Below are 56,666 nucleotides of genomic sequence, written 5' to 3' on the forward strand. Positions count from 1 at the left end.
GCTTGAGAAAAGAGCAGCATAGTTAGACGGTGACGCGACAACTACCTTGAAAAACGCCGAGAGCTTGCGGGTGATTTGATTTATGAGGGAACGCATTGATGATGACGTTGGAGGCGATGAGTGTTTTTCTACTTCTGTTTCTATTGTTCTTTAGTCTTGGCTTGTCAGCCTATATCACTAAAACAAAGCTGGATTTGGTCGAAGCCTATTTCGATAATAACGAAATGATGATCGGTGACCGAAAGTGGTGGGGCGGCAAGTCTTACAAGCATCGCTCAATGAGGCTATGTCTGATCGGCATTGTTATCATGTTTCCCCGAATGTTCATCTGGCGCGGACTCGTCACCCAGCGAGAACTTGACACGATACCGCAGGGGCTCAAACGATGGAGCAAGGCACCTTTGTATCTTGAGATTCTTCTATTCTTCGGCATGATTGCTTTTTGGATATGGCACCCATTCCAGTAAGGTCTCCTTGGATGGCCGCGCGATCCATCTGCGCTGGCGAGGTATGGCAATGGGGAGATATTTTGGCAAAGTCGGATAAAACCATGAGCACCACGAACATCTCCCTGGCGGATGCCCTCAAGTCCTTTACCTATGCTCAAGTGAGCCAGCGAGGCTGCTGCACCGGTAGCGAATATGTGCGGGAACTGATTCGCAAGGATCAGGATCGGCAGCACTTGTGTGGCCTGCTGCTGGCTGGGGCCGAATCGGCTCCCACGGCTCCTGTGGATGGCAATTACTTCGAATCCCTACGTGCCAGGGTTCGCTATGCCGATGCAGTCAGCTTGTTCGCCGATGCCCGCTAGAAGCTCTCCCAGCTTGTCACCGCCAATTTCGATGAAACGACCTCGCTCCAGGTCCGTCAGTCCTGCTGAAGTGGCATGACGCAAAGCGTCGATCTTGGCCAGTTCTTCAGCCTCATGCTGCTCACGTCTACCTCCCTGCATTTTTGGAAGCCTCCCGCCATTGGCGAAGTTTGACGACATTTTGTCGCATTACCCGCTGTGACTTGCTATTAAGTAGTAACACGCCAGTGAGGGGCGTCAGCAGACTTAACGCGTATAAAAAATGAGGTGCCTTGAAAAAAATGGCCGGCAGATTCAGAAAAAAACAAATAACAAACAAAAAAACCTCAAACCAAACCCAAGCCACGCGTCCCCATAGAACAGCCATATCAGCAAGAAACAATACCAGCGCTATCAAGGCTCCAAACAGTGCTAACTCCCTTAGCTCAACGCCGGCAGGGACGTATTCCCGATAACAAACAAGAACCAAAGCAGTCGTAATACCTATACAGATAAATCCAACGAAACTCACAAAAGCACCTGTCACGCTGTAGCGAACAAGGCTTGCACTCGGATCACTATCGCTCTTCATTGATCAAGTACCTCGTATAAAGAAACGGCAATTGTCTTGATATTCCCCGATTGGGCGCTTCCCATGGAACTGGCGGCCGCGCTTAAGGAGTCCATCACATGATAAAATGTAAATTGATTGATTTGAGCGGGTGTTAATCGCTTCGTCAATTCACCAGAAGCTTGCTTTAATTTCAATATTTTTGTCGTCAATGCAGGGTGTTGTAGCTTGAGGATCTCCCGATTCAATGTGGCACGCTCTTGACGCGTTAACCCTTTCAACACATCCCGAAGACTCTTCCCCGTAGAGCTTTTCGCAGTATTTATAACCTTCCATGTCGTGTAACCAGAAACACCCACACCGAGTAAAGAGATGGCATCCAGCGTTGTTGTCATTGCCTGATACCATATTTCCCGATCGAAATAATCGTTAACTTCGGGGGCGGCGACCTCTAAAAATGTACGCGCTGTACCAATAAAACATTGGGCATAGGCAGCCCTGACTGCAATCCCTCCCGCAAAGGCGATGACTGAACCAGCTCCAACAGTGAACGGGATCAGAGCTGTACCCAGTATTACCGCAAGAACGCTGAACGCCGCCCCCGAACACGCCAGCCCCATTCCCACCGCTTCCGCCATCAGCCGTGACTCACGCGGCTGTGTCTCCAGCTCTCGTACAAACTCCAACGGTGCCATGTGCTTTGGCGCTTCACGCAAAACGATCTTTTTCGGTACAACACTGCAAATCGCCCGGAACTCCCTCAGCGTCACCACCGTGAAGTCGCTTTCGATATACACCACACCTGCACCGGCAATCGCCGGGTCTCCATCGATTGCCCTAAACAGGCGCGGTAGGTCAACCTTGCCCTCCACGCGCTGACGGGCATTGCGGTGTGCATTGGGTACGCCGCTTTTCAAAAAATCGGAAATCATTTCGGCTTCTCCCTGACCTGATTATTACGGTCTTGGAGCATAAGAAGCCCAATCAACTGAAAATGTAGGACTTGCGAGTTAGTTGGGTAGGCTCACTCCCTTTCGTTGTTCAACACCTTGCTCATGGCACACGCTTGCGAAGAAAGTGCCGCCCGACGCCAATCCGGCGTAGGTCAACGAACAGGGAGTGGCTATGGCAACCGATATGTTTTTTAAATTGGGCGATATCAACGAAAAGGTGACCGATTTATTTTCCCTTGTCGTTCCAAGCACAATTCACCACTACAATCAGCCTGCGAAATTGCCCTCCAAAAAAAACTCATATTTCCCACACGTCTCAGGTGTGGGAAATATTGTGCACGCAGGAGGCTTCGGTCTAAGGCGGCCGTTTGTTATGCTGGGCTGTCGGCGGTCATCTGGGAATGAGCCGGCAGCAGCTCCATAACGTCACAGAAGAGTTTCCGCTGTTTCCAGTCATTGCGATCGCCAATCACATACAGGCGGCGCTTGGCCCGGGTGGCCGCGACGTTGAGCAGGTTCGGCTTGGACACTGCCCATTCGCGAGCACCGCCGTTTTCGCTGCTCCCACCCAGGACGAGGATGATCACGGCAGCTTCCTTACCCTGCATGGTGTGAATGGTGCCGCGCACGATCTTGCCGTGTAATCGATCCTTGAGTTGGTTGCGCACGTCCTGGAAGGGCGTGATCACCGCGATGCTGTCCAGCGGCACACCGTCGCCATCCAGTAAGGCCAACAGACGTTCGAGTGCCTTGCCTTCATTATCGACCCAATTGCCGGAAGAGCGGCCACTCGCATACACCCAGCCGGTGAGCAGGCGGGCCGGAGTTTCTTTGGCGGGGGATGGCTCGATGGTGCCATAGACCATGGCACCGTCGTAAGCGATGCGATTAGCCAGGTCGAACATCGGTCTGTCGCAGCGACGGTGCACCACCAGCGGCAGGCCGACCCAGCATTTCTGGCCTTTGGGACCGGCCATGCGACCCCAGGGTGTGGCCTGGTCGGCCAGGGTCTGGGCGGACTGGCGATTGGGCAGCCAGTGAGCGTCGACCTGATAGCGGGTACGCATGTGTTCGAGCACGGCATCGGATACGGTGACGATCGGCTCCAATTGCAGCGGATCACCGACCAGCACAGCCCGGCGTGCACGCCACAGGGCACCCACTGCAGCCTGCGGGGTAGCCTGACCGGCTTCGTCCACCAACAGCCAGCCAATCTCGCCGCAGCCAAGGCTACCGAAGGAGCGGGCGAACGAGGCGAAGGTGCTGCTGAGCACCGGCACCACCATGAACAGCGAGGCCCATGCCGAACGCACTACGGCCTGGGATACTCCGCTATAACGGCTACCGGTCAGCGTGCTGGTGATGAACTCCAGGTTGGCGCGCAAGCGCGAGGCCTCGATCTGGAAGAAGGTGCGGTGCAGCTTGAGCGCTTCGATAAACACCTTCGCCCGGGCTTGGCGCCAGCCTTCGACTATCCAGGGTTCGAGCTGCTCGATCTCGCTACCTCTGCCGATCCGGCCTTGTTCGAGCCAGACCCGCAGGTACTCGGCCTTTCCTGCTAGGGCAATGCTGCGAGCCTTGTCGATCTGCAGGGCGGCGTGGCGCACAGCTTCGTTGATCTCCTGTTCGTCCGTAGCCAATTGTCGATGGAGTTCGGTGAGCTGGCCGACGAGTCGCTGCACTTGGCGTTGAGCACTATCGAAGGCGTCCTTGGCCAAGGCGTGGGTGCTATCGAGCAGGCGTTGCCGGGCTGTCCACATGCGATGAGCACCCCAGAGGCTGAACAGGTTGGCGAGAAAACCCGGCTTTTTTGCCAGGTGTGCTTCAAGGGCCTGAAGTTCTCGTTGCAGTTGCTCACGGGCAGGCTTGAGCTGTCGTGTTTCCAGAGTAGCTTGTTCGTCATCGAGACGGCTGCGTTGGCTCAGGTGGACTTGGCGCTCCTCTTCTTTCTGATGGACTCGGGCCTTGGCGCTGATCACTGCCTGAACCCGTTCCAGAATGTCGATGACTTGAGCGCGTAGTGCCTGTTCGGCGTTCTTGGCGTCCTGGTATTGCTTGACGGCGGCGCGCCAGAGATTGGTTTTTTCGGCGGACGAGAGCAACTTCATCTGCGGCGCTTGCTCGGCCAGCCATTCGCGCATGCCCTTGGGGGCTGGCTTGTCGTCCGTGTTGTTCGCTATGGCTGCGTCTGGCGTTGTATCGCCGTCGTATAGATCTTCGTCCAAGTCGCCGTTGTCGAGGGCTTCTGGTTGGGAGGATGACGATTCGTCTTTGGTCTTCGTCGCTTCGGGCGGACGCTTGCCATAGAAGAAGCGATCGACGAACTGGGTACGTTTGGCTTTGCTGCCCAATGCCGCGGAGATCATTGCCCAGGCTGGCTTGCCGCTGGTGAGCTCGCCCAGTTCGCTGAAGTACTCGGCATCGGGCAGCCAGGATGGGTCAACCTTATCCTGCTGGGGCAACTCGAGAGTGACGTTCTCCACGGCTCCATTGTTGGAGGAGGCTACCACCATCTCGAAGCCGAACAGACGTGGGTCGAGTTGATAGGCAACGCGTTCGCGTCCGCCATCGTTGGCGGATTCGCGCCCGTCCTGAATGAAGGCCTCCGACGCCCTGCTCAGCGAAGCCAGTACGTCGGCTCGCTGTGTCACCACGGCGGCGATCAGGTCGCGGAGGAGGGTGGTCTTCCCGGTGCCTGGGGGACCGTTGACGCCCATCACGCCGGTGTCGTTACCGAGCGTGTTCAGCAAGCTGTTGACTGCTAGTTGCTGGGAGTGCACCAGCCCCAGATGCCGTTCGGCAGGCCAGCAGCCGGCGGCGTAGCGCGAGGGCGCGAGGCGATCGATCAGTGCCAGATCTGCGTTCGATTGGTCGAGGTGCAGGCGCAGGCTGGAGTCGTGATGACTCAGGTAGCGGGCCAGCGGCGCACTGGTTTCGCCACGGCCCAAGGCATCGGCCACGTCGGCCAAATCGCTTAGCAGGAAGCTGTTGAGCGGATCGTCCTCCTGTTCGGGTTTACTCGGGTTGATTGGTGCAGAGCGGAAGCGATGTTCGCGCGGCTGGTCCCCGAAAAACGCTTCGAGTCCCAGGGTCTGGCGGATGTAGTCGGTCAGGCGTGCCAGGTCGGCAGCTTGGACCACGCCACCGAGCAGGCTTTTGGCCTGTCCACGGAGGAGGTCCTGGGTCTCGTCGAAACCGCGTGTCCAATCCTTTTGGTTGATGGCGCAGCCCACGAACCACGCTTCGCTGGAGAGAACCAGGCTATCGACCAGCATCATGCCTTGGTCGTTGAACTTGAGCGCGTACAAGGCTGAAAGCCGATGTTGTGGTTCCTTGTAGCCTTGGTCGGCGCCGTAGAGCGCCTCTAACTGGCGAGAGACATCTCGGTTGTTGTAATGGTGTGCGTAGAGCGTGTGGCTCCATACGCGTTTGTTCGGCAGGCGCTGCCGGCTCAGCGGGTTGGCTGGCATCCATGGCAGGATCTGGGCTGAAGTGGGCATGTCTTGGAAAAAGGGTTGATAGTCGCTGTCGCGCTTCTTCAGCTTGGGGACTGCCTGGGGTTGCAGCAGCTCGACGGCGTGCCAATAACGCACGATATTTTGAGGATTCATCTACGTCCTTGAAAGCGCTGGGGCTTGGATTCCTGATAGGAGAGAATATCAGGCATAGTGCATCGCTTCTTGGTGCCGAGCGCAGAAACGATGCTGATCGCGGGCTGGATCACTTGTCTTATGGATACCAGGTGGCGTTGTTGTGGGTGAGGCGTGAAGAGGGGGATTTATTTAGAGCAAATAAATACGTCCCCTTTCTGCTTCCCTTTCTGCTTTAATAAATACGTCCCCTTTCTGTGCTTTCTGTGAACCTGCCTCTTTCTGCTGTCCCCTTTCTGCTTTCTGTGCAGTCATTTCTCCGTGAATTGTTTCCGATAACCCGTCAGACGCGCCGCGACAGGAGCACCAGGTCGGCCGCTTCCTCAGCGTCTTTGAGGAGCGTCTTGCGCGGCGTGCCCATCTGCGCACGCATGGTCAGCCCACGCGCTAGATCCGTGACTTGGATTGCGCGCGCGGTTACGGGAAAGTCAGACGGGATTTCTCCCGCGCTGATCCCGTCCCGGAAACGGCCTTCCACTAGCGTCACCGCGCCAGCTCCCGCGTTCTGCAGGAACTGCCGGACCTCGGGGTCGTTCACAAGCGGCGCGACGCACACGAGAAGACAGCCTGGGGCAGAACCTTTCTCGGTCGCACTTTCTACGGCCTGCCTCAGAAAGCTGGTGAGCGAGTCGCGAAGAGTCCCCGGCGAGAGGAGTGCCTTGGCTGCGAGAGCGCCTTTCCTCTCTGCATACGCCCTGAGGGTACGCAAGAATATCGTCCGCTTGTCGCCAAAGACGGCATACAGGCTTGGTCGTCCCACACCCATCCCGGCGACGAGATCGTCGATCGTCACTCCGTCGTAGCCCTTCGACCGAAACACCTGGGTCGCCTTTTCCAGCGCCCCAGCCTCGTCGAAGCTGCGCGGTCGGCCCCGCGGCCTAGCTGTATTTTGAATCATTTAGTTCAAAACTCGTTGACAATGGCTGTTTCGCAAATATATAACTGAATAGTTCTAAATTGGCAAGCGGGCTCCGGCTTCGCGGGGCTTCACGTTTCACCACGGAGACACCTATGGAACATTCGATCGCACTCGTCACCGGCACCACCTCCGGGCTCGGTTATGCGGCAGCCCGCACTCTTGCCGGAGAGGGCTGGCGCGAGATCATCGTCACCGGGCGCAGCCTGGTCCGGACCCAGGAGACGGCCGCTCAGCTCGCGGCGCAGACCAAGGCGCAGGTTTTCACGCCGCTGGAGCTGGATCTGAACTCGCCGGCCAGCGTCGAGTCCGCCCTCGCCGAGCTGGTCAAGCGCGGTCGGCCGATCGATTTCCTGCTGCTCAATGCAGGGATGGTTCCAGGCAAGGAGCGCGTGATCACGGCCGCAGGCGTCGAGGCTTCTCAGGCCCCGCTGATCGGCCATCATCAACTGACGGTCGGCTTGCTTCGCGCCAACCTGCTGAGCCCCAACGCACGGATTGTTATCGCCGGTGCGGAGCCTGCCCGAGGGGGCGTACCCATGTTCCGCTACACCGACGTGCCAGCCTTCGCGGCCAAGTACTACCGGGGTGACCAAACCGCCGCTGTGGAAGCCTTGATCCGTAACGGGCCGAACGTGAAGTACGTGCCCAACAATGCGTATGCCGACGCGAAGCTGATTGTCGCTTGGTGGGCCGCGGCGCTGGCCCGCCGGCTACCTTCCGGCATGGCCGTATACGCTGTGTCGCCCGGTGCCGCGACCGCTACCAAGGTTTCGCGACAAGCTGGCCTGGCCGTGAAGTATCTGTTTATCCCAATCGCGAACCTCATTCCTGGCATGAATCAGACGCCGGAGACCGCGGCCCGTCGGTACCTCCAGGCGTCGGAGTTCGGAACCGACGTCTCAGGGCAATTCTTCGCCTCGGCTCAAGGGAAGTTCTCAGGCCCAATTGAGGCGCAGCGCCACCCACACCTCCACGATCACGCCAGCCAGGAAGCCGCGTGGCAGGCCGTCGTCAAGGTCTCCGGCGTCGACTTGTCCTAGCCTGCATCTTTGGCGATGGCGACCAAGAACTGATCGCCCCGACAGCCTGCCAAGCCTACGTCAAAGAAGTTTCAACACCAGGGTGACCGTGGGGCTGTCTGAGTGCGCGAATATCCAGTTCGGTAACCGCCCCTATAGATTTATTCCTACGTGTTGCACCCTGACAGGCCCTGAGCTGCACGTCCGTAGGGTTGTTGAAGGCGACGAACTGTCGGTGCACCTGGATTCACCCCGTTACGTGGCAGCGCGATTGAGCTTTGATTTTCAATGCTTTAGGCTTGCAGCCCACAAGGAGTGCGGTTAAGAAGGGATTGATGGATGGCAACTTTCTACGATTATTTCAAAGAAAATATGGAAGGGCTGGGCCTTCCGGCCCCCGAGTCACTCTTCGGCACACTGTCCGTCGCAGTGGCCACGGCCTCAACGCTACTGACTCAAATAGACAAGTTCGGCAAGGCGGTCACCATCGGCGAATTGATCGGTGCCGGCACTCGCCTTGAACAGATCGCCATAATCGGCGCCTGCTCGGCAGCGTTTTATGTGGGGGCTGTGATTGGCAGTATCGCTGTCGCTACTGGTCGGAGTCTTGCCGGGGGCTTGTCCATCGCCGATGTGCTGGCCATGGCTCGGACCAACAATCTCGATCGACATTGGCTGAGTGCCTGCCTGATACAGTATCCAGGCGTGTACCAACCTCAATTGCCAGGCCGTCAGTTGTATCGCAACGCCAGGGGCGTCGTATGAAGGACTCCATTCTGTTGTTTCTCACCGCGCTGGTGGTGGCCGCCGTGTCCTGGGCGTTTTGGCATTTTGCTGGCGCTGATGGGTTTGCAGTCTTGAACCTTCTCGCCCTTGTTGCTTTGGCTGCAGATAACCTGCGACTACGTAGAAGGTTGAAGCGGCTGCTCTAAATTCTGCTGCCGTCGTCAGGCTGCGTCTGTTGTGGTTCAACGGTGCCGGGCACTGCATTGGTTTTCTGCTCAGTCCGAACAGGTATCAAGCAATGGCCTGAGGGGCTGATACGGCTGTAGAGCTTCATACTCAATGAACGGGAAGGCCCGCTTCCCGTTCATCTATCGTTTTAGAGTTGTCAGCCGTTGACGCTGACCGCCTGCCCATCCAGGACCGAGTCCATTTTGAGCTGTGCGAGTTCGATCAGATGCACCACACCCATCGCCACCTTACGGTTCGAGCCGGTTTGGTTGTCAGCGTTTTCATAGGCTGTGGCCGCCGCGGATTGCAGAATCGAATAGACGTTGACCAGGGTGTCTTCCTGATTCTTGGGCTCATTCAAATGATCACGCAACATGGTGACGGGGGGAGGTTTCGAGCCTACGTCCGGGCCGAGGTTGCGGGGTGACGCCCGTGCGTTCCTGCTGCACTTGGTCGACCCAATGGCGCAAAGCCGACTCGCCGACACCAAGCGAGCGGCTGGCTTCGATGAAGCTGTAATCCTGCTTGAGAACGAGGGCGGCAGCCTCGCGTTTGAATTCAGCGGAAAAGGTACGGCGTTGTTTGGTCATCTGACACCTCGTTCTGGCGAGCATTCTCGCCTAAATGGGTGTCAGGTTTCATTAGACCACTACAGAGTGAAGCTTCAGCGCTCAGCGGCGAAATCGCTCAATTCATACCTGATTGGTCGGCATAACGAACAACTCCGCGATGTTAACGTGCTCAGGCGCCGAGACCGCGAACAGTACTGTATCGGCAATGTCCGACGGCGACAGAAACTGGACCTGACTCGAGAATCCAGCCATCATCTGAGAGAACTCCTCGCTGGTTGTATGCTGCGACAACTCAGTCGCCGTCGCCCCCGGCTGAATGCTGGTCACGCGGATATTGTGCTTCTGCCCGACTTCCATACGCAGGCCTTCAGTAAAGGCACTTACCGCGAATTTGGTTGCTGAGTAGACGGCAAAGCCTTGGCCGTAAACTTTGCGTCCGGCGACCGATGAGGTGTTGACGATGTGGCCGGAGTGCTGCTTGATCATCTGTGGGAGAACGGCCGCCGACAAGTTCAATACACCCTTGATGTTGACGTCAACCATGCGGTCCCATTCGTCGGTCTTGAACTCGTCGATGTTCGATAGCGGCATCAGCCCGGCATTGTTGAACGCAATATCAATTCTACCGTAGGCGTCGATGAGTTTTTTCACACCCCTCTCGACCGAAGCCTTGTCAGCCACGTCCATTTCCAGGACCACCGCTTGGCCGCCCTGTTGCTCGATTTCGGCCTTCAATGCGTGTAGACGGTCTGCTCGACGTGCCGCTATACCGACCTTCACTCCCGCGCTGGCGAGCTTCTTGGCTGTAGCTTCACCAATGCCGCTCGATGCGCCAGTGACGAGTGCGACTTGTTCAGTGAGTGCTTTCATGATCCATCCTTTTGTGCTCATCGTGAGGATTCACAACGAGGTTAGGGGTTGAATGCTAATAATATACATTGGATACTTAGTTTCAATTACGCACCTTAAAGGTACTAGATATGCTCGACGATACTGCCAAGATCGAATGCACACCGGAAAGATTGGAGCAGACACGCCTTGTCCTGGATCAGATTGCCAATAAATGGTCGATTATGATCATGACAAGGCTGGGCGACGGGCCTGTCCGGTTCAATGAGCTTCGAAGGCTGTTGGGCAATGTCACCCATAAGTCGCTGACCGAAGCACTCAGACGGCTCGAACGTTATAAGTTGATTCATCGTGAGGTCATTTGCACATCTCCCGTGGCTGTTCAATACGAAGTGACCGATCTCGGGAGAACGCTTGAGGCGCCTGTTTCTGCTCTGGTACGTTGGGCAGAAGAGCATGCGAGGGAAATGTTGGAGATCGAAAGCAAAGGGGCGGACGGAAATTAATTTACCGCCCTCCTGATAAGGATAAGTCGCCAAGAGTTGAAGATTCCGTTGAGGCGTGTCATTTACAGTATCGCGGCTCTGACCTGTCTTCTGGCGTGCAGCAGGCGCCGAAGGGGCGATGCTGTTGGAGCAGAGCGACGCGTGGTGCCTGCAACGGCGCTATATGCAGTTGGAGGCTTTCGAGGCGGTCAGCGATGATCCGCAGGCCAAGCTGTCGGCCGTGATCAACTAAACGGCAAACTCAGTGACCAGAGCCATGATGAGTTACACCACTTCCTGGGACACGATCGCCGACGGGCTCAAACGCCGGACGGCTACGATAGCCTTTGGGGCGATAACGGTCAGTCGTGACCGGCTGAAATCGACCCTGAACGGACACTCGTCAACGTCAGCTCAGGGTCGAAGGCTGTTTGCTCCGTTATTGCAACGGAACATACACATCTGTTTGCCATTGATCCTGCGGTGTCTCGGGATAGACGCTCAGGTAATGGAAGAACAGCGGCTGGTCACGAAGTTCCTCTCCACTGGCAGGAAGCCAATCGCGGTAAATCGGATAGATCGTTTCGCCGATGTGATCCGGTGACCCCTCGTGTCGCACCACGACACAGCGACCGGCAGGAATGACGATCTCGTGCACGGCGAACTCATTCGGCGCCACGGCCTCGTGAATCTCGCCGCAGATTGCGAAGCGGAATGCTGCTGGAGGTGTCGTATCGGGGTTGCTATAGGGAATGCCAAAGGTGCGACTCGATGCCACCGGCGACTGTCCGCTCTGCATACGCCATTCGATGAACCTGCGCACGCTCTCATTGACGAGCCCGGGTGGTCCGCAGTGCTCAAGCGCTGCAACCTTGACCTCGGGGAAATCTACGATTCGTACTTGCATGACGATAGTCCTGGAAAAGTGAGGGATTGCGAACACCGTATTCCAGAGCTGCCAGTTGGGTTCCTTCCTGAACGCACTCGGCGTCGTACCGAATGCCCGCCTGAACGCCCTGCAAAATGCCTCGGGACTTTCAAAGCCGGCATCGTGTGCGGCATCCAGTATCGAGTAATCAGCGAGGGCGGCCAGGCGATGTGCCGCGCGTCGTAGTCGCATCAGTTGCACATAACGTGAAACAGGCACGCCAACGAACGCGGTGAATTGTCGGTGGAAGTGAAACGCCGAAAAGTTCGCCACCTGGCTCAACGTCTTCACCGACAGGTCGCCTTCGAGATTGGCGTCAATGTAGGCGAGTACGGCGTTGAAGCGTCTTGTGTAAGCGAAATGGGTCGGCATATCAGACACTGGGAAAAGCTCCTGGAAGTACGGTCGGCAATAGAATCGACTATAGCGGCGCGAACGCGCCTAGCCGCGCTTGCTCAAGGTTGGCCAATGCGATCTCTTCCAAGGCGTTCCTCTATCGTTTGAGCAGCTGTCATCAGCTGACACCGACCACTGAAGTACCCAATTTCCAGGCGGAACGGCGGTGCTCGGCGGCGTGCATTGCCAGGTAGGCTTTGAGGAATCGACAAACACCCGAACTTTTTGCGACACATGCCGATGGCTGGCATCAGGCCAGTAGCGAATATATGCGGGAACTGATTCGCAAGGATCAGGATCGGCAGCACTTGCATGGCCAGCTGATAGTTGGGGCCGAATTGGCTCCCACGGCTCCTGTCTGAAATCCTACCGCCTCGGAAAATGGCCGGGCATCGCCCTGGTCGCTCTGGGGCTTGCGAGTATTTTTATACTGCCGCCTTTCATTGCCGGCTTCGATCTGGGCATCGCTTCAACCTATGCTATCGGTAGCGGGGCTGCGCTGTTTTTTAGTCGGGCTCGGTATGCGGTGTGAGCCACGTTCTCTCTCATGCAACGCGAACCTCGGCAAGCTGGCCGCCTAGGGTGCGAAGATGCGGCAGGCTCAGCAGGGAGTCCGCATTCTGCGACAGGCTTTTCACAAATTTCTCACATCCTGAAGCGCAGATTGATCTGACAAAAGGATTTGACCCCATCAAACAGAAAAACCGCCATGTGCGGTTTTTTTGTTTTTGGCTTTTGATGGGTTTTGTCGCGAGAGGATTTGCGACTCGGTCCGTGCAGACGCATCCATAACAGGTGCTTGGCACATCAGGCGGCAACCGCCTGTTATTGTTACTTGAGACTGGCTGTCGCGCACGGCACGGATTTTCGGGATATGGGCTTCGATGACCGGACCGCCGTCGAAGAGGTCGATGTAACCCGGATGGGGAAAGCCTTCATTGCAGAGGATTCTACGCGCCGGTACGGCGTTTGGATGGGCCTTGCCGATCACCGCCTGAGCTTGCTCGGTGAGCAGGCAGGTGTACAGCGGCTGACGTGGCATCAGCTCGGCGATGAACCACTTGTTGCCGAGCCCGGAAACGTGATCGGCGTGGCTGAAGTCCATTTTGAAAAAATGCCGACCGAGGCTGTCCCAGTACGTCATTGCTCAGCAGGTACGGCGTCTTGCCACCGCTGTGTGAGCTCAAGTGCGCAACGGCCGTGCGGGTCCGGGCGATCGAACGAATACTCGGGGTGCACGCAAACAGCGTTGGTCCCCGTCGACGGTGCTTGCCCAGTGCATCCCAGAATGGCGATTCACCTGCGTCACTGCTGTAGCCGACGATTTCGGCAATCACTGCGTCGGAAAGGCGCTCAGTCAGGCTTCGAGTGCCCCTCTTTAAGCGACGTGCTCGACTGATCAAGCGTCGCTGATCATACTTTGCCCTCCATCAGCCCCAGCGGGCCGATGACCCGGCGCATCGAGGGATCAAGGGAGAGGGTTGAATCGTGCTGCTGATTCGTGATTCACAGATGGCGATCCTGGCACAACCGGTCGATCACGCCGCGGCACTGCGTATTGCGCGGGCGGCTATCGAGCATTGGCCGCAGCGGCTGGGCAAGGCCTGCGCCGAAGAGCTGGTCCCCCGGGTCCTGGCCAGCATGGACGAAGCCCGCAAATGGGGCCTGCGCAGCGAGGAGGATTTCATGCGCTTGTTCAACCTGGAACTGGCCCTGGGCGCGGGTTTTCACCAGGCGCCGGAGGGGGAGTGGGCACGGCGCATTCTGCTCAATGAGCGGCTGACTGTCGCTTCCCGACTTGACCAGCTCACCGACGGCGCCGCGCAACGCTTGAGGGCCAGGGCATGAGTGCCTGGGACAGTCAGCCGGGCGTGTATGAAGAGGTGCCGCGCGTTCGCGATACGGACTCGCTGCAGGCCATGGATCACGCGGCGAAAACCACCCGCGGCGCGAGCGCGACTCTGGAACCCGTGTTGCCCTGTCAGCGGGGCAAGGTCTGGCTGGAACTCACGGTGCAGGATAGTTGCGGGCAACCCGCCGCGCAGACCGATTGCACGCTGAAAATTCCCGAAGGCAACGGCATGACGCGCAAGACCGACGACAAGGGTTACGTGAAGTTCGACGGGATCAGCGCCGACCCGCAGACCTTCACGGTCAGGCTGCAAACATCGGACCGTGCGCAGAGCGGTTACACGATCAGCGTCGTGCCCAGGAAGCAGGGCGGCGCGGTGCCGGCGGCGGCCGACGACCCGGTGCAGGAGGACCGGTACTTCGAACTGCCCTGGGAGCGCGATTCGCTCATATGGACAGAGTGAACTTCACCGGCAGGTGATCGCTGACCCCCTTGCTCCACAACACCTCGCGAAAGATGGCGTTCCATTCGGACTGGGTGATGGTATTCACGGCGCCAGCCTTCGGAACGTAGGTGGCGTGTTCCTTGACCAGATCCGCTACCTTCAAGTGGGTGATGTCCGTGGCCTGAAAGCCGTTGGTGAAGACGTGATCGAAGGCGTTGCGCCTCCACTTGTCCTTCAGCTCATCGTCCGCATTGCCGCCCGCGAAAACGGCCAGGCTGCTTCTGGGCTTGGGTGGTGTGTGCCTCGTATAGGTCGCGGCCATGGCGGTAAAGGCCTGATGGTCGTCCTTGCCGGCGCAGCAAGTGCGGTCACACACGTTGTAGTCGCCCACGATCACGGTGTTGGTGCGCAGACGTTCCGTGGTGGTTTCCCGTAGCTCGGTGAGTTTCTTGACCATCAGGATATTGGCGTTGTTGACGTAGTTCTTGCCGGCTTGAGGTGGGGCGTGCAGTGCCACCAGAAAGAACCCGGGATGGCAGGTCGCCTGGAAGGTCAGGTTGAAGGTGCCCGTCGCGGTTGGCGTGCCTTCGAGGACGCCCGACTTGGACAGTTCCAGGCCGGCGGGCAGCACGCTGGTGGTGGTCCAGACCGTTGGCCGAAACCCGCCCGTGGCTTCCAGCTCCATGTAGTAGTCCAGGGTTTCCGTGCCTTCCGGCAAGCGGGTGGTGGAGATGGTCAAGGCATCGGTCACGGTAATGGTGCAGGTCTGGGTGGCCTTGACCGCGTTGCTGTCGGTGACCTCGAGATTGAATGTCTTCGTCGTGGCCGTGTGGTCGACGTTACCGTAGATGACGCCATCGGCCGGGTCGATGATCAGTCCGGATGGCAAGGTGCCTGAGACGCTCCAGGTCGGGGTTCCCCGCACCCATTCGGCCTGCGGCGCGAAATAGTAGTAATTGTGCTGCGAGGTGCTTGGCAGGGCCGCGGATGAGGTGATGGCAACGGTCTTGACCTCCAGCGTGCAGCTCTGCGAGACGCTGGACGAGGCGTCCGTCACGTCCACATCGAACGTGAAGCTACCCACGGCAGGCGGGGTTCCCTGAAGAGCACCCGTTGCGGTGTGCAGGTGCAACCAAACCGGCGGTGTCGAGCCGCTCTTCCACTTCCAGGTCACAGGGCTTTTGGCGCCTCCCACGGCGAATGCTGTGTTGTAGGGGGCGCCGCATGTGGCTGTTGGCAGCGTGGCGGGTGAGGTGATGCTCAGCACCGTCACGGGCACGACAGGCACAGGCGCCGCAGCCTTGATGGTCAAGGTCGTGTTCCAGCTGACCGTCTCGGCCGCTGCCGCGACATCGCGGAATTTGATCAGGTAGGGGTTGCGTCCCTGGAAGTTCAGTTTGGCTCCGTTGAGGTCGCAATGCCTTATCTGACCGGGGTGAACATCCTTCCAGGGCGGATTCAACGGACGCGGCTCGGGACACAGCTCGTTCAGGTTCGGCCCTTCGAGCGCTATCTTGCTGGAGTCGTAGTACACCGCGACGCAATCCACCCGGGTGTCGCTGCTGCTCATCAAGGGGGGCACCATCTTCCAGTGTGCACTTTTGGAGAACAACCAGTTGTACAGCGCGAGCATGGCCTTGTAACCCGAGCCTTTGCTGACCACTTGTCCCAGCTTGCCTTTCTTGACCCCGGGCCTCGGCTCGATGATCACGAAAAGGTCGCAGAGCTGCTGGTCCGCGGCGTCGTACAGTTGGCGCTGGATGATGTCGCGGTTCTTGGTGTAGCGCGTATTGGCGAAGTCCTTGATGTTCCAGCTGATGACTCTGAGATCGGGCATTAATCCGACTTCCTTGGCACAGGTTTTCTGCGACGGGAAAGAGGCCTTGGCCAACTGACCACACCTTGCTGGCTCAGCACGATCGGTCCGTCGGGCGTATCGTCATTCTCATCGTCCTCCACGCTGATGTCTTTTTTCCGGTAAAGCGGCTGCATCGACAGGCGGGGTCGCCCATCGGGCGGTAGAAACTCGATCTGGTAATCGGCGATGCCGGTCATGTCCGGGTCGGGTGGGGGTAGCTGGATGCTCAACGCCCTCAAGAGGTTCTCGGGGGGCACGCCTTCACCGTCCGCGGTCATGGAGATCGTGGTGTTCCACGAAATACTCAGCGGCATCCGGATCTCTCCAATTCTGCCAATCCCTTCGGCCCAGAGCGACACGGCCTGGTTCGCGTCCGGGGTCCCCACGTTGCAGTGGACGTCCAGCTGTTGCAGGTCGATGCGTATGTTGCCAGGAAACACACAGGCTTCTGTGTTCAGGAGCGCCAACTGAATTGACAGGCTGTAGAGCGTCTGTGTGTGCAGATCGAAGAAGTACTCCATGCCGGTGATGTGGTATCGGCAGGTCTGCAAACCTCCGAGTCCCAGGGCGAATGTGTCGCTGACGGCTGAATTGCCGGCGAGCAGTGGTTCCAGCTCGTCGAGTGTCCAGGAGGGGCGGAACACGACTCCCGCCAAGCGAAAGGCGAGTACCTCATTGTCGGCAGGTACATCGGTCCAGAACGGCACGAACTTGTTGCCGCACCAGACCTGTCCGCCAAGGTTGAGTTGCGCGAAGGGTTCCGCGTTGCCATGAACCTTGACGTCAGCCTCGTCCTCTTCGTCCTCACTGGCAGGATCTTCCGGAATCTCGGTGCTGATCTCGAAAAAGCAGCCTTGCAGCCGTATCGTTTTGCCGAGTGCAATCTGGAAAAACGGGAAGCTTTTCAGATGCGGCGCTGCCCAGTTGAGGTCACGATCCAGCAAGAGCCCGTACAGATGCAACGGTTCCGGGCCTTCGATCAGCCGGCTGAGGTTTTCGCCGGGTATGGCCCTCAGGATCACACTGACGCCCGCATCCAGCGGGAAGACCATGTTGGCGTGACGGAACATCGTTACTCTTGAGCTGCAAACCAGAACGGGATCGGCGACAGCGATATTTTCCAACTGCGGTTGCCAGGTATCCCGTGCCCAATCCTTGAGGAAGTTTTCTGCACTGGTGCCGTCAATGACCAGTGTGGTCATCGGTGCATTCATGCTCTCCGTGAACTCGATGCGTACCCTCAACAACGTGCCGTTGTAGTCCACTTCGCCGTCGACCATGACCGTGCTCACGTCCAGCCCGGATTCGCCGCTGTCCATGAAAATCGCTTCTTCGTTGGAGCTGCGAGCTGACCAGTTGATGATCAGCGGCTGGCCTTGCTCCGGATCGAATGCCTCGTCTTGGACATACGGAACCTCTGATTTGACTTTCTTGCGTGGCCGATCTTCTTCATCTTCGTCGAAATCCACTTCCGTTTTATCGACCTTCAATGATTGGAGGACGGCACCTTTCCCGAGGAATGGGGCCGCAAATTCCGCCACGCCAGCCAGGTATTCATCCTCGAGGCTCGTCGTCTCGGTCTGGTGAAAGTGATCGTAGATCCGCATCAGGGCGACGGACACGAGATTCTCCTTTGGGCGGGGGCCAGGCCACACGCGGTTCCTTTTGTTGGGGAGAATACTACTGTTAAGTGGCCATCTGGATGGACAGGCGGATAAAAGGTGTACCGAAGCGCGCCTTCTTCCAGCTCCGGCGTTGCACCCCACTCGTGCCACCGGCCTGCCGGAGTAGCCGCTGCTGTTGAGCTTCATGCTCATAGGATAACGGGGGAGCGGGTGTCCGGTTTTGTAGGGGGAAGTCCACTGACCTTCGAACCCCGCTCGCTGGCGCGCTGTTTTGCGGGATAGAACACTGCCCGTCGGTTCAACGGATAAGCGGCAGAATGGCCCGGATACGGGGATCGCGGGCATAGAGGCCGCCCCATGTCATCACGCCCAGAAGCAGGGAAATGATTTGCGGTGGCGACCCCAATTCACCCATGCGGACATGGGCGCAGATGGCCCCTCCCAAAAAGCCCGTTACCAGGATCGCGCCGAAGACGGCAGTGGCCGGGATGGCATAAAGGATGGCGCAGGTGAGTATGATCGGACCCACCACACGGGTCAGGTCCATCGCGAACCCGGTTTCCTGCAACAGGCCCGCAATCCGCGCCGGCGCGAAAAGCTGAAGGGTGCCGTCCACCACCAGGGCGAAAACGACCAACGCGCTTATTATCCGACCGGCCCACAGGGCGCGATGCGAGGTCATGGTTTCAGGCTCATGGTGCAGATTCATTGTTTCGGACACTGGTCATTCTCCGCTGGGGTTATCCAGTTTCAAAGCTTACTGTGTCTCTTGGGTGTTATAAGCACTGATAAAGTGAACGTACTGTTCTCTGTGTGATGAACAATGCCGAGGCACGAAAATGCAGAATCTTGAACCTGTCCTCATCTTCATAACGGTGGCGGAAATGGGCAGTTTCACCCGCGCGGCCGATAGCCTGGGTATCCAAAAGGGCAGGGCCTCGACGGCGGTCCGCAAGCTGGAAGAGGAGATTGGTGTCAGGCTCCTGCACCGGACAACGCGCAGCGTGCAGTTGACGGAGGATGGGCGCGCATTTCATGCCCGTGCCCGTGATCTGCTTGCTGATGTCGACGACCTGCACTCGATGTTTGCAGATGATCGCGTGACACTTCGCGGGCGTTTACGGGTCGATTTTCCGACCGAGGTGGCGCGCGCCACTATCGTGCCGGCCTTGCCGGCCTTCATGGCGGCTTATCCCGAATTGCAGCTGGAGGTGTCGAGTACGGATCGGCAAGTCGATCTGGTTCAAGAAGGGTTCGACTGTGTATTGCGGCTTGGCCCCATAGGGGACGAGACGCTGATTGCCCGTTCACTGGGCCAGTTGCCCATGGTCAACGCAGCAAGTCCTGCCTATCTGGCGCGCTATGGCATCCCTCGAGCGCTGGAAGATCTCCAGCGTCAGGGACATCAGATCATTCATTTTTCGACGATGTTGGGTGCAAGACCCTATGGATGGGAATATCCGGACGGCGACAGCTACGCGACGCTTCAGTTGCCAGGTGCGCTACACCTCAACAGCGCGCAGACTTACGAAGCCGCGGCCCTCGCCGGCCTTGGCCTGATTCAGGCACCACTCTTGGGGATTGGCCAATACTTGGAGAGTGGAGCGCTTGTAGAGATCCTCCCCGATTTGCGTCGCCGGGCGCTCGCCGTGTCCCTTGTCGTGGCACATCGGAGCAATCTGTCGCGTCGGGTCCGGGTATTCATGAAATGGGTCGAAGATGTGTTGAGGCCGCATCTGCAATAGCGAGGCGAACCTCTTCGTCCGTCCCCAACCGGAGGGGCTTGGATTTCAGGCACTCTGAGATTTTCCGGATCGCAGGTATCCGGCAATCAAAGCGACACGCGCACCATAGAGGCGTGCCGTCTCCAGATCGCCTGACGACATCTCTTCAGGGGAGGCATCAGCAGGTGTCTGCGCCATCGGAGCGATATAGGAGCCCATACGATTCAGGTCATCGCGCTTCGATGCCTTGACGTTAGCCGGCTTGATATCCATACCCACCCAGATGCCAGCGTGCTGCCCGGAGAGCAGGAAGAAGTATTCAAGGGTATTGAGCTTGTCGCCGTTGATGCTGGCGCTGTTGGTGAAGCCGCCAAAGATCTTGTTTTGCCATCCGCCCTCAAACCCGATCTTCGAGGAGGCGTCCGCGAATTTCTTGAACTGCCAGCTGGGGCCGCCCATGTAGGTAGGCGAACCAAGCAGGATCGCATCCGCGCCGGCGAGAACTTGCCAGGCATCCTCGGCAATATTCCCCTCAGCGTCGATTGCAACGAGCACAGCGCCGGGGCCGGCGCCTTCAGCGATGGCGGTTGCCATACGCGCGGTATGGCCATAGCCCGAGTGGTAGACGATGGCTGTTTTAACCGAAGTGGTGTGTGGATTCATGAGTGCTTCCCTGTGTGATTCGTGCGGGTGGGTGACATGGGAATCACTCTACTGGGGCGAAAATGCGTTATAAATCACGGTAGATCGAACAGTCTGTTATCTCTCTGGGGAACAATTCAAAATCTGTCTCACGCATCCTCTTCTTCACCAGGATCAAATCCAGCTGTCGTTGACGCAGCGCCGCTAGGACAACGCGAGGATCCAGGGCGCGCCCAGGCCCAGCAGCAGAATGAGAAACAACCCGCCGAAGATAGAGCCCAGGCGCCAGTAATCGGCACTGGGCAGATAACCACTGCCGTAGTAGACCGGGCTCGGCCCCGTGCCATAGGGTGTGATGATGCCCATCAGCCCCAGCGACGTGCCCAGCAGCAGCGCGAAGGCTTGCAGATCGATGCCGCTCACCCCCATCCCGGCCGCCAGCATCACCGGCAGCAGCGCGGTGGTGTGGGCGGTGGAGCTGGCAAACAGGTAATGAGCCAGATAAAACACCACCACCAGCAGCATCATGGCAACGTTTGGAGAAAATCCATTCAGGTGGGCCGCGACGAATTGACCAAACCACGGCACAAAGCCCACCCGTGTCAGCCCGTCGGCCAGGGCCACCAGAGTGGCGAACCAGGCGAAGGTGTTCCAGGCGGCCTTGTTGCCCAGTGCGTCATCCCAAGTGATGACCTGGGTCAGAAGCATCAACACGATGACCAGGATGCCCACCAGGGCCGGGTCGAGCCAATCCCCCGCGAATATCCACAGTCCGAGCGCACTCACCACCAACGCCAACAGGATCTTTTCGCGGCGTGACAGTGGGCCCAGATCGGTCAGTTCGCGGGCCGCCCAGACCGGCACTTCGTCGTTTCTCTTGATCTGCGGCGGATACAGCCAGTACGCCAGCAAAGGCAGCACGGCCAGTAACAGCAGGCCGACCGGTGCCGCGGCGATAAACCACTGGCCCCAGGAGATATGCACGCCGGCGATTTTTTCGATCAGGGCCGAGGCCAGCAGGTTGGGCGCCAATGCGGTCATGAACAGCGAGCTGGTGACACAGGTGGAGGCGATGGCAACCCACATCAGATAGGAACCGATGCGCCGGGCGCTGGGGTCGTTCGGCTTGGAGTCGTAGAGTCCTGGCAGGTTGCGAATCACCGGGTAGATGGTCCCGCCACTACGAGCGGTGTTGGACGGGGTAAAGGGCGCCAGCACCAGGTCCGCGAGCATGACGGCATAGCCCAGGGTCAGGGTCTTGCGGCCCATGCGCTTGACCAGCAGCAACGCAATACGCCGCCCCAGTCCGGTCTTCTCATAGCCCAGGGCAAACATGAAGGCGCTGAAGATCAACCAGACCGTGTTGTTCGCAAAGCCTGACAAGCCCCATTTCAAGGCCTCCGCGGGCACCTTGAAGCCTGCGCTGGCCAGTTGTTCCGGACTGAACAGCACCCAGGGGGCCAACACCGCCGCGACCGCGACCCCGATCAGGCCAATCACGGCACCCGGCAGCGGTTCGAAAATAAGCCCTACGACCACACCCGCGAACAGGGCGAAAAAATACCAGGCGTGGGGGGCCAATCCGGCAGGTGCCGGCAGGAGTGCAAGCACAAGCGCAACGCAAGGTGGCAGCAGAAATGTCCAGAAATTACGCACTATCGAGTTCCTAATAATACCGGGGCTGAATGCAATTGACGGGTGATTGGACGTCATCAACCCACGGCAATGACTTGAGCGGCGTATTCGTTGCGAAATTGCTTCAGGGAGCTGAGTACCACCGTTGCCGCGCCATCGATCAGGCCGCAGCGACCGCTGCCCGGAAGCAAATGACAGAGACTCTCCAGTGCCTGCAGGTCATTGGGCAGACCCATGCCGGTATCGATTCGCCGCAGTAGCCGCGAGAGTTGATAGGTCCCGGCTTTACAAGGCGGGCACTGGCCGCAGGAGCCCGCCGCAAAGAAGTCGACGTACTCCGCCACCTTGCGCACGATGCTGGTGCCCTCCGAAATAACGATCATGGCCCCGGTACCCAGACTTGAACCACGGGCCTTGAGCGTATCGAAGTCCAGGGGCACATCCAGGTCATCCGCGCCCAGCAGGGTATTGGAAGGACCGCCGGTAAATACCGCCTTGAAGGCGCGCTCGCACAACATGCCACCGCCGTGCTCGAAAATCAGCGTGCGCAATGGGGCGCCCATCGGTAGCTCGTACAGGCCGGGCCTGAGTACGTCCCCGGAGAGTGAGTAGAGCTTGGTCCCACAGGCACTACCCAGGCCCAGGTCTTGGTACCAGGCGGCGCCATGGCGCAGAATATGGGCAACATGGGCCAGGGTTTCGATGTTGTTGATCAGCGTCGGTTGACCATGCACGCCACTTTGCGCGGGGTAGGGTGGTTTTTGCCGGGGGAAGGGGAAGCCACCTTCGACACTGGCGATCACCGCGGTTTCTTCGCCGCCGATATACAGGCCCGAGCTTTCCACCACCGCAAGGTCGATCGGGCGATTCTGCTGTCGGGCGACTTCGGCCAGGAGGGTAGAGCCCCGCCATTGCTCGACGGCCTGACGCACAACGGCCACTGCGCTGTGCTGGTGCGGGTTGACGTAGAGGTAAACGTGATTGGCCCCTGTGGCCAGTGCGGCAATCAGCGCGCCCTCGATCACCTGGTGCGGCGATTTTTCCAGTAGCTCGCGATCCTTGAAGGTGCCTGGCTCATCCTCGTTACCGTTGCACAGGACATACTTTTCCAGCTCCGCGGGCTGCTCCGCCACGGCTGCCCACTTGCGATGGGTGGGGAACCCGGCGCCACCCAGACCGCGCAGGTCTGCTTCGGCCAGGGTCGGGAGGATGCCGCTCGGATTGCTTAGCGCGGCGCGCAAGCCTGCACCGCCGCCCTGGGCGAACCAGGCATCGAGGTCGGCGCCCACTTGTACCGCGGGGGCGAGTAATACGAGTTGAGTCTTCATCACAGGCATCTCAGTAAGGCAGCGAGTCGGCGTGAGTGCTCGGCAGTGCACCCTTGGCACGGTGGGGCACGGCGCTGTGCCGGCGCAGGTCGAAGTTGCCGTAGCCGGGGAACAACTCGGGGCCGTAGACGTCCAGCGGCAAGCCGGCGGCGATCAACTGGCGTTGCCAGTCGTACACGTGGGACAGGCCGACCTTCGGCGCGGGCGTGGGGTCGGCGGTGTGTGCCGCGTGCTCTCCAGCCCGGCGTCCGAAGGTGATGATCTCTGCCAGGGCGTTGCCCATCATGCGATTGCGTCCATGGATGCCGCCGCTGATCTCGCCGACGCAGTACAGCCCGCGTACCGAGGTTTCGCCGTTCTCGTTGATGGCCACACCCCCGTTTTGATAATGCAGGGTCGGCCGGACGATCAGCGGCTCCACGGCCGGATCGATACCACACTGGCTCGCGACATGTCCCAGGCTCACCAGGCGTTCCTTGAGAATCCCCGGATGGCGGCGCTCCAGGCCGGGCGTATCGAGCAAGACGCCCAGTTGCCCGTCACGCTCGACGCCACGGCCTTCGGCGCACTCCTTGAGGATCGCGGCGGACACGACATCGCGGGTTTGCAGCTCGGGGATGAAACGCTGCCCCAGGCCGTTCACCAGATAGGCGCCGGCCGAGCGCGCGGCTTCGGAAATAAGCCCGCCGACACGATGCGACGGCCAGGCCAAGCCGGTGGGGTGATACTGGAAGGAATCGATTTCGCGCAAGCGCGCGCCAAGACGATAGGCCAGGATCAAGCCGTCGGCGGTGGCGCCATAATGGTTGGACGTGGGGAAGTCATTCAGGTGCAGGCGCCCGGCGCCACCCGTGGCGAGTATCACGCGGCTGGCGCGTACGAGGATGAAGCTGTGTCGTTCCAGGTTGTACAGTACGCCGCCCACGCAGGTGCCGCTTTCATCGCAGAGCAGCTCGACCAGAGGGCAGCGGTTCCACACGCTCACCCGCTCTTCCAGCTCCACCGCCTCGCGCAACACCCGCATCATCTCCAGACCCGTGTAGTCCTTGAACGAAAGGATGCGCGCACGGCTGGCACCGCCGGGTTTCTTGCGCAGCAGCTTGCCACCGATCAAGCCGCCCTGGGCGAGATCGAAGTGCATGCCGCGCTCGATCAACCAACGAATACTCTCCGGGCCCGACTGGGCGAGGCGCGCCGCCAGCGTACGATCAGCACAGAAGTGGCCGGCGCGCAGGGTGTCTTCAAAGTGAATCTGGGGGCTGTCATCCTCGCCGACGGCAGCCTGTATACCGCCCTCGGCCATGACCGTATTGCTGTCGCCCAGGCGCAGCTTGGTCGCGAGGATGACATGCGCACCGTGCTCCACGGCGGTCAGCGCCGCCGCGCAACCGGCACCGCCGCCGCCGATAATCAGCACAGCGGTATTGACCACCGGGGCACCGGCCAAGGCCGCGTCATCGATTTGTGCGTTGCTGTGCAGGCGGTCTGTCAGTTCGCGCGGGCATTGGTCTCCGCGATTGACGCCCACCTGCAGCGGCGTATTGGCTCCAACCCGATAGTCCGGGTGGAAGGCGTGCAGCAGTGCCTGTTTATCGAAAGCTTCAGAGGCGGGCTCGCAAGCGCTGGTGCGCAATTGGGCCAGGGCTTGCGGATAAGGAATACCGGACATGCTGTGTTCCTTATTCCAGCGTTACGTTGGGGTCGACGTTCATCACGCCGCGGTTGATCTGGCTCAGGCGCTGCATCAGGTCCGCCGGTCGAAAGCCGACGGACGCTGACATCCGGCGTATGTAGAGGCCCAGATGGTTCGGCGAAATATGCTCGGGGCAGGCAATGGTGCACAGGTTGCACATGATGCATTCGTTGAATACCTGGCTCGCTGACAGATCCCCGACGGCGGCCAGGTTGACGCCTTTCTGCACCTCCAGGCCCTTGGGGCAGGCGCGGTCGCAACCGCTGCAGTGCCGGCAATGGCTGGCTTCGGGAAAGGTGGCGGCAATGCGTTCCGAGATGTTCCAGGTGTCATCCCAATCGTGGAGGTTGTAGGTGTGGTGCCGGTTCATGGGCAGATGGTCGAGGAAGCTGATCTGCAAACCCTGCTCGACCCGGGTTTCGCAGGCCAGGGCGGTGCTGACCTCACGTTCACCGGCGCGCCGGATCAGCACCCGGCACGAGCCACAGACGCCTTGGCCCATGCAGCCGATAGCGTCGATGAGCGGTTGTCCTGAGTCGATAACGGCTTCCAGGATCGAACGCAGGGCGCTGGTTTCGATCACTTCTCCATTGATGGTGATCTGAACCGGGGATGTTGGCATAAAAACTCCTGAACGCCCCGCAGACGGCAAGGGCTCAGGCGCAGCCTAGAGCATCACGGCCAGAGGGAAACTGATGCGGCTCAATAAAACCGAGAACGCCTCCTGTCGAGTATGTCGACGAAGTGTGGTGGTCAACTAATCTCGGACACGCCGTTGTTTTTTTGAACGCGAAGAACCTGTACGCGTCCACCGTATTCGTCGTCACCCACGGGAATCTGTGCCGACGGTCCGCAGGCTTCGAGCCTGTGGGACTATGGATATATCGATGGCCGGTACGGCAGGCGGTGGATATGCCCAAGGCGTCGGACAGGATCGGTAAGGGCAGGCATTTTTTGCGGATCATCGACAATGTCAGAAAGCGGGGGAGGCGGGATTGCTCGCGAAGGCGAGGTTTCAGTCAGGAGTATTATTGAATGAGAACGTTTCGCTGATGGGTGTGTCCTGACATAAAGGCTTATTACTGGGTAGTTGCAGGGGCGCTCAAGGTCAAATATTTTCTGAAAACGTTATGGACAGATCTGAGCACTGGACTGTAGTATTGCAAAAGTTTGCAGGGTTCTCAAACGGTCACAGGTTGATCCTCGGTTGATGACGCTCCAAACAAAAGACTGCAAGGGAACAGCAGGTATAGCTCGTCGCGCAATCATGCGGAGGAACAAGGATGTACATTAGAGCAGCTCTCATTCAGCTCACTGCTGAACTCGATGATGACACTTCCCTACCTGAACAACGGCCGCTCTTACGCGTTGTCGCGCCGTATCTTGCGTTTCGTGATTTATCATTCAGTCCTGACTTTAAGTGGCGTAGCCACTGACCGTTAAACTGGTTGATCCCTGTCGGCGTCCTGCGTAGCCCTGTGCTCGATATGCGCGGATGCGGGGGAGCGCTGCTGCCTCATTAAACCCTGATGTCATGCTTGTCGCCGTTTTTGGTGTGCGTTTATGTGTGCGCTAAAAAATAACAAGAGACATAGCCTCCACCCACTTTACTGACTGCCTAATTCAAAACTTCGGTATTGCGCTGATACTTGGGTGCAGCCTACACAAATAAGGGACTAACCGTGAAAGCCCTAAAATCCGTACTTGAAGCCGTCGGCAATACCCCTATCGTGCAACTGCAAAAGGTACTGCCTGCTCCAGGCAGTGCGACGATTTTTGCAAAACTTGAATACATGAATCCAGGCGGCAGCATCAAAGACCGCATGGTCAAGTTTCTTCTCGAGGAAATGGATTCGGCGGGCAGTCTGAACGAGCGATCCGTCCTGGTGGAAAACTCCTCAGGCAATACTGGCGCGGCGTTGAGTATGGCTGCGGCGGCGCGAGGGTTGCGTTGCATTGTGACCATTCCGGACAAGATGAGCGGGGAAAAAATCGCCAGGATGCGGGCGTTCGGCACCGAAGTCGTCGTCGCACCTACCGCCGTCGAAGCTGATGACCCACGCAGTTACTACAGCATGGCCCGCGATATTGCCGAACGTACGCCAGATTCAATTTACCCTGACCAATACAATAATCCGCTCAATGCGCAAGCCCACTATCACACCACCGGTCCCGAATTATGGGAGCAGACTGAAGGCGATATTGACGTTTTAGTCTGTGGCATGGGCACGGGCGGAACCATTACCGGTGTCGGGCGCTACCTCAAAGAAAAGAACCCGGAGATCCAGGTTATTGGGGCGGATCCGATCGGCAGTGTTTTTCATGACTACTTCCACTTCGGAAAAATGAGCCAGACGTCGGTTTATAAAGTGGAAGGCATTGGCGAAGACTATTTGGTCAAGGCGATCGATTTCAGCGTGATCGATGACATCGTTCAGGTCAATGATGCCGAATCATTTGAAACAGCCAGACGCCTTGTTCGAGAAGAGGGCATTTTCTGTGGCGGGTCCAGCGGCAGCGCAATGAGTGTGGCGTTGCGCGTGGCTCATCGTTACCCGGGAAAGAACATCGTGGTCATACTGCCTGACTCGGGCAACATGTACCTGAGCAAGTTTATGGATGACCAATGGATGCTCGCCAATGGTTTTACCGTGTCTGCGCGTGAGGCGGTGGCCGCGCGGGAAGAGGCTCGGGCGGTGACAGCATGATGAATAGCTTTGCCAATGAAAGTATCGCCAGTCAGGTCATGCCGGAACTTAAGTTTTCGTTCAATAGCAATATCGATCTCATGGACGAATCACTGCGCGAAGGCGCCGAGCGTGCCACCGTTCCTCCTTCTATTGAAGACAAGTGCGACCTCGCCGAAGCCATTATCCGCACCGGCGTAAGAACGCTTGTTGTGGGAATGTTTCCGGACGTACCCCATAACATTGAACTGCTCCGCCAACTGGTCAAGCGCCAGCAGGCCGGCCGCATTGCCGCGGATGCGCGCTTCATGGTGATCTCCCACGTGGGCATCACCTTCGAGCAATCGTTGACGGTACTCAATGAGCTGGCTGAGGGGGGAATGCCGCTCAAAACGGTGTGGCTGATAGCAATCCATTCCGTGTCCGATCAGCAAATCCAGCATCTGTTTCCGACGATCCTGCGCAAGGATCCAGCCTCCGGCTTTGACTCGGCCCGCTGGAACTCCCACAGCGACGATGTCCGGCGCGAGCTGAATCTGGCCTGGCTGGACAAGTTTCTTCCAACCTTGTCGCGCTACCAGGGCGGCGGCGTGATGGTCGGGCTGCTGGATACGTTCAGGGCGCGCCATTCACACCTGATCAACACCGTCGATCTTGTTGCGCGCCATGGCATTGGTCAGATTCGGCTCGTTGATACAGCAGGCACCTGCTTGCCGCATCAGGTACAGGGATTTGTCGGCGAACTGGTCGAGCGCTTTCCCGCGATCCGGTTCTATGGGCATTTTCATGATGATTTCGGCATGGCTACCGCCAATGCCCTGTTGGGGCTGTCCCTCGGGTTGCAGGGCGTCGATGTATCGGTGGGTGGCTTTGCCAACCGCGCAGGTCATCCACCCTTGGCTGAAGTCGCTGTTGCCTTGAAGAAGTTGTATGGCGTGGAGCTGTCCGGCTTTGACTATCAGTCCCTGTTTGCTTTGAGCCGACTGACTGAACGGCTATACGGGCTGATGGAAAACCCGGCGCAGGCCATCACGGGGGTCATCACTCACAGCATCCAGAGCGGGATCCGCACAGAGTTGCTTAACAGTGCCCCGACGATCTTCGACATTCTGGATCCGAGTGAGATCGGCTCAAGCCTGGTCCGTATGTTCGGGGTCCGTAGCGGGCGCGACGGATTGCTCAGGTTCCTGCGGCAAACCGATCTGCTGCTCGAGCATGACCTCGACGCCACCCCGGAGCTGGCGGACCGACTGTATCCCCTGATAGAAGCCGAATGGCGTCGACGCAGTGCAACAGCCCATGCGCAACTGCGGGGCTGCATCGAGAAATACCAGAACGTCCTGCAGCAGTCGTTTTTTACCGAACAGGATCTTGCCGTTTGGTTGCAAGAGAATCTCGCCCCCATTACTAAGGAAAGTGAAACGCTATGAGCATTGCAAACAAGACTGCGCAAGACCTTTGGAGCCGCTTTCAGGCCATTCATTGCCACGCCCCGAAAGACGAGTGGGAGTCGCTGCTCTCTCTGGCAAAGAAAACGGCAAACGAGGCGTTTGACACTAACTCCCCGACCCGGCAACAGGCCGAGCTCAGTGTTCATCGTGTGCTCTACGCCTTGTATGCCGGCTCCATTGTTGCGCCGTGGGAGGCGCACTGGCGAGACGTGGACCACTACCTGTTCGTGCAACTGCGGCAAACGCTGGAACAGTCATGGAATGAGTTCGAAGTGGAGAAGTATGCCAACTTCTTCGGCGATCTGCCGCAGGCCGAGCACTTTGAGAGCTGGGCGAATCAACACTGCGAAACGCATCGCTCGAATCTTTTCCACCCACTGTTCGACTTCCTGCGTGATAACGCCACTCGCCAGCAACTGACCGAGTTCCTCGTTCAGGAAACACCTTTCGATGTCCACTTCGGGGATATCCTGGCGAAAATGCTGCCGGGTGTTTATGGCGATGCAAAAACCGAGTTCTCGAAGAATTTCTGGGACGAAATGGGCTGTGGCGATACCGGCGAGATGCATCGTCAGCTTCGCGTCGACATGATCAAGTCACTGGGCGTTTGTGAAGATGTGCATTTACTGGAAATTGAACGGTTTTGCGTAGAAGAGCTGCGCCTGGCGAACATGTACTTTCACACGGCGTTTAACCGTGCCTTGTTGCCACAGGCCATCGGCATGATGCTGGCCACTGAACTGATGGTCCCGGGGCGTCTGGATCAGCAGATCGCGGGCTGGCGGCGAGTCGGGTTGTCCGAGGGTGACATGCGCTATCTGACCATTCATACCGTCGTCGACGTCGAACATGCTGCGGGCTGGATGAACGAAGTGGTCAAACCGCTGATCAAGAAAGACCCGTCTTTCATTCCTGCGATTGCTTTTGGAATGGCGCGTCGACTTGAACATGCGGCGCAGGTTTGTGACCACATGGCCGCCTGGTTGCCGACCCTTTCCAATTCCGAGCCTGCTCACTGATGCAGTTTGATGGCGTTTCGCAGACCCCGGCTCGCTATGAGCCGGGGTCTTGCGTCGATGCGTTGGACTTTCTCCTGATCGGTTGTGGCCTGCGCGGGACCGGTTTGTTGACGGCCAACGCGGATTTACTGCGGTATCGGGTCGGGGTGGTTGATGCTTCAAACACCCTGGGTCCTGGAAGCTTCGATCATTACCGCATCGATTCCAACTCCTATGGCCACGACTTTTTTGGCTGGGTCGATCCTGAGAGTGTCTACGGGCAACAGCTCGCGCATCCGCATGTCCGGGCGCTCCATGAGACTGAAGGCAGCTTTGCTCTTTCATTGCTCGCGTCGGCGTTGCGCCCTTTCGGAGCGGCCATCAAACAGGCTGTCGGCCCCGCGCGCATCTGGACGGGGCAAGCCGTCGTCAAGATTGAAGTGGAAGGCGACAGCGTGGCGGCAGTGCTGGAAGACGGACAACGAATCCATACACGGTTTGCCGCGCTGGCGCTTGGTATTCGGGAGTGCCCGCAGGCGGATTTATTGCCCTGGCGGAGTAAAACCCAACTGTCACGGCAAATCATTGAACACGGAGTACCGGCCCGGTGGTCGGTGCAAGCGCAAAAAATCGTCATTACGGGTGGCTCGCACAGTGCTTATGCCATTGCCAACCGCCTGAGGCAGGAAGGCGCGCTGGCGCCCAATAGCGAAGTGCGAATTTTGCAACGCAGCGGCACGAAGCTGTTTTACGCCAGTATCGATGCGTATCGGAGCAGTACCCACACCGCGCTTGAACACCGGCCGAATGTGCAGACCGACGTCTGCCCGCAAACCGGTAACCTCTTTCGGTATTCGGGACTCAGGCATGCGGCCCGCGACACGTTTGAGCGTATTGCCACCGCTGCACTGCCGAGGTTTACCCAAACAAGAGTGGATAGCCTGAAGAATGCCCGACCGTGGCTGGATGAAGCCGACGTGGTCATTCAGGCCCTGGGTTATGAAAGCAACTGCGTTCCCTTGGTCATCAACGGCATTCAGACCTCCATGCTGACGGAAGGCCCGATTGTCGACACCACGCCTGATGGTCGACTGAAGCTGGCGAATGGACAAATCTCGCCTTTGTTCATCATGGGAATGAACCCCTATCCCTACGACGACAACAGCCTGACGCCAACCGGGCAATACGCCGCACGCGGCCAGCAAATTCTCGAAGCCTTGTCCCAACACCGCGTGGCTGTCCGCAACGTAATGGACAACTCGACAACCTAAAGGATCAGACCCCATGGCTCACGTAGTTTTCATTGAAACAACCCGCCCTGGCATCCAGGCGATTGAAGCCGCCAAACGACTGGGTCACAAGGTCTCGCTGGTGACATCGGGCAAATTTGACTGGTTGCTGACCCCGGCCGAACTCGCCACTGTGAGAGACAGTGTCGACGCCACCTATTCGGCACCTTCTACCCAGTCCGCTGACGATTGCGAGCGCGCCCTCATCGAGTGCATGGCTGTCGAGCCGATCGATGCGCTGTTAACCGTGTTTCATCCTTGCGTATTGCCGGCCACGACGGCGGCAGCCAGGCTGGGGTTGAAAGCGACGTGTGTCGAGGGCGTGATGAATGCGCGGGACAAAGCCAGATGCCGTGATCTGATCCAGCAAGCCGGCTTGCCATCCGTGCAGTTCAGACGTGTCAGCGGTTTCGAAGAGGCCCGACAGGCTGCGCTTGCAATCGGTTATCCGGTTGTCGTCAAACCGAGCACCGGACTGGCAAAGATGATGGTGAAGATCATTGCGCACGAGCAAGCCCTGACCGCCTACTTTGAGCAGTACAACCAGTCGCTTGCGGCACTGGATGAAGCCATGCGAGCGGAAATAGACGACATCTTCGTGGTAGAGGAAGTCGCCGTTGGCCCGTTGTTCTCCATTGAGGTCGCGGTCAGTGCCCATGACGAATGGATGCCCTTGGCCATCCTGCGTCGCAAGACCGGTCGAGGCAACCCGGTGCTGGAAATGGGCTCGACCATGCCTTCAGGCCTCTCCGATGACGAGTATCAGGTGGCAGCCGATTACGCCATTGCCATTGTCAAAGCCCTGGGGCTGGATCTGGGCATCTTCCATGTCGAGTTTATTTACACCGCCAACGGCCCAAGACTGGTCGAGGTCAATCCACGCATTGCGGGCGGCGCGATTCCCGACCTGATAAACGCCTCCACGGGGGTGAACCTGTTTGAGCTGCTGGTGCGTATTCACACGGGAGAGCGATTGGGGCTGGGCCGTCTTGCCAGTCAGACCTATTCGAGTCACTCATTCATTGCCGCGGAGCAGGATTGCACTGTGCGTGAAGACCTTCCCGAAGACTGGTTCAGCCCGATACGGGCACAGTTGCATTCCGGTGTGGCCAATATCAAGGCGGGGCAGTTCCTTCAGCACATGGAGGGCAACTTCAGTACTTATGGCGTTATCCGAGTGAGCGGCAACAGTTACGCCGAAGTGGTGGAAAAGGTTGCGCTCAAACACGCAGCGGTTGAGCAGATACTCGGCGTGAAGCTGGTGCCAATCAGTGATTGAACCCGGTTGCTTCAGCTACCCATCCACTCATTCCAGGTGAAATCATGCAAGACTGGCTGACTCTGGCAAGAGATCGACGTTTCATACTGCTCTGGCTGGCGACCCTGGTCAGCTCCACCGGTACTTTCATTTTATTGCTGTCTGTATCGGCTTACATCATTCGAGTCCACCACTCAGGACTCGGCGCTACCTCCGTGTTCGCCTTCCAATGGATCCTGCCGGTGGCACTGGCATCGCTGATCCGATTGATTTGCGAGAGGGGCGGACTGCGCAAGGCGGTGATCAGTAGCGACATCATCAACGGCCTGCTGTCGCTGTTGATTGGCGTGCTTCTGGCGCAAGGCTGGATGACCCCGGTGTTGCTCTGCTTCCTGTTCAGGGGATTTGTGGAGGCGATCACCAAAACCAGCCGCGTGGTGTTCATCAAGAAACTGTTCGAAGGCCGACAACTTGAACTCGCGTCCTCGACGTTCAACCTTTCTTACTACTTGGGGGGCGTGCTGGGCGGGGTGATCGGTAGTCTGCTGGTCGGCACGTTCTCACTGTTGGCAGTGGCCGCGATCAGCGCGGCGACTTTCGCGTTCTCGGCGCTGTGTTATGCCGGATTGCCGTTTGTCCTGACGGCCAGGCAAGACAATGCCAAACGCCGTGGCGTGCTGATGTCGAATCTGGCAATCGTGACCAAAGAGCCGCAACTGTTTGCCGCGTTTGGCTACCTGTGCATTGCAACGGGCGTGTTCCAGGGCTTTCACAACGCCGCCCGGACTATCTTGCCGATCAGAGTGCTCGGGCTGCCCGACTCAGCTGTCATGCAACTGCAGATTGTCAGCGCCTTGGGAATCATCCTCGGGGCGCTGGCCGTGTCGTTGCTGCCGACTCTGGTGCGCTGGAAAAGCTTTGGCTTGCTGGCCAATACCATGACCGCCATCTGCCTGGTCTTGACGACACTGGTCCAAAATAGCGTTCAATTGCTGGTGGCTTATTTTCTCTTCATCTTCCTGTTCGAAGTGTCCTTTACCGCGGCCCAGTCACGCTTGATCCAGTTGAGTTCTTCCGAAGACATCGTCACGATCACCGCAGGGACCAATGCGTTTGGCTCGGGGTTGCTGATTGTGTGCGCGTTACTCTCCGGCGGGCTGGCCGACCTTATTCCATTCCAGCAGGTTGGCTATCTGGTCGGTATTTGCTCGCTGTTGCTGAGCACGCTGATATTGCTGGTGCAGAGTGGGGTCAGGAAACGAATGCACTATCGGCCTTCAAATCAATAGGGCGAAAAGGGGACGCGGCGCGCGGCCGACGTGGCTTTCGGCCAAAAGCGCCTCGACTACAACCAGAAGGTTGAGATCGAATAACTTTTTGAAAAAAACGCTATAGGCTTTACTTAGGAGGCACATTGCTAGTAATCAGTCATTGAGTGTGTTCAATTCTTGGTTCAGGGGTCGCTGATGAGTGTTCGTCCATTGACCGACTCCCCGCGGCAATCGAATGATTGCGCTATTGTCGCCTCTCAACTGCAAGTGATTCCGGATACGCTTGGCATGGCCTATGTTGGCAACGAGGGCACAATCGAACACCTGCTGGACTCAGCGCGCAACTGGGCCCATACCACCGCCTGGGTGGTCTACCGCGCCGGAGAGCAAATGCATCGGGTCGGGCAGGGCGACCCGTCGCTGCCGTGGCCCTCAAGCGTTGCCCATGAAGCGTTTGATGCCTTTTGCCTGAGCCACCAGTTGCACCGTTGGCCGACCGGCAAAGGCGAAAGCGCGCTGGGTTGGCTGCTCGCGCCCGTCAAGGATGCCGCCGAACCGGCGCTCGCCGAGTTTGCCCGGCGCCTGGGCATCGAGGTGCAGACCAACACCCTGGCCCGTGCGCAGATCACTCAGCGTGTGCTGTATGAGATTACTTACCTGGCCAGTTCGACCCGCGACCGCTCGGTGTTCCTGGTGGGGGTTCACCAACTGCTGGCCAGCCTGATCGACGCCGAGAACTTCTACCTCGCGCTGTATGACCCGCTCAGTGGCAAGATCGACTACCCGTACTACGTCGACATTATCGATGTGGATGCCCTGGAAGCCGAGAACTACGAATACCTTGACCCTGCGCACCTGTCCTTGACCGGCCAGGTATTGACCAGCGGCCAGCCGCTGCTGATCGACTCCGCCGGCATTCTCACGGCTCAGGCCGAGGGCCGTTTCCACTGCGTGGGTGATCGTCCCGAGTTCTGGATGGGCGCGCCGCTGAAAAATGCCTCGGATGAGGTGTTTGGCATGCTGGCGATGCAAGTCTACGAGGTTGCCCGTATCTACAGCGCCGAAGACCGCGCGCTGTTTTTGGTGGTGGCCCGCCACGTGGCCATGGCGTTGGACCGGATCCTGCACCGGGCGGACCTGGAAGAGACGGTGATGCGTCGCACCCTGGAGCTGTCGGCGCTCAACGATGCCCTGCGGCAGGAGGTGCTCGACCGGGAGCGCGCCGAACATCTGCAGAGCGCCTTGTTCCAGATTGCCGAACTGTCGAGCCAGCCTGGCGACATGGCCGAATTGTTTCAAACCCTGCATGGCATCGTCGGCGAGTTGCTGTTCGCGCAGAACTTCTACATTGCATTGTTCGATGATGCGACCGGCGAAGTGACCTTTCCGTACTATGTCGATGAGCGCCAGACCACCCGCCCGATGGCGCGGCGTGGGCGCCGGGGCTTGACCGAGTACGTTATCCGCCAGCGTCGGCCGTGCCTGATCGACGCCGCCGAGTCCGAGCGCTTGTCGGCGAGCGGCGAAACCGAAAGGGCCCATGAGTCTGTCCGCGCCTACTCCTGGCTGGGCATTCCCTTGTTCGATGGCGATGTGGTGCGCGGCGTGCTTGCTGTACAAAGCTACACGCCGCAGGTGTGTTACACCCTGCGTGACCAGGAACTGCTGACGTTCGTGTCGCGGCACATCGACACAGCGCTGTCGCGGCGCACGGCCGCCGAAGCGATCCACGCCGCCAACCTCATGCTCGAAGCCCGGGTGCAGAACCGCACCCGCGAACTCGATCATGCCAATGCCAAGCTGCAACACGAAAACGCCCACGATGCGCTGACCGGGCTGGCGAACCGTACCTACCTGCAACAACGCCTCAACCAGGCCTGGTCGCGGTTCGATAACGAAGGCGGGCACCTGGCGGTGATGTTCATCGACCTCGACCGTTTCAAGATGGTCAATGACAGCCTCGGCCATCATTTTGGTGACCTGCTGCTGATACAGGCCGCTGACCGTTTGCGCGGCTGCCTGCGCGACACCGACCTGCTGGCGCGCCTGGGCGGCGATGAGTTTTCGGTGCTCGCTCCCGAGGCGCCGTTGGACGTGGTCATCGACATTGCCGAACGGATCCTGGTGGCGTTCGACCTGCCGTTCGTCATCAATGGCCATGAAGTCTTTTCGTCCTGCAGCATCGGTATTGTCAGCGCCGACAGCCAGTTCCATCACGAGCCGGCCGACCTGCTGCGCGATGCCGACACGGCGATGTACCGGGTCAAGAGCGCCGGGCGCGACAGCTACGCGGTGTTCAACCAGGAAGTACGCCGCGAAGTCTCTGACCAGGTTGAGCGTGAAGGGGCCTTGCGCAACGCTCTCAAGCGTACTGACGAATTGCTGCCGTATTTCCAGCCGATTGTCAGCGTCGAAAGCGGTGAACTGCTCGCCCTGGAGGCGTTGGTCCGCTGGCATCAGCCGGGCGGCCGGGTGATCGCGCCTGGCGAGTTCCTGCCGGACTTCGAGGGCTTGCGCCTGATCGGTCGACTGGACCTGTACATGCTGACCCGCATCGCCGTGATCCTCGCCCAACCCCAGCACGCCCACTGGCCGCCGGTGCACGTCAATTGTTCCAGCTACAGCATGACGCGTCCGGACTTCGCCAGCGATGTGCTCGCACTGCTGGCGCAGCACCAGGTTTTGCCGTCGCGGATCTGCCTGGAACTGACCGAGGGGGCCCTGGTGGCTGAACCGGCGATGGCTCGACGCACCATGCAGCAACTGGCCGACAACGGCATGTCGGTGGTACTCGATGACTTCGGTGCGGGTTTTTCATCCCTGAGCTACGTGCATCAATACCGTTTCAGCGGCTTGAAGATCGACAAGTCGTTCATTCTCGAGTTGACCAGCAGTTCCCGCAGTCGCGCGATTGTCCGGGCGATTGTGCGGATGGCCGAATCCCTGGACCTGAGCGTGGTGGCCGAAGGGGTCGAGGACGCCGCGACGCTGGATTTGCTGCGCGAAATGGGCGCGGGGCAGGCCCAAGGCTATTATTTTGCCAGGCCGATGGGGTTGGAGGCGTTGATGGGGTGTTTCTCTGGCGGCGGACCGGTTCTCGGCTACGGCGTCTCCCCGGGACTTTCTCAAGGCGCCTGTCGCGCAGGCGGATGATCCCGAACCGATCGCGGGTGACTGGACCGATGCAAGTCCAGGGTGAAAAAGCAGCGCTGGTAGGCCTTGGCCGTGGTCGAGCCTGCCCGGCAGAGGCAAGACGTTCAACCACACCCGTGTCGCCATGAACCTCAAGGCGGATCAGACGCGGGCCTTGAACGACGCCGCGCCTGGGTGGACATGGGTTATTTGGCTTTCAGGCCATAGGTCTTGTTGGCAAAGGCAGCGATTGCATCCGCCATGGCTTGTGGTTGTTCGGGAGCCATGGCATGTCCGGCTTTTTTCAGCACGACTACCGAAACCCGGTCCCCGAGCATGTTCTTCAGCACCTGTGAGAATCGGCGGGGCGCGACGGCGTCAGCTTCACCCTGCAGGTCAAGAATCGGCGCCTTGCCGGCGGCAAAATAGTCGTCCACCGGAGTGGTGTTGCGCGCATGGGATTCAGCTTCGTGTGTTGCTTCGTGCCAGCCGTCGAGCCAACCAGTCGGATCATTGCCCGGCGCAAAGAACGCTTGCTTGAGGTAGATCAGGCGCTGTTCCTTGGACAGGGACAGGTCGCCGGCACCGTCGATGGCCTTGCGCATTTCCGGGCCGATGGGTTTTTCTGTCGAGCCTGGTGGTACCTTGCCGGCCGAAGCGGCAGCCAACACGACACCGCGGACCAGGTCTGGACGATCAGCGGCCAGCTGGCGCGCCGGGAAGTTGCCCCAGGCATGACCGACCACCACCACGGGCCCGGATTTTTCATGCTCGACGACGGCGGCGACGTCCTTGGCAAAATCATGAACGGAGAGATTTTCCATGGGACCGACGCTTTTGCCGATGCCGCGCGGTTCAGGGCGTACCACCCGGAAACCCTTGGCCTGCAGATCCGCCGCCACCTGGTCGTAGTCACGTCCCGAGCGACCGAGGGACGGCAGCATGACAATGACGGGGCCCTTGCCTTGGGACGTTACATCGATCTGAACGTTGTCGTACTTGATGACGTCTTGTTGCAGGGCAGGGCTGGCAAATGCGCTGGCGCAGGCTGTGAGCATGGCCAGCGCGCAGAGGTTCAAGGCGAATTTTTTCATTGTTATTCTCCGGTGTCGTTGAAAAATCAAAGGGTCTTGCCGGGTTCCAGGCCGCTCTCTTCAAGCAACTGAATGGCCGGCTTGCTGGTCAGGTATTCGATGAAGGATTTGGCGGCGGCCGATTGAGTCGATTGTTTGGCCACCACGGCGGTGAACAGGCTGATCTTTTGAACCTTGTCGGGTAGCGGGCCGACGAAGTCGACACCGGGGGTGACTTTCAACTCGCTGACTTGTTGCATGCCCAGGTCGGCATCGCCGCGAGCCAAGGCTGTCCCTACCAGTTCCTTGCCTTCGATCACCACGCTTTTCGATTTCATCTGTTCGCTGATGCCGAGATCCTTGAACAGGGTCGTCGAGATGTAGACGCCGCTGGCGCCTTGCGAATACGCGACCCGCTTGGCATTCAGGAGCGTCTGACGCAGAGCATCCACCGATGAAACATCAGGCTTTGGCTGGCCCTTGGGGACGCCAACTCCGATCCGAGAGGAGGCAATCTGGGTGCGAGTGGTCATTTCGAATGAGCCAGTGCCCGAGAGTTTGTCCAGTGTTTCGGCGGCCATGATCGCCAGATCCATGGGCTCTTTGTGCAGCACCCGCTGAGGGATCGAATCTGGCGACTCGCCCATCGATGGACCCCAACTGATCAGCAGCTTGTTGCCGCTGGCTTTCTCGTAGGCTGGCTGCAGGTGTTGCATGGCACCCTTGAGTGCGCCGGTGGCAATGACATGCAACTCGGCGGCCTGCAGTTGGGCGCTGACAGCGAGCAGACTGCCGAGGCCTGCGGATACCATAAGCGACGCTTTTGTTGTTTTTTTCACGACTGTACCTTTTGGGGTTTGGGGTTTGGGGTTGCGGATCAACGGTCGACACCTCTCAGGTGGCGCCGCGGGTATTCACGTAAAGCGCATAAAGTGAGGTGGTAGAAGCCATCAGCAGCCGGTTGCGCTTGGGGCCACCGAAGCACAAGTTGGCGCAGCGCTCCGGCAGGTCGATATGACCGATGGCGGTGCCGTCCGGGGCGAACACGCGCACACCATCCAGGCCTGCCTCGCCGCTACCCCAGCCGCACCAGAGGTTGCCATCGATGTCGATACGCAAACCGTCAGGCGTACCGACGCCGGCATCGATCAACACTTTTCCGCTATCGAGTACCTGGCCTTCGCTGACGTTGAAGGCCTTGATGGTGCGCGGTCGTGCGCGGGACTCGACGACGTACAGGGTTTTTTCGTCCGCTGAAAAGGCCAACCCGTTGGGACCTTGCACGCCTTCGGCGACACAGCTCAACTCGCCATTGAGCGGGTCGATGCGATAGAGGTTGGCAGGGAGTTGCGGGCAACCCTTTTGCCCCATGTAATCGCTTGCCAACCCGAAAGGGGGGTCGGTGAACCAGATGGAATCGTCGGACTTGACCACCACATCATTGGGGGAGTTGAGCGGCAGCCCCTGGAAATGGCTGGCCAGTACCGTCTGGCTGCCGTCATATTCGGTACGGGTGACCCTGCGGCCGCCGTGCTCGCAGACGATCAGGCGGCCCTGGCGGTCGCGCGTCATGCCATTGGCCTGGTTCGATGGGTAGCGCCATACGCTAAGCGCGGCGCTTTGTTCGTCCCACTTGAGGATTCGGTCGTTGGGCAAGTCCGTGAACAGCACATGGCGGGCGTCACCGAACCACACCGGCCCTTCGGCCCAACGCAGGCCACCCGCGACGCGCTCAACCTTCGCATGCGCCAGCCGATAATGGCTGAAGCGCGGGTCGAGTTCGCGGACGGCGGGGTCGGGGGTTCGCAGGCTGGGTTGCCAGGGAAAGTCGGGCATGGTCGGTTTCTCCAGAAGGTCGGCTTCAGCGGTACAGGGTGTTTGGATTGGTGACCAGAACCGCCTGCGCTACCGCGGGGTCGGCACAGGTCTGGAGCACGAAGTCCAGCAACAGGGCGTCGTCGGGTACCTCGCCCTTGACGTTCGGATGGGGCCAGTCGGAACCCCAGATCGTCCTGTCCGGGGCACATTCGAGAAAGCGCCGAGCCCAGGACAGACCTTGTGGCCAAGGGCCTGCGGCGCCTTGCATGGCGCGGTCGATGCCCGACACCTTGATCCAGCGGTCCGCTCGTTTCAGATGCTGTTCCAGTGCCTTGAGCGGGGCCGCTTCGATCGGTTGGCTCAGGTCCAGGCGCGCCATATGGTCGATGACCAGCGGCGTATGCAAGGTTTTCCAGGCATCGAGCACGGGCAGCAAGACATCGATTTCACCGTGCAACAGTACGTGCCAGCCCAGGGGGGCGACGCGTTCGGCAAGTCGGCGCAGATACTCCGGGTCACGGTTGCCGGGAAGATGTCCCATCAAGTTGAAACGGATGCCCCGCAGCCCGCCATCATGCAGCGCCTGGAGCTGATCATCGGTGGTGCTGTCGTCGATCAAGCCAATGCCCCGATATCGCCCGTTGCTGGCGGCAATGGCAGAAAGGATGGCGCCATGGTCGGTGCCATAGGGCGCGGCCTGCACCAGCACCCCGTGTTCGATACCCAAGCTTCGATGCAGCTCAAGCAAGGCCTCGAACGGCGCGGGTGCGGGGCGGTAGGCGGCATTGGTCGGCAGCGGGAATTGATCCCACGGACCGTAGATGTGGGTATGGCAGTCCCACGCGCCTGCTGGAAGGAGTGTGTGCATGGTCATCAGCTCGAATCAGGAAAAGCCCTGCCCATCAAGGCCGGGCGGGCAGATCAGTCGCAGCGGGCGGTCATGCCACCGTCGACGACGATTTCGGTACCGGTCACGAAACGCGATTCGTCGCTGGCCAGAAACAGCGCCGCGTTGGCGGTATCCCGGCCATCGCCCATGAAGCCCAGGGGAATTCGTGCCAGGCGGCTGTCGAGCAGCTTGTCGATGTCGCCGCCGGTGCGTTGCCCGGCCAGGCGTACTTCCACCATCGGGGTATGCAATTGTCCGGGGACGACGGTATTCACGCGGATACCTTTCTTGGCGTATTCGACCGCTGTCACTCGCGATAGCTGAATCACCCCGGCCTTGCTGGCGGCATAGGCCACTTGTGCCGAACCGGTCCAGCGAATGCCGGAAGTCGAGGCGGTGTTGATGATCGAGCCGCTGCCCTGAGCTTCCATGATCGGCAGCACATGCTTGCACGTCAGGTAGACGCTCTTGAGGTTCAAGGCGATCTGTGCGTCCCATTTGTCCTCGTCCAGCGCCACGGCACCGCCGGCTGAAGAGCCACCGACGTTATTGACCAGAATGTCCACCCGCCCGTAGGTCTGCTTGCAGGTGGCAACCATCGCGGCGACGGATTCACTGTTGGTGACGTCGCAGGCGAGCGACACGACGTCCCCGCCGATGTCCTTGATGCGGCGGATGGTTTCCTCCATGGCATCGAGGTTCTTGTCGACCGCGAAGATTTTCGCGCCGGCCTGGGCGAACAGTACCGCCACGGCGCGACCATTGCCCCAGCCAGGCCCTACGCAGCCGGCGCCGGTGACAATGGCCACTTTGCCTTGCAGGCGGGTGTTTGAAGTATTGAGTTCAGTCATGCATGCATCCTCAGGAAAGACGGGTGGGAAGTTCAGGGGCCACGCCAACCGGTGGCGGCACCTCGAACACCTTGATGGTCATGGAAATCAGCGTGTAGTAGCCGGCGATGCCCACCAGGTCGACCAGGGCGGTTTCGCCCAGTACGCGGCTGATGTCCTGATACAGGTGGTCGTCGACCTGGCGGGTGTCATGCAGCTGGCGGATAAAGGCGTATACCAGCGCTTCGTCTTCGTCCTCGAAAACCGGTTGCCGGTCATCGCGAATGGCGTCGATCACGGCAGGGGACAGACCGGCCTCCAGGGCGAATGGCTTATGTGCGGCCCACTCGTATTCCGCCAGCCAGTGGCGGCCGAGCAGCAGGATGGCCAGCTCCGAAAGGCGGGGCTCCAGGCTACTGTCGTAACGGCAATAACGACCTAGGCTTTGTGCGCACTGGGCCAACTCCGGGCGGTGCAGCCAGATGGCGAGTGGACCACGCACGCCTTTGCGCGGGCCGGTTGCGATGGCGTCGTAGATAACTTGCTGGGCTTGATTCAGATGCTCGGGGTCTATCGCTTTCAAACGATTCATGGTCGGATTCCTGATCAAAGATTCTGGGAGTGGGGCTGGCGATGCGCGCTGGGCGGTACGCTGGGTTCGGACGGCGCACGCAGCAGGCTTTTACCGGCGCTGCGCCCAGTCTCGCGTTTGAAGGCCTCGGCATCGAAGGCGCCTTCCCAGCGAGCGATGGCGTACACGGCAATGGTGTTGCCGATGATGTTCACCAGGGCGGTTGCCGTGGCCATCATCCGGTCAATACCAAACAACAGGCCCAAGCCACCCAAGGGCAGGCTTTGCACCGATTGCAGGGTGGCTGCCAGTTTGATGAAGGCGCCGCCGGCCACCGTGGTCCCGCCCTTTGAGGTCAGGCTGAGAATCGCCAGCAGGCCGATCTGTTGCCAGATCGAAAAGGGCGTGTCGGTGGCCTGGGCAATGAAGCCGATGGCGACGGCCATGTAGATGGAGGTGCCGTCCAGGTTGAAGCTGTAGCCGGCGGGTAGCACAAAGCCGACCACCACCTCGTCACAGCCAGTACGCTTGAGTTTTTCCAGCAGTCTCGGGAAGGCCACTTCACCGGAAGCAGTACCCAGCACCAACAGTATTTCTTCGCGAATCACTTTCAGGACGGTCCAGAACGGCAGGCCAATCGACCAACTGATGGTTCCCAGTACACCGAACACGAAGAACAGCGAGGCTGCGTAATAGACGCCAATCAACTTCAGGAGGTAGAGCAGGGTGGCGCCGCCGTAACTGCCCACCGCGGCGGCCATGGCACCAAAGGCACCCAGAGGAGCCAGTTTCATGATGAAGCCGAGCATCTTGAACAACACGCTTTGGGCTTCGTCGATCCCCTTGACGATCAACGAGTCCGGCCCGGCGACTCGGTTGATCGCCATCCCGGCCAGCAGCGAAATCATCAGCACCTGGATGATGTCGCCCTTGGCGAAGGCATCGACCAAGGTGTGCGGGATAAGGCCTAACAGATAGTCGATCACCGAAATGCTGCCGGCACTCGCGGTAGCCTTGATGGCTTCTGCCGATTCGTTGAGGTTGCCGGCGTGCAACCCGGCACCGGGCTGAATCAGGTTGACCAACACCAGGCCGACGACCATCCCCAAGGTACTGATCACTTCAAAGTACAGCAGGGATTTCATGCCCAGGCGGCCCAGCTTGCGCATGTCCTTGACGTGTGCGAGGCCGTGCACCAGGGTGAAAAACACGATGGGCGCGAGCATCATCTTCAGCAGAGCGATAAACGCCTGGCCGAGGGGTTTCATGGCGATCGCCCAACTGGGCGCCAGTAACCCCAGCAATACGGCCGCTAGCAGCGCGACCAGTACTTGTACATGCAGCTTCTTCAAATGTTTCATAGGTAATCCTCGCCCCGGTGGGCGTCATTATTTTTGTATTCGGGCACAGGTTGTTCGGATGGCTCTCCAGGCGATCAACGGCAGTAGGGAAGGTAGAGATTGAACTGTGTACAACCGACATCGAGTGGTCGCCGCATGGCATCCAGGGCACTTGATGGAATGCAGTAGTCGAAGGTCGCAATCAGAGACAGGCTGCGTCCGTGCTCAACCAGGGGCGTCAGGTTTTCACCCCACTGCCGTGTTAAGACGCCAGTTATCGTGTTGATCTGGGTGTCAACGGCGCTGATGAAGCTTTCCATGTCGACGTCAGCGGGCATGTTCCAGCTCATCAGCAGGAGGGAGGCGGCCTGGCCTGGACGACGCGATTCGGCGCAGGTCCTGAGAACGATCCGCTGCCGCCCGACGGTTCTGGGCAAGATGCGACGGCTCCAGGGTGTGGAGCGTGCGCCCGAGACACTCAGGTACTGCGCAGTGTTCAACACCTCTTCGTTCTCAAGCTCGTAGAGCGCGAGGTAGCGTGGCCAGCCTTCGCTGCACACCCAACGCCGGCCGTCGAGAAAGCCCGGCAGCGCGAGGCGCTGTGGGAAGTGCTCGGTGTCATACCAGTCGTTGAACTCCTCCTCCTGGGAGGAGGGGGGTTGCATCAGCACAAGCAACAGCGCGCCGTTCATGATGCGTTTGTCGAGAGTGGGCAGGGCGGTACGACTGGAGTCAGGCATTTGGAGTTGTTCATTGTTGTTCTCCTATTTGTGTTCAGCATAGAGAACCCTAAAAAACTAGACAAAAACCTTTTATTGATAGCAATCTATGCTTTAAAAGCATGGGGTCAAGGTCGTGGATATTCGAGAGCTGCGCACGTTCGTTCAGGTGGCACATGCGGGCAGCTTCAGCCGCGCAGCGCGCGATCTGTATATCGCCCAACCGGCACTTAGCCGTCAGATCGCCAAGCTTGAAGATCAGCTCAATGTCACGTTGCTGACCCGTCATGGTCGCGGTGTCGAGTTGACGGCTGCTGGCGCGCGGCTGTTGGAGCGCGCGGAAATGATGCTCCACTACCTGCAGGAAACCACCGATCATGTGCGCAACAGTGCGCAGGAGGAACGCGGGCATCTGGCGATCGGCCTTCCCCCGGCAATCGGCGCGGTCATCGGCCCGCAATTGATCAGGAGCTTCCGCGAACTCTGGCCCAAGGCCTCGTTGCATGTGCGCGAAGGGCTCAGCAGCTCCTTGCAGGAGTGGGTACTGGATGGACGGGTGGACCTGGCAGTGGTCTATAACCAACCGCTGCTTGAAGCTTTTGAAGTGCGCCCGCTGTTCAGCGAGCCGATGGTGGTAGTCGGCCCCGTCGGCGAACCGGCTCGTGCGTTTCGTATCCATGAGTTGGCGGATCTGCCGCTGATCATGCCGAGCCTGCCGCACAGTAACCGACGGTTGGTCGAGCAGGCTGCCGTGCAGAGTGGGGTCAGGCTTAGAATTGAAGTGGAAGTGGACAGCGTGGATCTGACCAAGCGCCTGGTTCAGGCCGGTCTCGGCTACTCGATCCTGGCCAACGCGGCGGTGCAGGATGAAATCGCACAGAAAAAGTTGGTCGCCCACTCCATCGAGCGTCCCGCCATTCGTTCCACTGTGACCTTGACGACGTTGCGTGAGCGTCGCACCAGCCGGCTGGCCGCCAGCTGGGAGACGCTATTGATCACCCACCTGAAGTTTCTGGTCACTCAGGGGGCCTGGAAGGATGCGGCTGTCTGGCTGGCGCCTGACGAGTGATCAGGGGCTCTACCTCTAGCGCCTACCTTGCCAGTTGCTGATTGCTCAGCCTCCTTTCACTTGGCCGGTGACGGGAGTGTCGGCGTACACACGCTTTGCAAACTCGGCAATGGCATGTGCCATTTCTCGCGGCCGTTCCGGCGCCATGGCATGCCCGGCTCCTGGTAGCGTCCGGGCTTCGACCCGATCACCGAGCATCGACTTCAGAATATTGGGTATGACCACTGCATCATTGCTGCCCTGAAGGTCGAGGATCGGTACGCTGGCGCCCGCCGACCAATACTGGTCGATGGGTGTTGCATCGCGTGCCTGTGCCTCTGCCTTGTGTGTGGCCTCGTACCAGCCGCTCAGCCAGGGATGAGGGTCATTGCCGGGGGCGAAAAAAGCTTGCTGCAGATACTTCAAACGCTGTGCTTCGGGCAGGGCGTAATTACCCGAGCCAGTGATGGCCTCAACCATCCTGCCATAGGGCTTATTCCGAATAACCAGGGGGGAACTTCCCTACCGAGGCCGCCGCCATCACCACGCCTTTGACCAGGTCGGGGCGATCCACGGCGAGCACGCGTGCGGGTTGGCTGCCCCAGGCATGACCGACCACGATGGCCGGGCCGGTCTTTTCATGGTCCATCAACAGGGCGACATCCGCCGCAAAGTCATGGAGCGTCAGGTTGTTCAATGGGCCTTGGCTGCCATTCACGCCTCGAGGTTCTGGACGCAAGACCCGGAATCCGTCCTGGGCCAGGTAGCCTGCGACTTCATCGTAATCCTGCGCTCCGCGCCCCAGGGACGGCAGGATGACGATGGTCTTGCCCGCCCCCTGTTCGTAAGCCTCTATCTTGATAGCACCTTGGTTGACCGTTATTCGGTTGACGGGGGATGACGCCTCCGTTGCGAACAAGGGGGTGCTGAGACAGGCAGTGAGTACCAGCAGGAGTCGAGTCTGTTTTGCTTTCATGGGGAGTCCTTATTGTTTTTGTGTAACACGCGATACGTAGAGAGCGATCGCAGTTTCAGGACAGCCTGCGGCGAATGACAAATACCATGTCGACATGGGCATCCATGCTTGAGCGGCATCATCGGCAGGGATGCTTGAGGAGACCTGTCACGCCTCAGGATATGCTCCGCTGGCATGAGTACGTATGGCCTAAAGGTCTTGGTCGAGAGGGACGCTGCTGGCATATGCTCGGCCGCGTCGAATCTCAAAAAACAATAATGGAAGACTCATGACAACAATGACCCGTGCGCAGGAGCACCTGTGCAGCGACGTGGAGTCGAGTGCTTGCCGCAAGGCGGCAATACGCTTGATCCCACTGTTGGCCATCGCCTATTTCGTCAACTACCTGGATCGCACCAATATCGGTTTTGCCGCCCTGACGATGAATCAGGATCTGGGCTTGAGCGCCTCTCAATTCGGCTTTGCCGCCGGTGTTTTCTACATCGGTTACTGCCTGTTCGAAGTCCCCAGCAACCTGGCGCTGTATCGGTTTGGCGCTCGCCGCTGGATGGCGCGCATCATGATCACCTGGGGCCTTTGTGCGGCAGCCACGGCGCTTGCCCAGGGGCCGATCAGCTATGCCGTGATTCGTCTGCTGGCCGGCATCGCGGAGGCCGGCTTCTTTCCCGGCGTCATCTTTTTCCTGTCACTGTGGTTCCCTGCGCATTACCGCACCCGGATGATGGCCTGGTTTCTGTTTGCGATTCCCATGTCATCCGTTTTGGGCGGGCCCTTGTCGGCGGCCATGCTGGCAATGGACGGCTGGTTGAATGTGGCTGGCTGGCAATGGCTTCTGGTGCTGCAAGGCCTGCCGGCTTGTGTCCTGGGTGTGCTGTGCTTGAAAGTCCTGTCCGATCGCCCCGCTGAGGCGCAATGGCTGACCCCGCAAGAGAGGATTGTGTTGCAGGCGGCGCTCGATGCCGAGCATCAGCAGCGCAGCAGCCTGAACTTTAGCCAAGCGCTCAAGGACGTACGCGTCTGGCTACTGGCGGCCATCCTGTTCTGTTACATCATCGGCATATTGGGCATTGGCGTCTGGTTACCGCAGATCCTGAAAAGTCACGACTTGAGCACGATGCAGATTGGCTTCGTCTCCTCCGTTCCTTATCTGGTGGCCAGTGTCGCCATGTTGCTTTGGGCCAAGGTGTTGGCACACAAGCGGCGTTATATCAAACATCTGGCCATTACCTGTGGGGTCGGCGCCGCCGGGTTCCTTTTTTCGGTTATCTACAGTGATTTACTGCCGGCCTTGATTGGCCTGACCGTCGCTCTGATCGGGCTGAGTTCGGTACGCACCTGCTTTTACAGCATTCCTGCCACTTTCCTGAGCAAGGAAGCGGCGGCTGGCGGCATTGCCTTCATCAATGCGGTCGGCAGCCTCGGCGGGCTGGTAGGGCCTTATGGTGTCGGCTGGCTCAAGGACCTTACCCATTCATTCACCGCTGGCCTGTTGGGCATGGCCGGTATGTTGTGTCTGGCCGCTGTGTTGACTTGCATCTTGCGGGTCATCGTCAAAGAGGCCTGACGACGAAATGGCGAGTCTCCAGACCGCCTGACTGCCCCGCGATGACAAGTAGGTCATCGTTTTTGCTCCGACCGGTCTTTAACGATCTATCACCCCAATGAAAACAAAGAGTGAGCATCCCATGCGCCTAAGTCTGAAGGCCAAAGTTCTGTCCATCGCGGTATTACCGGTTCTACTGTTTGCACTGGTGATCAGTCTGACGACAGTTCTGATGCTTCAACAGCAGGCGAAAAAAGAGCTTGAAGAAACTCGGCAACGCCTGCTTGGAGAAGCCCGGTTGACGTTGAAGAATTACGTCGAAGTGGCGCTCACCACGATCAAACCTCTATACGATGCTGCCTCCTCAGGCGACCAGGCCGCACGCGCCGAGGTGATTAAACTGCTATCAAGCATCACCTATGGCAAGGACGGTTACTTCTTCGGTTTCGACTCCGAGACCATTCGCTTGTTCAAGGGCAGCAGCCCGGATGGCGTGGGCCAAAGCTTCAAGGACAACCGCGACTCCAACGGTGTGTACGTCAACCGTGAGTTGGTGAGAGTAGCCAAGGCCGGCAGTCATTATGTGGAGTACAACGCGGCACAACCTGGCAGCGATGTGAGGGTAGCGAAATTGGGCTACAGCGAGTACCTGCCTAAATGGGACATGATTGTTGGTTCGTCGATCAATATCGAGGGTATCGACGCCCAGGTGGCGGCGGTTGAAGCCAAGGTACACCAGCGTACTCGGGACGTACTGCTGAGCATTCTGGGGATCGCGCTGCTGCTGTTGGGGGTGATTGCCGTTGTGGGCGTGCTGATGGCCAACGCGATGCTGCGGCCGCTGAATCTGATGAAAGCCAATCTGGATGACATCGCGGCGGGCGAGGGTGACCTGACCCGCCGTCTGGCGATCACCAGCCAGGATGAGTTGGGTGAGTTGGCCGGTTCATTCAACCGCTTTGTCGACAAGATCCATGGCCTGGTTCGCCAGATCGCCGAGATGACGACGCAACTGACCGGGCTGGTCAGCCAGGTGTCCGATCAGGCCCATCGTTCGGAGCAGGCCATGGAGCGTCAGCGTCACGAGACCGATCAGGTGGCCACCGCGATCAACCAGATGTCCTCGGCGGCGCAGGAAGTGGCCCGCAGTGCCCAGGGCGCCGCGGTGGCTGCCCAGCAGACCGACGAAGAAGGGCAGACCGCCAAACGTGTGGTGGACGGTAGCATCCGGCAGATTCATGCCTTGGTCAGCGATATCCGCGCCAGTGGCATCTCACTGGACAGTTTGCAGACGGACGTCTCGTCGATTGTCAGCGTACTGGATGTGATCCGTTCGATCGCCGAGCAGACCAACCTGTTGGCGCTCAACGCGGCCATCGAAGCCGCTCGGGCCGGCGAGGCCGGTCGTGGTTTCGCGGTGGTGGCCGACGAGGTGCGGGCGCTGGCCAGCCGAACCCAGCAGAGCACCCAGGAAATCCAGGGCATGATCGACCGTCTGCAGCAGGGTACGCACAAGGCCGTGGAAGCCATGCGGCGCTCCAGCGATGCCGGCGACGGCACGTCGGCCCAGGCCAATGAAGCCGGCGTCTCATTGGACGCCATGGCGCAATTGATCACTACCATCAACTCGATGAATGCGCAGATTGCCAGTGCCGCGGAAGAGCAAACGGCCGTAGCCGAAGAGATCAACCGCAGTGTGCATCAAATTGCGGTGGCGGTGGACAATGTGGCCGATGAGACCCAACTGGGCGCGCAGACGTCACGCAGCCTGGCGGACCTTGGGCGGCGATTGGGCCTGTTGGTGGGGCAGTTCCGGATTTGATGGGGCCCTGGCGAAGGCCGGTGCGCAGGCCAATTGCGGGTCAATGTCGCTGGAAGAACGCGACCCGATCGAACGCTTCAACCTGCGCTGGAGCGGATCGAAGGCGTTGACGTCTTGCGCCAACGCCTGATCAATTCACAGCATCCGACGCAGGACGTCGCGTCGAGGATCCTGGTCATAGAACCGGTGCTTGAGGGCGCCTGCGATATGGAACAGGATCAGCCCGAGCAGGGTATAGGCGAGTACTTTGTGCAACCATTGGAAGACGACGAACCAGTCGTCGTTTTTCGCCAGGAGCTCCGGCAGGTTGATCCCAAAAAAGAACACCCCGTCGCTCATCGTGTAGGTGCTCGACATGGAGTAACCCATCAACGGCACGATCACCAGCAGCACGTACATGACGCGCTGTGTCAGTCGTGACAGGAACTTTTCATACCCCTCCAGCGTTTCCAGCGGCTGTGGCAACCCGGGGGTGCGAAAACGCACGGCGAGCTGAGTCAGGATAACCAGAAACGTCAACACCCCGAAGGACTTGTGCCAGGGGTAATAGAGCTCGTACTTGCTCGCCACTTCGTCATTCAGACCGGTCATATGCCAGCCTGCCCAGAGGAGGCCCAGGACGAGCACGGCGCGCGCCCAGTGCAAAATTCGCAGGGACGTCGGATACCGATCGGTTGTCTGTTGGTCTATCGGGTTCATGAGTCTCTCCATTGATTATCAAAGGCATCAAGCACTTTTGAACGTCCACCCTCTACTGTTCAAGGCTTGTGGGGTGGTTCGTCTGGACAGGGATTATTTTCAGCCGGGCAGCAGCACGGTGATGACTTTCTCCTCGGTGTAGGCCTGCGCGCCGCTGAACCCACCCTCACGTCCGATACCGCTGGTCTTGACGCCGCCCCAGGGCAGGTTGGCGTCCAGCGGGCTCCAGCAGTTGATACCCACGGCCCCGGCCTTCACAGCGGCGGCGACGCGGTGCGCGCGTACCAGGTCAGCGGTCCAGACCGTGGCCGCGAGGCCGTAGGTGGAATCGTTGGCCAGTGCGATAGCTTCTTCTTCGCTGTCGAACGTGATCAGCGTGCCGACGGGCCCGAAGATCTCGTCCCGGGCGATCGCCATGTCGTTGTTGGCGTTGGCAAAGATTGTCGGGCGTACAAACCAGCCCCGCTGAGGCGTCGATACGCCGCCGGCCAATAGAGTTGCACCTTGGTCGATGCCCTGCTGGATGTAACGGTTGACGCGATCGAACTGCGCTTTCTTGGCCACCGGGCCCATCTGTACACCGGGCTGGCGCGGGTCGCCCACGTTCACCGCCTGCGCGGCTTCAGCCAGCGCTGCTCCGAAGCGATCGGCGATACTGCGGTGCACCAGGATACGCGAGCCGGCGGCACAGATCTGGCCCTGGTTGGCGAACAGGCCGAGCGCGCAGCCGCGCAAGGCGTCTTCAAAGGAGGCATCGTCGAACACAATCTGCGGGCTTTTACCACCCAGCTCCAATGCCACGCGCTTGAATAGCACACCAGCGCTGCGCTGGATCTCGCGTCCCGCCTCGGGGCTGCCGGTAAAGCTGATCTTGGCGACGTGCGGGTGTTCGCACAAGGCGCGACCCACCTCGTTGCCGTAGCCGGTGACCACATTGATCACGCCGTCGGGGAAGCCCGCTTCCTGAGCCAGTGCCGCCAGGTGCAGGGCGGACTGCGGCGTCTCTTCCGAAGGCTTGATGACCACGGTACAGCCTGCTGCCAGCAGAGCGGCAAGCTTCCAGACGGTGATCATCAGTGGCGAGTTCCAGGGGACGATTGCACCGACCACGCCCACGGGCTCCCGTACCGTGTACGAAAGAGTCTTGGTGCCAAAGTAGCCGCCGGTGGGAATGGTGCGACCCTCCAGCTGGTTGGCCCAACCGGCGGCGGCGCGTAGATTGGCGATCGCGTTGGGCAGGTCCATCCGGCGTGGTTCGATGGGGGAGCGGCCGATGGCGTTGGCATCCAGGTCGGCCAGCCGTTCGGTGTCGCGTTCAACCAGGTCAGCGAGTTTCGACAGCAGTCGGCCACGTTGGGCCCCGTCGAGTTGGCTCCACGCGCCGCCCTCGAGCTGGCTGCGCGCAGCCGCCACGGCACGGTCCACGTCCTCGGCCGTGCCGCGCGCGGAGCTGGCGTACACCTGTTCCGTCACGGGATTGACCAGGTCTATGCGACGGCTGTCGGCGCCTGCGAAGGACGCGCCGGCGATGAAGTGATTCAAGTGCTCAGTCATTTTGCGCTCCATAAGTAGTGTGCAAGATCACGCCTCGAGGGAGGCCAGGGCGTTGCCGAATATGTCCAGTGCCTTGAAGAACAGCTCGCGAGAGATGGTCAGCGAGGGCATGACGCGCATCACGTTGCTGTAGCGGCCACAGGGAATCATCAGTACGCCGTGGTTGAGCAGGTAGCCCATGAGTTGGCCGATCTTTTCGCCCGCCAGGGGCGCCTTGCTGACCGGGTCTTCGATCAGTTCGATACCGATCATCAGGCCGCGCCCGCGCACTTCACCGACGAACGGGCTGTTGAAGCCACGGATATACTCCTGTGCCTCCAACCCCAGCGCGTGAGCGCGGTTGAGCAGGTCGAGCTCCGGATCCTGCAGGATGCTGATGTTGGTCAGCGCCACCGCCGCCGACAACGAGTTGGCGGCGAAGGTGTTGGGCATTGAACCGTCGGGAATCTGCGCCGCCAGGTCCGAGCGCATGATCAGGCCGGCCATCGGCAGGTCGCTGCCGATGCCTTTGCCGAAGGTGAGCATGTCGGGCTTCACGCCGGAATGTTCGACCGCCCACATCTTGCCGGTGCGCCCCGCGCCGGACTGCACTTCATCGACGATCAGCAGCGTGCCGGCGCGGTCGCAGGCCTTGCGCAACAGTTGCAGGAATTCTGGCGAGGGCGGCACGTAGCCACCTTCGCCTTGTACCGGCTCCACGATCACGGCGGCCACATCGTCGGCGGCGGTATAGGGGGTGTTCAGCAAATAGTCCACGTACTCGCCGGCGATCTGCTCGGCGCTTTTGTGGGTGGTGTCGAAGGGGAAACGATAGGCATACGGGTAGGGGGCGTGAATGACGCCGCCCATCTGGGCACCGTAGCCCTTGCGGTAGGCCGTGCCTGTCGTCAGGGAACCCGAGGCGTTCCACACGCCATGGTAGCCACCATGGAAGGCGATGATCTGGTGCCGCCCGGTGATGCGTTTGGCGAATTTGATCGCGGCCTCCAGCGCATCGCTGCCGCTTTGCGTGAAGAAGGTGATGCAGTCGCCACGCAAACCGTCGGGTGCGATCTCGGAAAGCTTGGCGGCCAGTTCGGTGCGTCGGGTGCTGTTGATTTCCAGGGCGTGCATCAGCACTTCGGACTGTTCGCGAATCGCCTGCACCACCTTGGGGTGGCAGCGACCTACGCTGCTGACGCCTACGCCAGCGGACAGGTCGATGTAGGTGTTGCCGTCGGGGTCCTTGAAAGTCGCGCCGAAGGCGCGGTCCATGGCCACCGGCATGCGTCCGCCGCCGCGCGCCATCGACTCGGTACGCGCCGACAACGCCAGGGCCTCGCGGGTCCTGGGGCCGGGAAGCGTGCTGGATATCATCCGCGGGGCATCCGCGAAGTGCAGGGATTCAAATTTGGCTTCACTCATGACGGCCTCTCTGGGATGTCGGTTCAAGTGTGCCGATCATCTCCGCGGCGCGTCCGTGGCCGGTAGCCCGAATCGGCACATGGGCAGGCACCTCCAACCCATGGTCGATTCCACAAACAATTTGCAGGACTTGTGCTATGTGCGAGTATCAAACGGGACGGCGATCTAAAAACAAGAATATTGGTAGAGGCTTGCGACCCAATGAAAAACCAGACGATCAGCCACTTTCGAGATATCCATGTCCATGCGGCCACTGTCCAACAGTGGAGCCAGGACTACAGCCAGCTAACCGCAGGCTCCGCCGAGAGTTCGCTCATGCAGCTGACGACGTCGGGTTGCCACTTGTTTCTCGAGCAGATCAACCAGCGCGTGGTGCAGAACGGCGTGGCCCCTCGGGGCAAGATGTGCTTCGCAGTGCCGATCAACGTCCCCGGTTCGATTCGGATGCAGGGGCGCGAGGCGGATGACAGCAGCCTGTTCTTTCTTCACGGTGGCGAAGAGTTCATGTTCCATATGCCGATGGGCATGGAGCTGTTGTCCATCACCTTCGAGCGTGAGTTGTTCGAAGAAGCGCTGGAGCAAACAGCGTCAGCGAAGGAACTCAGCCGGTTGCTGCGCCAGCCGGTGATCAGGGTTTCTCCCCAGCGATTCGCACAGGCTCGGCGCCGATTGCTGGCGTTGTTCTCCGAGGCCCTGGTGGACGAAGATCTCGACAGCGCGCGCGATCGGGAACGGGAGGTGGCGCTGGAGCAGGCCATGCTCGGTGAGTTACTGCAACTGATGATCGACCCGGCCTGTGACAAGCAGCAGCGCAGCCCCAGCTCCACGCGTAGCTTTATCGTCGAGAAATGCCACCGCCTGGCGACCGCCGAAATGATCAACGTGCCCAGCGTGATCGAGTTGTGCCAGCGACTCCAGGTGAGTCGGCGCACGGTGCAGAACAGTTTCCGTTCGGTCGCCGAGACCACACCGCTCAATTATTTGCGTTCTGTGCGGCTCAACGGTGTACGTCGTACCTTGATGTCCACCCGCGCCGCCGATCTCTCGATCGGCGATGCCGCTGCCCAGTGGGGCTTCTATCACCTGAGCCATTTTGCGGCGGAATACCAGGAGCTGTTCGCGGAGTTGCCGTCCCATACCGCCCGCGCCGCCATCACCGGTTGCGTGCGTGCCTGAACACAAAAATATGTAGAAAGACCTGAAATAGCCTGCGTCGGCTGGTCAAGCGGCGCAGGTGTTTCGCCGTGGGTGCTTGTGTTACCGATTTGGGATACCGGGGCGTTGCTGGGCAGGCATAGGATCAATGCCAGCGTGCAACAACAACGACAAGCTATTCGGTGCCGGTAAACAACCGGCTGCACCGATCCTACAGCGGCTGCCTCATACAATAAGGTCAATAACATGAGTGTATCTAACCCGATCAACAGCTCCACGGAGCTCAAGCGTGGCGCCTTGGGTGTGGGCTTTATCATCTTCTTCGTGGTGTCGGCGGCGAGCCCGTTAAGTGTGATCGCCGGCGGCTTCCCGATTGGCATTATGCTGGGCAACGGCGCCGGTACCCCGGCGTTGTTGATCCTGACCCTGCTGGTGCTGCTGACGTTCTCGGTGGGTTACACCACCATGTCCCGTCATTTGACCAACGCCGGCGGCTTTTATGCGTTCACTGCCCGAGGGTTGGGCGGCCTGGCTGGTGGCGCCGCCGGGGTGCTGGCGATGTTTGCCTATAACATCCTGCAGGTTGGGTTGTATGGCATGTTCGGCGGGGTGGTCAGTGGCACCATGGCCAGTGTGTTCGGCCTGGTACTGCCCTGGTGGTCCTACTCGCTGATGGCGATGGTAAGCATCGCGATCCTGGGTTATCGCAAGATTGACCTGTCGGCGCGGCTGCTGTCGGTGATGGTGATCGCCGAGTACCTGGCGATCCTGATCCTGGACTTCGCCATCCTCAAGTCCGGTGGAGACAGTGGCATCAACCTCGACGCGTTCGACCGCAGCCATGTGTTCAGCGGCACACCGTCAATCGGCTTGCTGTTCTGCTTCGCCGCCTTCATCGGCTTTGAAGCGACGACCATCTACGGCGAAGAGGCGAGGAACCCGCAGCGTACCATTCCGATTGCCACCTACTGTTCGGTGTTGCTGATCGGTGGTTTCTACGCGTTGTCGGTGTGGTCGATGGTGGTGGGGGCGGGTGCGGACAAAATCGTGCCGATGCTGCAGGCCTTGCAGGATCCAACCACGTTTATCTATGGCATGTCTGACCACTTTGTCGGTACGCAACTGACACAGATTATCCGTGTGCTGTTCATGGTCAGTATCTATGCCGGTCTGTTGGCCTTTCACAACGCCGCCGCGCGTTACTTCTATGCCATCGGCCGTGACGGTCTGTTGCACAGCCAGTTAGGGACCACCCATCGCGTGCACCAGAGCCCGCATATGGGCTCGGCGTTGCAGAGCCTGATCTCGGCCGTGGTGGTGCTGGTGTTCGCCGCGCTGGATGCCGATCCGATCCTGCAACTGTTTGCCTGGTTGTCCAACCTGGCCACCCTCTGCGTGATTTTGCTGATGGCGCTCACCTCGGCCGCCGTGTTTGTGTTCTTCCGCAGCCACCCCGTGCTCAAGGTCGGAGTCTGGCGTGGGCAGGTGTTTCCCGCTTTCTCCTGCCTTGCCTTGTTGGCGGTGCTGTTCCTCGCGGTGGTGCATTTCGATGTGCTGACGGGCGCCAGCGTGACCTTGTCATACGGCCTCTGCGCCATCATTCCCGCGGCCCTGCTGGCGGGCGTGTTCCTGGCGGCTCGACTTCGCAAGGCTTCGCCGGAGCGCTACCTGGCATTGGGTAGCCACAAGCTTTAAGGTTCCATCCAGCCCCTTACACCCGGAAATGACCAACCAACTGCTGTTGATGGTTGGCCATTTCATGGAGTGAATCACTGGCCCTTGAGGCATCGTTCATCCGCTTGGTCAGGGTTTCACTGATGCCGCGAATGTCACTGACCCGATGACTGATATCTTCCACCACCGTACTTTGCTCCAGTGCCGCGCTCGCAATCTGCTGGTTCATCTGTTCGATTACCGTCACGGCCTGGGAAATATTTTCCAGCGCTGCACGGGTCTGCTGTACCTGGATCACGCTGCCGCCGGCTTGCTCGCGACTCAGTTGGGCACTGTGCACCAGCTCCTGGCTCAGCTGTTGCAGCGTCTCTATCACCGTGCGGACCTGCTCGACCGAGCTCTGGGTGTTGCTGGCCAGGTGCCTGACCTCATCGGCCACCACCGCGAAGCCGCGCCCCTGTTCGCCCGCCCTGGCCGCTTCGATGGCTGCATTCAACGCCAGCAGGTTGGTCTGCTGGGCGATGCTGCTGATGACATCCAGCACCTGGCCGATCTGCGCGCTGCTGGCGGCGAGGGC

50 protein-coding genes and 5 pseudogenes (1 of these 55 running past the window's edge) are annotated in these 56,666 nt (G+C 59.5%); 23 read left to right on the plus strand and 32 right to left on the minus strand.

What is annotated here, in order from left to right:
* Positions 1-98: 98 nt before the first annotated feature.
* Both M5B99_RS18630 and M5B99_RS18635 read left to right on the plus strand, forming a co-directional pair.
* Positions 99-467: a hypothetical protein gene (locus M5B99_RS18630; protein WP_248805413.1), complete on the plus strand. Its 369-nt coding sequence runs from the start codon at positions 99-101 to the stop codon at positions 465-467.
* 83 nt (positions 468-550) lie between these two features.
* Positions 551-811 (plus strand): type II toxin-antitoxin system ParD family antitoxin, encoded by a 261-nt coding sequence (locus tag M5B99_RS18635; protein ID WP_248805414.1) that lies wholly within the window; start codon positions 551-553, stop codon positions 809-811.
* Between the two features lie 127 nt (positions 812-938).
* Here M5B99_RS18635 and M5B99_RS18640 read toward each other — a convergent pair whose 3' ends face one another.
* From M5B99_RS18640 to M5B99_RS18655, 4 genes are all read right to left on the minus strand, one after another.
* The gene (locus M5B99_RS18640) at positions 939-1,382 is read right to left on the minus strand and encodes a hypothetical protein (RefSeq protein WP_248805415.1); all 444 of its coding nucleotides are present in this window, start codon (positions 1,380-1,382) and stop codon (positions 939-941) included.
* Positions 1,379-2,293, minus strand: coding sequence for an NAD synthetase (locus M5B99_RS18645; protein WP_248805416.1), 915 nt, complete (start codon positions 2,291-2,293; stop codon positions 1,379-1,381). The genes M5B99_RS18640 and M5B99_RS18645 overlap by 4 nt, the downstream gene beginning before the upstream one ends.
* 392 nt (positions 2,294-2,685) lie before the next feature.
* Positions 2,686-5,925: a DEAD/DEAH box helicase gene (locus tag M5B99_RS18650; RefSeq protein WP_248805417.1), complete on the minus strand. Its 3,240-nt coding sequence runs from the start codon at positions 5,923-5,925 to the stop codon at positions 2,686-2,688.
* Positions 5,926-6,247: 322 nt separating this feature from the next.
* Positions 6,248-6,862, minus strand: a complete 615-nt coding sequence (locus M5B99_RS18655; RefSeq protein WP_191486775.1) for a TetR/AcrR family transcriptional regulator — start codon at positions 6,860-6,862, stop codon at positions 6,248-6,250.
* 113 nt (positions 6,863-6,975) lie between these two features.
* Here M5B99_RS18655 and M5B99_RS18660 point away from each other — a divergent pair, with 113 nt between their 5' ends.
* The 3 genes from M5B99_RS18660 (at position 6,976) to M5B99_RS18670 (ending at position 8,834) form a co-directional block, all read left to right on the plus strand.
* Positions 6,976-7,923, plus strand: coding sequence for an SDR family NAD(P)-dependent oxidoreductase (locus M5B99_RS18660; protein WP_248805418.1), 948 nt, complete (start codon positions 6,976-6,978; stop codon positions 7,921-7,923).
* A 318-nt stretch (positions 7,924-8,241) separates the two neighbouring features.
* Positions 8,242-8,667, plus strand: coding sequence for a hypothetical protein (locus M5B99_RS18665; protein ID WP_248805419.1), 426 nt, complete (start codon positions 8,242-8,244; stop codon positions 8,665-8,667).
* Positions 8,664-8,834: a hypothetical protein gene (locus M5B99_RS18670; protein ID WP_248805420.1), complete on the plus strand. Its 171-nt coding sequence runs from the start codon at positions 8,664-8,666 to the stop codon at positions 8,832-8,834. Before M5B99_RS18665 ends, M5B99_RS18670 begins: the two co-directional genes overlap by 4 nt.
* 179 nt (positions 8,835-9,013) lie before the next feature.
* Here the strand turns inward: M5B99_RS18670 and M5B99_RS18675 are convergent, their stop codons facing one another.
* The 3 genes and pseudogenes from M5B99_RS18675 to M5B99_RS18685 form a co-directional block, all read right to left on the minus strand.
* The gene (locus M5B99_RS18675; RefSeq protein WP_248805421.1) at positions 9,014-9,217 is read right to left on the minus strand and encodes a DUF6124 family protein; all 204 of its coding nucleotides are present in this window, start codon (positions 9,215-9,217) and stop codon (positions 9,014-9,016) included.
* A gap of 49 nt (positions 9,218-9,266) precedes the next feature.
* A pseudogene (locus M5B99_RS18680) lies at positions 9,267-9,446 on the minus strand (transposase); the annotation flags it as partial.
* A gap of 102 nt (positions 9,447-9,548) precedes the next feature.
* The gene (locus tag M5B99_RS18685) at positions 9,549-10,298 is read right to left on the minus strand and encodes an SDR family oxidoreductase (protein ID WP_248805422.1); all 750 of its coding nucleotides are present in this window, start codon (positions 10,296-10,298) and stop codon (positions 9,549-9,551) included.
* A 110-nt stretch (positions 10,299-10,408) separates the two neighbouring features.
* Between M5B99_RS18685 and M5B99_RS18690 the strand changes: the two genes are divergently transcribed.
* Complete coding sequence (locus M5B99_RS18690; RefSeq protein WP_248805423.1) at positions 10,409-10,783, plus strand: winged helix-turn-helix transcriptional regulator; 375 nt, start codon at positions 10,409-10,411, stop codon at positions 10,781-10,783.
* 418 nt (positions 10,784-11,201) lie between these two features.
* Here M5B99_RS18690 and M5B99_RS18695 read toward each other — a convergent pair whose 3' ends face one another.
* A complete protein-coding gene (locus M5B99_RS18695) occupies positions 11,202-12,071 on the minus strand; it encodes an AraC family transcriptional regulator (RefSeq protein ID WP_248805424.1) in 870 nt (289 codons plus the stop codon).
* 272 nt (positions 12,072-12,343) lie between these two features.
* On the opposite strand from M5B99_RS18695, the pseudogene M5B99_RS18700 reads away from it, so the two are divergent.
* Positions 12,344-12,448 (plus strand): annotated as a pseudogene (locus M5B99_RS18700) (type II toxin-antitoxin system ParD family antitoxin); the annotation flags it as partial.
* Between the two features lie 482 nt (positions 12,449-12,930).
* Here M5B99_RS18700 and M5B99_RS18705 read toward each other — a convergent pair.
* Together M5B99_RS18705 and M5B99_RS30280 are read right to left on the minus strand one after the other, a co-directional pair.
* Positions 12,931-13,224: pseudogene (locus tag M5B99_RS18705) on the minus strand (arginine N-succinyltransferase); the annotation flags it as partial.
* Positions 13,225-13,351: 127 nt separating this feature from the next.
* Positions 13,352-13,441, minus strand: a pseudogene (locus M5B99_RS30280) (arginine N-succinyltransferase); the annotation flags it as partial.
* Between the two features lie 133 nt (positions 13,442-13,574).
* Between M5B99_RS30280 and M5B99_RS18715 the strand changes: the two are divergent.
* Both M5B99_RS18715 and M5B99_RS18720 read left to right on the plus strand, forming a co-directional pair.
* Positions 13,575-13,934 (plus strand): hypothetical protein, encoded by a 360-nt coding sequence (locus tag M5B99_RS18715; RefSeq protein ID WP_248805425.1) that lies wholly within the window; start codon positions 13,575-13,577, stop codon positions 13,932-13,934.
* Entirely contained in the window at positions 13,931-14,401 is a 471-nt protein-coding gene (locus tag M5B99_RS18720; protein ID WP_248805426.1) for a hypothetical protein, read from the plus strand. Before M5B99_RS18715 ends, M5B99_RS18720 begins: the two co-directional genes overlap by 4 nt.
* Here the strand turns inward: M5B99_RS18720 and M5B99_RS18725 are convergent.
* The 3 genes from M5B99_RS18725 to M5B99_RS18735 all read right to left on the minus strand — a co-directional run bounded on the left by M5B99_RS18725 (position 14,385) and on the right by M5B99_RS18735 (position 18,548).
* Complete coding sequence (locus M5B99_RS18725) at positions 14,385-16,220, minus strand: putative Ig domain-containing protein (protein ID WP_248805427.1); 1,836 nt, start codon at positions 16,218-16,220, stop codon at positions 14,385-14,387. The two genes, M5B99_RS18720 and M5B99_RS18725, sit on opposite strands and share 17 nt — an antisense overlap.
* Positions 16,220-17,863, minus strand: a complete 1,644-nt coding sequence (locus tag M5B99_RS18730) for a hypothetical protein (protein WP_248805428.1) — start codon at positions 17,861-17,863, stop codon at positions 16,220-16,222. Before M5B99_RS18730 ends, M5B99_RS18725 begins: the two co-directional genes overlap by 1 nt.
* 301 nt (positions 17,864-18,164) lie before the next feature.
* Positions 18,165-18,548, minus strand: coding sequence for a DoxX family protein (locus M5B99_RS18735; RefSeq protein WP_248805429.1), 384 nt, complete (start codon positions 18,546-18,548; stop codon positions 18,165-18,167).
* A gap of 157 nt (positions 18,549-18,705) precedes the next feature.
* On the opposite strand from M5B99_RS18735, the gene M5B99_RS18740 reads away from it, so the two are divergent.
* A complete protein-coding gene (locus tag M5B99_RS18740; RefSeq protein WP_248805430.1) occupies positions 18,706-19,611 on the plus strand; it encodes a LysR family transcriptional regulator in 906 nt (301 codons plus the stop codon).
* A 45-nt stretch (positions 19,612-19,656) separates the two neighbouring features.
* On the opposite strand, the gene M5B99_RS18745 is transcribed toward M5B99_RS18740, so the two are convergent.
* The 5 genes from M5B99_RS18745 to M5B99_RS18765 all read right to left on the minus strand — a co-directional run bounded on the left by M5B99_RS18745 (position 19,657) and on the right by M5B99_RS18765 (position 25,510).
* The gene (locus M5B99_RS18745) at positions 19,657-20,253 is read right to left on the minus strand and encodes a flavodoxin family protein (protein WP_248805431.1); all 597 of its coding nucleotides are present in this window, start codon (positions 20,251-20,253) and stop codon (positions 19,657-19,659) included.
* A gap of 183 nt (positions 20,254-20,436) precedes the next feature.
* Positions 20,437-21,945 (minus strand): anion permease, encoded by a 1,509-nt coding sequence (locus M5B99_RS18750; RefSeq protein ID WP_263860570.1) that lies wholly within the window; start codon positions 21,943-21,945, stop codon positions 20,437-20,439.
* Positions 21,945-23,195 (minus strand): NADH-quinone oxidoreductase subunit F, encoded by a 1,251-nt coding sequence (locus M5B99_RS18755; protein ID WP_248805433.1) that lies wholly within the window; start codon positions 23,193-23,195, stop codon positions 21,945-21,947. The genes M5B99_RS18750 and M5B99_RS18755 overlap by 1 nt, the downstream gene beginning before the upstream one ends.
* 10 nt (positions 23,196-23,205) lie before the next feature.
* Positions 23,206-24,864, minus strand: a complete 1,659-nt coding sequence (locus M5B99_RS18760; RefSeq protein WP_248805434.1) for an FAD-binding protein — start codon at positions 24,862-24,864, stop codon at positions 23,206-23,208.
* 10 nt (positions 24,865-24,874) lie between these two features.
* A complete protein-coding gene (locus tag M5B99_RS18765) occupies positions 24,875-25,510 on the minus strand; it encodes a 4Fe-4S dicluster domain-containing protein (protein WP_248805435.1) in 636 nt (211 codons plus the stop codon).
* Between the two features lie 1,060 nt (positions 25,511-26,570).
* Here M5B99_RS18765 and M5B99_RS18770 point away from each other — a divergent pair.
* From M5B99_RS18770 to M5B99_RS18800, 7 genes are all read left to right on the plus strand, one after another.
* Positions 26,571-27,596, plus strand: a complete 1,026-nt coding sequence (locus M5B99_RS18770; RefSeq protein ID WP_248805436.1) for a PLP-dependent cysteine synthase family protein — start codon at positions 26,571-26,573, stop codon at positions 27,594-27,596.
* Positions 27,593-29,005 (plus strand): homocitrate synthase, encoded by a 1,413-nt coding sequence (locus M5B99_RS18775; RefSeq protein ID WP_248805437.1) that lies wholly within the window; start codon positions 27,593-27,595, stop codon positions 29,003-29,005. Before M5B99_RS18770 ends, M5B99_RS18775 begins: the two co-directional genes overlap by 4 nt.
* On the plus strand, positions 29,002-30,045 hold the full coding sequence (locus M5B99_RS18780; RefSeq protein WP_248805438.1) for an iron-containing redox enzyme family protein: 1,044 nt from the start codon (positions 29,002-29,004) through the stop codon (positions 30,043-30,045). The genes M5B99_RS18775 and M5B99_RS18780 overlap by 4 nt, the downstream gene beginning before the upstream one ends.
* Positions 30,045-31,295: a hypothetical protein gene (locus M5B99_RS18785; RefSeq protein ID WP_248805439.1), complete on the plus strand. Its 1,251-nt coding sequence runs from the start codon at positions 30,045-30,047 to the stop codon at positions 31,293-31,295. Before M5B99_RS18780 ends, M5B99_RS18785 begins: the two co-directional genes overlap by 1 nt.
* A gap of 13 nt (positions 31,296-31,308) precedes the next feature.
* Positions 31,309-32,592: an ATP-grasp domain-containing protein gene (locus tag M5B99_RS18790; protein WP_248805440.1), complete on the plus strand. Its 1,284-nt coding sequence runs from the start codon at positions 31,309-31,311 to the stop codon at positions 32,590-32,592.
* A gap of 44 nt (positions 32,593-32,636) precedes the next feature.
* Complete coding sequence (locus M5B99_RS18795; protein ID WP_248805441.1) at positions 32,637-33,860, plus strand: MFS transporter; 1,224 nt, start codon at positions 32,637-32,639, stop codon at positions 33,858-33,860.
* A 177-nt stretch (positions 33,861-34,037) separates the two neighbouring features.
* Positions 34,038-36,995 carry an EAL domain-containing protein gene (locus tag M5B99_RS18800; RefSeq protein WP_248805442.1) on the plus strand — a complete coding sequence of 986 codons (2,958 nt, stop codon included), beginning with the start codon at positions 34,038-34,040 and terminating at the stop codon, positions 36,993-36,995.
* 185 nt (positions 36,996-37,180) lie between these two features.
* Here the strand turns inward: M5B99_RS18800 and M5B99_RS18805 are convergent, their stop codons facing one another.
* From M5B99_RS18805 to M5B99_RS18840, 8 genes are all read right to left on the minus strand, one after another.
* Positions 37,181-38,068, minus strand: coding sequence for an alpha/beta fold hydrolase (locus tag M5B99_RS18805; protein ID WP_248805443.1), 888 nt, complete (start codon positions 38,066-38,068; stop codon positions 37,181-37,183).
* Between the two features lie 26 nt (positions 38,069-38,094).
* Positions 38,095-38,928: a substrate-binding domain-containing protein gene (locus M5B99_RS18810; RefSeq protein ID WP_248805444.1), complete on the minus strand. Its 834-nt coding sequence runs from the start codon at positions 38,926-38,928 to the stop codon at positions 38,095-38,097.
* Between the two features lie 13 nt (positions 38,929-38,941).
* Positions 38,942-39,883, minus strand: coding sequence for an SMP-30/gluconolactonase/LRE family protein (locus M5B99_RS18815; RefSeq protein WP_248805445.1), 942 nt, complete (start codon positions 39,881-39,883; stop codon positions 38,942-38,944).
* 25 nt (positions 39,884-39,908) lie between these two features.
* The gene (locus M5B99_RS18820) at positions 39,909-40,733 is read right to left on the minus strand and encodes an amidohydrolase family protein (RefSeq protein ID WP_248805446.1); all 825 of its coding nucleotides are present in this window, start codon (positions 40,731-40,733) and stop codon (positions 39,909-39,911) included.
* A 53-nt stretch (positions 40,734-40,786) separates the two neighbouring features.
* The gene (locus tag M5B99_RS18825; protein WP_248805447.1) at positions 40,787-41,605 is read right to left on the minus strand and encodes an SDR family NAD(P)-dependent oxidoreductase; all 819 of its coding nucleotides are present in this window, start codon (positions 41,603-41,605) and stop codon (positions 40,787-40,789) included.
* 10 nt (positions 41,606-41,615) lie between these two features.
* Positions 41,616-42,176 carry a carboxymuconolactone decarboxylase family protein gene (locus M5B99_RS18830; RefSeq protein WP_248805448.1) on the minus strand — a complete coding sequence of 187 codons (561 nt, stop codon included), beginning with the start codon at positions 42,174-42,176 and terminating at the stop codon, positions 41,616-41,618.
* A 14-nt stretch (positions 42,177-42,190) separates the two neighbouring features.
* Positions 42,191-43,516 carry a cation:dicarboxylate symporter family transporter gene (locus M5B99_RS18835; protein ID WP_248805449.1) on the minus strand — a complete coding sequence of 442 codons (1,326 nt, stop codon included), beginning with the start codon at positions 43,514-43,516 and terminating at the stop codon, positions 42,191-42,193.
* A gap of 74 nt (positions 43,517-43,590) precedes the next feature.
* Positions 43,591-44,235: a DUF4286 family protein gene (locus M5B99_RS18840; protein ID WP_248805450.1), complete on the minus strand. Its 645-nt coding sequence runs from the start codon at positions 44,233-44,235 to the stop codon at positions 43,591-43,593.
* 115 nt (positions 44,236-44,350) lie between these two features.
* On the opposite strand from M5B99_RS18840, the gene M5B99_RS18845 reads away from it, so the two are divergent.
* Complete coding sequence (locus M5B99_RS18845) at positions 44,351-45,283, plus strand: LysR family transcriptional regulator (protein ID WP_248805451.1); 933 nt, start codon at positions 44,351-44,353, stop codon at positions 45,281-45,283.
* A 45-nt stretch (positions 45,284-45,328) separates the two neighbouring features.
* Here the strand turns inward: M5B99_RS18845 and M5B99_RS18850 are convergent, their stop codons facing one another.
* Both M5B99_RS18850 and M5B99_RS18855 read right to left on the minus strand, forming a co-directional pair.
* Positions 45,329-45,742 (minus strand): alpha/beta fold hydrolase, encoded by a 414-nt coding sequence (locus M5B99_RS18850; protein ID WP_248805452.1) that lies wholly within the window; start codon positions 45,740-45,742, stop codon positions 45,329-45,331.
* Positions 45,743-45,755: 13 nt separating this feature from the next.
* Positions 45,756-46,238 carry an alpha/beta fold hydrolase gene (locus M5B99_RS18855; protein ID WP_248805453.1) on the minus strand — a complete coding sequence of 161 codons (483 nt, stop codon included), beginning with the start codon at positions 46,236-46,238 and terminating at the stop codon, positions 45,756-45,758.
* Positions 46,239-46,506: 268 nt separating this feature from the next.
* Here M5B99_RS18855 and M5B99_RS18860 point away from each other — a divergent pair, with 268 nt between their 5' ends.
* The 3 genes and pseudogenes from M5B99_RS18860 to M5B99_RS30290 all read left to right on the plus strand — a co-directional run bounded on the left by M5B99_RS18860 (position 46,507) and on the right by M5B99_RS30290 (position 49,603).
* Positions 46,507-47,802 carry an MFS transporter gene (locus M5B99_RS18860; protein ID WP_248805454.1) on the plus strand — a complete coding sequence of 432 codons (1,296 nt, stop codon included), beginning with the start codon at positions 46,507-46,509 and terminating at the stop codon, positions 47,800-47,802.
* Between the two features lie 211 nt (positions 47,803-48,013).
* A pseudogene (locus M5B99_RS30285) lies at positions 48,014-48,745 on the plus strand (cache domain-containing protein); the annotation flags it as partial.
* A gap of 102 nt (positions 48,746-48,847) precedes the next feature.
* Positions 48,848-49,603 (plus strand): methyl-accepting chemotaxis protein, encoded by a 756-nt coding sequence (locus M5B99_RS30290; RefSeq protein WP_412548745.1) that lies wholly within the window; start codon positions 48,848-48,850, stop codon positions 49,601-49,603.
* 135 nt (positions 49,604-49,738) lie between these two features.
* On the opposite strand, the gene M5B99_RS18870 is transcribed toward M5B99_RS30290, so the two are convergent.
* The 3 genes from M5B99_RS18870 to M5B99_RS18880 all read right to left on the minus strand — a co-directional run bounded on the left by M5B99_RS18870 (position 49,739) and on the right by M5B99_RS18880 (position 53,260).
* The gene (locus M5B99_RS18870; RefSeq protein ID WP_248805456.1) at positions 49,739-50,302 is read right to left on the minus strand and encodes a cytochrome b; all 564 of its coding nucleotides are present in this window, start codon (positions 50,300-50,302) and stop codon (positions 49,739-49,741) included.
* Positions 50,303-50,401: 99 nt separating this feature from the next.
* Complete coding sequence (locus M5B99_RS18875; RefSeq protein ID WP_248805457.1) at positions 50,402-51,856, minus strand: aldehyde dehydrogenase family protein; 1,455 nt, start codon at positions 51,854-51,856, stop codon at positions 50,402-50,404.
* A 27-nt stretch (positions 51,857-51,883) separates the two neighbouring features.
* On the minus strand, positions 51,884-53,260 hold the full coding sequence (locus tag M5B99_RS18880; RefSeq protein ID WP_248805458.1) for an aspartate aminotransferase family protein: 1,377 nt from the start codon (positions 53,258-53,260) through the stop codon (positions 51,884-51,886).
* Positions 53,261-53,461: 201 nt separating this feature from the next.
* Here M5B99_RS18880 and M5B99_RS18885 point away from each other — a divergent pair, with 201 nt between their 5' ends.
* Entirely contained in the window at positions 53,462-54,436 is a 975-nt protein-coding gene (locus M5B99_RS18885; RefSeq protein WP_248805459.1) for a helix-turn-helix domain-containing protein, read from the plus strand.
* Positions 54,437-54,661: 225 nt separating this feature from the next.
* Complete coding sequence (locus M5B99_RS18890) at positions 54,662-56,110, plus strand: APC family permease (protein WP_248805460.1); 1,449 nt, start codon at positions 54,662-54,664, stop codon at positions 56,108-56,110.
* 16 nt (positions 56,111-56,126) lie between these two features.
* Here M5B99_RS18890 and M5B99_RS30295 read toward each other — a convergent pair whose 3' ends face one another.
* Positions 56,127-56,666 carry the 3' portion of a methyl-accepting chemotaxis protein gene (locus M5B99_RS30295; protein ID WP_412548746.1) on the minus strand. Its footprint extends 216 nt past the window's final position, so the window shows 540 of its 756 coding nt (coding positions 217-756); the start codon falls outside the window, past its right edge — the gene reads right to left on this strand; it ends in the stop codon at positions 56,127-56,129.

The sequence above is a fragment of the Pseudomonas sp. MWU13-2100 genome (assembly GCF_023242365.1).
Classification (GTDB): domain Bacteria; phylum Pseudomonadota; class Gammaproteobacteria; order Pseudomonadales; family Pseudomonadaceae; genus Aquipseudomonas.

What these genes read in the sequence shown, in the direction of transcription:
- M5B99_RS18815 (WP_248805445.1), bottom strand. Translation starts at nt 39,883, where the DNA reads ATGCCCGACTTTCCCTGGCAACCCAGCCTGCGAACCCCCGACCCCGCC.
- M5B99_RS18825 (WP_248805447.1), bottom strand. Translation starts at nt 41,605, where the DNA reads ATGACTGAACTCAATACTTCAAACACCCGCCTGCAAGGCAAAGTGGCC.
- M5B99_RS18805 (WP_248805443.1), bottom strand. Translation starts at nt 38,068, where the DNA reads ATGAAAAAATTCGCCTTGAACCTCTGCGCGCTGGCCATGCTCACAGCC.
- M5B99_RS18645 (WP_248805416.1), bottom strand. Translation starts at nt 2,293, where the DNA reads ATGATTTCCGATTTTTTGAAAAGCGGCGTACCCAATGCACACCGCAAT.
- M5B99_RS18880 (WP_248805458.1), bottom strand. Translation starts at nt 53,260, where the DNA reads ATGAGTGAAGCCAAATTTGAATCCCTGCACTTCGCGGATGCCCCGCGG.
- M5B99_RS18800 (WP_248805442.1), top strand. Translation starts at nt 34,038, where the DNA reads ATGAGTGTTCGTCCATTGACCGACTCCCCGCGGCAATCGAATGATTGC.
- M5B99_RS18790 (WP_248805440.1), top strand. Translation starts at nt 31,309, where the DNA reads ATGGCTCACGTAGTTTTCATTGAAACAACCCGCCCTGGCATCCAGGCG.
- M5B99_RS18755 (WP_248805433.1), bottom strand. Translation starts at nt 23,195, where the DNA reads ATGAAGACTCAACTCGTATTACTCGCCCCCGCGGTACAAGTGGGCGCC.
- M5B99_RS18775 (WP_248805437.1), top strand. Translation starts at nt 27,593, where the DNA reads ATGATGAATAGCTTTGCCAATGAAAGTATCGCCAGTCAGGTCATGCCG.
- M5B99_RS18860 (WP_248805454.1), top strand. Translation starts at nt 46,507, where the DNA reads ATGACAACAATGACCCGTGCGCAGGAGCACCTGTGCAGCGACGTGGAG.
- M5B99_RS18670 (WP_248805420.1), top strand. Translation starts at nt 8,664, where the DNA reads ATGAAGGACTCCATTCTGTTGTTTCTCACCGCGCTGGTGGTGGCCGCC.
- M5B99_RS18785 (WP_248805439.1), top strand. Translation starts at nt 30,045, where the DNA reads ATGCAGTTTGATGGCGTTTCGCAGACCCCGGCTCGCTATGAGCCGGGG.
- M5B99_RS18855 (WP_248805453.1), bottom strand. Translation starts at nt 46,238, where the DNA reads ATGAAAGCAAAACAGACTCGACTCCTGCTGGTACTCACTGCCTGTCTC.
- M5B99_RS18635 (WP_248805414.1), top strand. Translation starts at nt 551, where the DNA reads ATGAGCACCACGAACATCTCCCTGGCGGATGCCCTCAAGTCCTTTACC.
- M5B99_RS18875 (WP_248805457.1), bottom strand. Translation starts at nt 51,856, where the DNA reads ATGACTGAGCACTTGAATCACTTCATCGCCGGCGCGTCCTTCGCAGGC.
- M5B99_RS18745 (WP_248805431.1), bottom strand. Translation starts at nt 20,253, where the DNA reads ATGAATCCACACACCACTTCGGTTAAAACAGCCATCGTCTACCACTCG.
- M5B99_RS18655 (WP_191486775.1), bottom strand. Translation starts at nt 6,862, where the DNA reads ATGATTCAAAATACAGCTAGGCCGCGGGGCCGACCGCGCAGCTTCGAC.
- M5B99_RS18660 (WP_248805418.1), top strand. Translation starts at nt 6,976, where the DNA reads ATGGAACATTCGATCGCACTCGTCACCGGCACCACCTCCGGGCTCGGT.
- M5B99_RS18890 (WP_248805460.1), top strand. Translation starts at nt 54,662, where the DNA reads ATGAGTGTATCTAACCCGATCAACAGCTCCACGGAGCTCAAGCGTGGC.
- M5B99_RS18835 (WP_248805449.1), bottom strand. Translation starts at nt 43,516, where the DNA reads ATGAAACATTTGAAGAAGCTGCATGTACAAGTACTGGTCGCGCTGCTA.
- M5B99_RS18830 (WP_248805448.1), bottom strand. Translation starts at nt 42,176, where the DNA reads ATGAATCGTTTGAAAGCGATAGACCCCGAGCATCTGAATCAAGCCCAG.
- M5B99_RS18765 (WP_248805435.1), bottom strand. Translation starts at nt 25,510, where the DNA reads ATGCCAACATCCCCGGTTCAGATCACCATCAATGGAGAAGTGATCGAA.
- M5B99_RS18870 (WP_248805456.1), bottom strand. Translation starts at nt 50,302, where the DNA reads ATGAACCCGATAGACCAACAGACAACCGATCGGTATCCGACGTCCCTG.
- M5B99_RS18780 (WP_248805438.1), top strand. Translation starts at nt 29,002, where the DNA reads ATGAGCATTGCAAACAAGACTGCGCAAGACCTTTGGAGCCGCTTTCAG.
- M5B99_RS18740 (WP_248805430.1), top strand. Translation starts at nt 18,706, where the DNA reads ATGCAGAATCTTGAACCTGTCCTCATCTTCATAACGGTGGCGGAAATG.
- M5B99_RS30290 (WP_412548745.1), top strand. Translation starts at nt 48,848, where the DNA reads ATGGAGCGTCAGCGTCACGAGACCGATCAGGTGGCCACCGCGATCAAC.
- M5B99_RS18640 (WP_248805415.1), bottom strand. Translation starts at nt 1,382, where the DNA reads ATGAAGAGCGATAGTGATCCGAGTGCAAGCCTTGTTCGCTACAGCGTG.
- M5B99_RS18885 (WP_248805459.1), top strand. Translation starts at nt 53,462, where the DNA reads ATGAAAAACCAGACGATCAGCCACTTTCGAGATATCCATGTCCATGCG.
- M5B99_RS18840 (WP_248805450.1), bottom strand. Translation starts at nt 44,235, where the DNA reads ATGCCTGACTCCAGTCGTACCGCCCTGCCCACTCTCGACAAACGCATC.
- M5B99_RS18725 (WP_248805427.1), bottom strand. Translation starts at nt 16,220, where the DNA reads ATGCCCGATCTCAGAGTCATCAGCTGGAACATCAAGGACTTCGCCAAT.
- M5B99_RS18690 (WP_248805423.1), top strand. Translation starts at nt 10,409, where the DNA reads ATGCTCGACGATACTGCCAAGATCGAATGCACACCGGAAAGATTGGAG.
- M5B99_RS18630 (WP_248805413.1), top strand. Translation starts at nt 99, where the DNA reads ATGATGACGTTGGAGGCGATGAGTGTTTTTCTACTTCTGTTTCTATTG.
- M5B99_RS18750 (WP_263860570.1), bottom strand. Translation starts at nt 21,945, where the DNA reads ATGACGTCCAATCACCCGTCAATTGCATTCAGCCCCGGTATTATTAGG.
- M5B99_RS18650 (WP_248805417.1), bottom strand. Translation starts at nt 5,925, where the DNA reads ATGAATCCTCAAAATATCGTGCGTTATTGGCACGCCGTCGAGCTGCTG.
- M5B99_RS18850 (WP_248805452.1), bottom strand. Translation starts at nt 45,742, where the DNA reads ATGGTTGAGGCCATCACTGGCTCGGGTAATTACGCCCTGCCCGAAGCA.
- M5B99_RS18685 (WP_248805422.1), bottom strand. Translation starts at nt 10,298, where the DNA reads ATGAAAGCACTCACTGAACAAGTCGCACTCGTCACTGGCGCATCGAGC.
- M5B99_RS18795 (WP_248805441.1), top strand. Translation starts at nt 32,637, where the DNA reads ATGCAAGACTGGCTGACTCTGGCAAGAGATCGACGTTTCATACTGCTC.
- M5B99_RS18760 (WP_248805434.1), bottom strand. Translation starts at nt 24,864, where the DNA reads ATGTCCGGTATTCCTTATCCGCAAGCCCTGGCCCAATTGCGCACCAGC.
- M5B99_RS18720 (WP_248805426.1), top strand. Translation starts at nt 13,931, where the DNA reads ATGAGTGCCTGGGACAGTCAGCCGGGCGTGTATGAAGAGGTGCCGCGC.
- M5B99_RS18735 (WP_248805429.1), bottom strand. Translation starts at nt 18,548, where the DNA reads ATGACCTCGCATCGCGCCCTGTGGGCCGGTCGGATAATAAGCGCGTTG.
- M5B99_RS18665 (WP_248805419.1), top strand. Translation starts at nt 8,242, where the DNA reads ATGGCAACTTTCTACGATTATTTCAAAGAAAATATGGAAGGGCTGGGC.
- M5B99_RS18820 (WP_248805446.1), bottom strand. Translation starts at nt 40,733, where the DNA reads ATGCACACACTCCTTCCAGCAGGCGCGTGGGACTGCCATACCCACATC.